Origin of the sequence: Micromonospora sp. NPDC049101 (genome assembly GCF_040648675.1) — a bacterium.
Lineage (GTDB): Bacteria > Actinomycetota > Actinomycetes > Mycobacteriales > Micromonosporaceae > Micromonospora.
Genome location: NZ_JBEZED010000011.1, coordinates 54,861 through 112,531, shown reverse-complemented (window position 1 = coordinate 112,531; position 57,671 = coordinate 54,861). Strand labels below are relative to the sequence as shown.

The following is a 57,671-nucleotide window of genomic DNA, read 5'->3' as shown; positions in this document are numbered from 1 at the left end:
CGACTCGCCCATCGCGCCACCCTGGTGGCCGCTGATCCCGCTGTCCGGGCCGGCGATCATCCGGTTGGTGATCGCGTGGGTGTACTCGTGGCCGATCACCGTCATGTCGTAGTCGCCGTCCACACACGGCGGGTACGGGCCGCCGGCCTGTGGCTGCCACAGGTACATGTTGGTGGTCGGCGGCAGCCCGTCGCGCCCGGTGCCCTGGTTGGCGTTGTTGCGGTTGCCGGTCAGCGCGCCCTGCTGGGCGCGGCCCTGCTCGGCGTCACCGCCCAGCCCGGCCGGGGTGAGGTTGACCGCCTGGAGGTTCCACGCCGACTCGGTGAAGCCCAACTGGTACGACCAGTCGTGCATCCGGTTGTGCATGGCGAAGAGGTTGGCGATCGACGCGTCCGCGTCGTTGCGCTGGGCGGAGGTGAACACCTCCGGGTTGCACTTCGCCTGGTGCCACTGGTCGGTGAACGGGTACTCGTAGCGGCGGTCCGGGCTGGTGGTGGCCGGGACGATCGGGGTGCCCGCACCCCAGGAGAGCACCGTGTTGGCCGAGTTGCCGCGTGAGGTGAACGTGGGTGTGCCGGTGGCCGCGTCGACGTCCCAGGGTTGGCCGGTGGCCGGGTCGCGGAAGGCGGCCTGGCAGCCGGGCGCGGAGTCGCCGCACCAGCGCACCCGGGAATCCTGCCCGGGGTCGAGGTCGCGGGGCGGGGTGGCCGGGAAGACCGCCCAGCTCGGGTTGTCGGAGTCGAAGTCGACCAGGTCCTCACGAACCAGCACCTGCCCGGTGCCGCCGTCCACGTAGCTGGTGAACGCGGCCGGGTGGTCGGTGTCCGCGCCGATCATCGTCACCTCGTAGGCGGCCCGTGGCCCGTCCAGCGGGGTGGGTACGGCCACCTGCCGGATGGTGTGGCTGGCCACCGCGCCGGCGGTCAGCCCGGCGTCGGCGAGCGCGGCGGCGTACGCCTGCTCGGCGGTGCGGGTGGCCGGCGCGGGCGTGCCGGTGTCGCGGGCCAACGAGGAGTTGACCGACACCACCGAGCCGTTGGCGACCGCGAGGGTGACGAGACCGTCCGGCCCGGCCGGCAGGTCGCCGAACCGTTGCCGGAGGGTGACCACGGCACCGCTGCCGATCGGCCGGACCAGCACCCGTTCCATGCGGGCCACCGCGTCGGCGTCCATGCCGAACAGGTCGCGGTTGGCCCTCAGGTAGGCGCGGGCGGCGGCCTCCGGGTCGGCGGGCAGCCCGGTGGCGAGCGGGGTACGGCCGGGGCCGAGGGCCTGCGGGGTGCCGAGTCGGTTCCACCGGACGTCGGGGTCGGCGGCGCGGGCCAGGCCGCGCTGCCGGGCGTCGGGTGCCGCCGTACCGGTGCGGTTGTCGGCGTCGGCGGGCTCGTGCCCCTCGCTGAACGGTCCGGACCGGCGCTCGGCCGACGGCGTGCTGCCGGTGGGGGCCGCGGTGCTCACGCCGGTGGGGAGCAACGCGGCGACCGTGGCCGTCGTCGCCAGGACGGCGATGAGCCGGCGTCGACGCCGGCTCATCGGAGGTGACCATTCGGGTCGTGGCACGGGACCTCCTCGTGGGAGCGAAATGGCCGGCGGTCCGCCGGCCGCGCGCGATCACGCATGTGCATCTGTGGATATCAGGCGGCTGGGGCGGCGGCAAGCTCTGGGGCGAATCGCCCGGTAGTCGAGCCCAGCGCGTGGGCGAGACCCGGCCTGGTCGCCGCGGTCGGTGGGGTCGCCGGCATCGCCCTCGACACAGGCGGTGAGCTGGGCCGGAGGGGGAGCGGCGCTGGTCAGCCGTGCGGCAGGCCGCGGGTGGTCAGTTGTCCGGTGTCCAGTCGGGGTTGCGGCCGAAGGCAGCCAGCAGGTGGTCCTGCTCGTCGGCGTCGTCGGGCACCCGTACCCCGGTCTGCACCAGGTTGTTGCTCCGGTAGTCGTCGATCTGGCCGGCGAACCAGCGGGCGGCCACGTGCACCGCGTCCGGGTCCAGGCGCGGTTGCGCCCCGATCGCCACCGCCACGTCCCAGCCGTGGACGAGATGCTCGGCGAGGAGCTGCTGGAGGTATTCCGCGGCCGGGGTCTCACCAGCGGAGAGATGCACGGCGCGGTCGAGTGTGCCGGGGTGGGTCGCGGCGATCTCGGCCTGCGCGGCCGCCTCCCGCGCCACCGTGATCGGGTCGGTGCCGAGTTGGTCGCCGTCGAGCCGGTCGCCCACCTCGTCGATGGTCCGGCCCGCGAGCAGCGGGACGCTCCACCGATCCTCACTCACCACGTGGTTGACCAGCGCGCGTACGTCCCAGTCCGAGCAGGGTGTCGGGTCGGACCACTGGCCGGGCTCGACCTGGTCCACCCGGTCGACGAATTCGGCCAGGCTCCGGCGGTACGCGTCCAGCAGGTCCATGCTGCCGATTGTTCCGGTAGTCGGGGGATGCCGCGCCGTTTTGCCTGCCCTGGGGGTGCGGGACCGGTGGCCGGTCGGCTCAGTCCAGTGCGACCGGATCCAGGCCGAGCTCTCGGGCGGTGACCAGCCGGACCCACTCGCCGAACTGCCGGCGGGAGATCACCCGGTCGTGCACGGCGAGTTGGACGGCAAGCCCGTCCATCACCGCGCTGATCCGCCAGGCGGCGCCGTCCGGGTCGGCGCACTGGAAGGTGCCGTCGGCCACCCCGGCGGAGATCACCGCGGCCAGGTCCTGCCGCCAGCGCAGGTCGAGTCGGCGGGACACCTTCTCCAACTCCGGGGTGCGCAGCGACTCGGACCATCCGTCGATCCACATCGACCAGGAGGTTGCCCGCCCGGCCGGCGTGTAGAGCTTGAGGATCCGGCGGAGCTTGGTCAGCGGTGGCGCCGAGGAGCGGGTCACCACGTCCAGTCGGGCCAGATCCTGCTCGACCGCGTACGCGAAGGCCTGCGCGAGCAGTCGCTCCTTCGTGGCAAAGTGGTAGAACACCAACGCCTGACTCACTCCGGCGGCCTGTGCCACATCGGCCGTCCGGGTGTTGGCCAGACCGCGCTCCACGATCACGTCACAGGCGGTGCGCAGCAGGGCATCCAGGCGGATCTCGGCCGCACGTCTCGTCACGACCGTTACCGTAGCCCATCCGATTGAACACGAACAGTGACGGCTGTGCCCGGATCCGCGCCGCGACAGTCGGAAGCCGGACAATTCCCCGGGGTGCCGTCAGTCGTTCCTGTGGGTGTGTTCGTCGAGGTCCGTCGCGATGAGGTGGCGGACAAGGCCCTGGTGGTGGGCGTTTGGCGCAATGATGGCCGTCGTTGTCGAGTGGGCGCCCGAGGGTGACGGTCGGTGGCCGCCGGTCGGCACCAGGCCAGCCCCCTAGGAAGCTAGCGGGTGGTGGTCTCCGTTCCCGCCTCGCGAGGAGGAGACGCGCCGAGGTGACCCCGAGTTGGCAGTCTTTCACCGGCTCGGCTAAAGTTCTCATCCGTCACCCGGGAACGCCGGGGGACGTGCGGACGTAGCGCAGCTGGTAGCGCATCACCTTGCCAAGGTGAGGGTCGCGGGTTCGAATCCCGTCGTCCGCTCGGAGCTGCCGCCACGCATGACGGGGGCAACCTCGGTGGGGTGGCCGAGAGGCGAGGCAACGGCCTGCAAAGCCGTGTACGCGGGTTCAAATCCCGTCCCCACCTCGGCAACAAGCACGGGCGATTGGCGCAGTGGGAGCGCGCTTCCTTGACACGGAAGAGGTCACTGGTTCAAACCCAGTATCGCCCACAGGTTAGATAGGCAGGTTGAACGGCCCGTTATCGGAAGTCCGGTAACGGGCCGTTGCTGTTGCGCCCCTTACGTTGGGAGCAACTTGGGAGCACTAGATCATCTTCCGCAGGCGGGTGTCGGGGTATCGGGTCGAGCGGCGCGGGTGTGACCGGGGTAGACGTTGATGGGTTGGGTGGTCTGCCAGCGGTGTTGTAGGGCGTGGGTGATGCGCTGATTGCATGGCGAGGGTGACGTGGCTGTAGATCCCGCGCACGCCGGGGATGCGGTGGCCGAGTCGTTGGACTTGGGCGATTTCGGGGATGTCGTCTTCGATGAGCCAGGTTTTGTGGGTGTGGCGCAGGTCGTGGAAGTGCATGCCTTCGATGACAGGTCCTGTGTGGGCGCGGCGGGATATGTTGGAGCGGCGGAGGTAGGCGCCGCGCGCGCCGCAGAAGATTTGGTCGGGGTCGTGGCTGTCGAATACCTCCTGTATGCCATGGGTCGGTGAGCGTGTGATGGCGCAGCCACGGAAATCTCCTCCAACCGAGCTGGTGGTGCCGGCGGGCATGGAAAGCGGCCGGCGCCGTGGAGGTGCCGGCCGCTGGATGGGCCTGGTGGAACGGGATGATTGGTTTCTGGGATTCGGTTGGAGCGTCAGCGGTCGAGCGACGCGATATCAGCCGGTCTGGGGCTTGTCGCGTCCGTGCCAGCGAGGTAATGGGTTCATCCGGGGTATGGCGGCGGCCGCGGCGTGCGCCCGTCGCGGAAGCAGCTGCCAACGCCGGGGCGGCAAACGGCCGAGACCACGGCGAGCGGCTCGAACGCCGACGTAGCCGTGTTCCTTCAGAGCCAGGACTACCCCGGCGGAGAGACCGAGGACCGGATCCCGGTCAACGAGCTCCTCGACTAGCCCTCTCCACCCGAAACGCCACCAACGCCGCCCTCGACACACCTGCGAATCGGACCGCGTTCCGTGCGCTTCTCCGTGCTAGCGCGATTATCCCCACCCTACGGCGCAAGATCTTCGGCCCGTCGATCTAACCAACCAGACGCGGTCCTGTCTCTGCGGCAGGCGTCCCTCGCGGATCGCCGTACGGAGTACGCCGGCAATGCGGTCATGCAACGGACCGCTGCCCGAGCCGCCCAGAACCAACAGCAATTCATCCGACCTGCACCGGCCTTGTCGCTGCGGAGAGTCGCCTTGCCCAGGGAAGAACTTCCGCGCCCCGCCCCGGTCCGCCGGCCCCAGCACCAACGCGGTCAGGTGAAGTGACGTGGGTCAATGCAGTCTTTGGCGGATTGTTCGCCCCCTTCGCCTACCGATCGTCCAGCCTACCGATGGCCGCTATGTCACACCACCCAAGGCAACCCAGAGTGACGGCGTAGCAACAATCGGTCAACTTATGTAGGGTGTGTGGCGATCGTCCACGGTTGACATCACCTACGGGGGTGGGGCATTGACGCCGGTCTTTCGCTTTTTAGGTCCGTTGGAGATTTCCACTCCCCAATCAGCCGTGAGCCTTACTGCGCCGCGCCATCAGATCGTTCTCGCCAAGTTGTTGCTGGACGTCAACCATGTCGTACCGATCGACGACCTGGTCCGGGCGGTCTGGGACGCGGTGCCGCCGTCCACCGCGCGCACACAGATCCAAATCTGCATCTCGCGCATCCGGCGCGCCTTCAGCGACGCCGGCCTGGAGGCGCAGATCGCGAGCTACCGGCCCGGCTATCTCCTGCAGGCGGCCGAGGAAACGCTTGATGTATTCCATTTCAACCGGGCGATAGCGGACGGGCGGGCCGCCGCCGCCGACAACCGGCTGGACACCGCGGTGGAAAAACTTCGCGCGGGTTTGGGCATGTGGCGCGGCGAGCCATTCAGCGGCATCGACAGCTTGGCCATCAAGGCTGCGGCGGTCCGCCTGTCGGAGCGTCAACTCAATGCCTTGGAGGAATGCCATACGCTGGAGCTCAAACTGGGGCGCCACCACGATCTGATTGACGAATTGATGCACCTTGTGCAGAGGCACCCGCTGCACGAGCAGGCCCGTAGCAATTTGGTTCTGGCGCTGTACCGCTGTGGACGACAGGCAGAAGCGCTTGAGGCGTACCGGGAGGCGCGGCATACCTTCGTCACTGAGCTGGGGATCGAGCCGGGTGAGGATCTGCGCCGCTTGGAACAGGCGATCCTGCTCGCAGACCCGGAGCTCGACGTGCCGGGGGCCTCGGAACAGACAAAGGCGTGGGCTCTTGCCTGTCCCCCCGAACCGCCGGCAGTCGTGGAAAGTGTTCGGGTACCGCGCATGCTACCTGCGGATGATCCCGCCTTTACCGGGCACGACGACACCGTGGTCGAGATGATGCGGCACCTCGGGGGCGATTCCGGGCAAGCACGTTCGCTCACCGTTAGCGTCATCACTGGGCGTGCGGGGGTGGGCAAGACCGCCCTTGCCGTCCGCGTCGCACACCGGCTGGCGACGGAGTTTCCGGACGGCCAGATCTACCTGCGGCTCGACAAGGCGGAGGGCCAGCAGGCCGGCGTGCGGGAAACGCTCAACCGCATGTTGCGGATGTTGGGTGTGTCGGGCTGCTGGGGCGTCGACGACACCGAAGAAGTCGCGTCGCTGTACCGCAGCGCGGTGAACGGGCGCAGGCTCCTCATCGTGCTCGACGAGGTACGCGACGAGGCTCAGATCACCCCCCTGCTACCCGGATCGTCGACCTGTGCGGTCATCATCACGAGTCGACAGCGGATGGTCCGGATCCCCGGGGCTCAGTTGATTGAGATCAACGATCTGAGTTTCCAGCACGCCACCGAACTGCTCACCGTGCTCGTCGGCGGGGCGCGGGCCTCCGCCGAACCTGCCGCGGTCCTGGAGTTGATCGACATGTGTGGCGGTCTGCCGTTGGCACTGCGGATCGCCGGCGCGCGACTCGCCGCTCGGCCACACTGGGCGATAGCACAGCTCAACGAGCGGATGGCCGACGAACGACACCGGCTGGATGAGCTTGTCCATGGCGGCCTCGGGGTGCGGGAAGGCATGGCGGCCGCCTACGCCAGCGTCCCACCCTCGGCGCAGAACCTCTTCCGGCTTCTGTCGCTGTTCGACGTCCCGGACCTTCCCGGCTGGATCGCCGGACCGGTGCTGGGGACGGAGTCGGCCGGCGAGGATCTGGAGCACCTCGTGGATGCTCGCTTGATAGAGGCCCGGCAGGACCACGGCGTCATGGCCAGATACCACCTCCACAAGCTGATTCAGGTCTACGCCCGCGAGCTACTTGCCGACCAGGAGAGCGATCGGTTGCGTGCCCTGGCCATCGAGCGCGCCACTGGTGCCTGGCAGTTCTTGGCCGACGAGGCGCATCGACGCCTGCACGGCGGCGACTACATCGTTCTCCACGGCGCCGCGCCCCGGTGGTCTCTGCCGCCCGAGGTGGTCAACCGGCTGCTCAGGGATCCGTTGGAGTGGCTGGAGAGCGAGCGGACGGCCCTCGTCGACAGTGTTCGTCAGACGGCCGAGGTTGGCTTGTCCGAAAGTTGCTGGGACTTGGCTATCACGCTTGTGGCGCTGTTCGAGGCGCGCGGCTACTTCGACGACTGGCGTGACACGCATGCTGTCGCACTGGCCGCCTGTCGTCAGACAAATAATCAGCGCGGTGAGGCGGTGATGCTCTACTCGCAGGGAACCCTGAGCATGTTCGAGCAACGCTACGACGAGGCGGCTGCACGTTTCTCCCTGGCCAGGCGGGTCTTCGAGAAGGTGGGTGAGGTGCACGGGCTGGCGCTGTGTCTGCGAAACATGGCTTTCCTGGACCGAGTCGGGGGCCGATCGAAGCTCGCCGAGCAGCGCTATCAGCGGGCGCTCGAGTTGATGCGCAAGGTGCAGGACCCGGTCGGCGAGGCGCATATCCTGAGCAACGTGGCGCAACTTCGAATGGACTCCGACGATTTGGATGCCGCCGAAGAGATGCTGGACAAGGCCATGGCGATAGCCGTGGGTATAGGTAACCGGCGCGTGCAGGCGCAGGTGCATCATTCTTACGGTGACATTTGTCTGTCTCGCGGCCAGGCGGCAGCGGCCGAGAAGGAATTCCGGCAGGCGCTGGACATGGTGCGCGAGGTGCGGGATCAGGCAGAGGAATCGTATGTGCTATGTGGCTTGGGGCTGGCGCAGGTACGCCTGCGTCATTTCGAGGACGCCTCGCGGACACTGCGTCATGGCTACGCTCTCGCTGAAGCGGGCACCGACCTGACTCTGGTCGGACGATTCTATGTCGCCTACGCCGAAATGGACAGCATGCTGGGTGACTACGACGGAGCAACCTACTGGGCTGATCGGGCAGTGAAGAATTTCAGCGAGAAGAGCGCGGCGGTCTGGCGTGCCATTGCCTTCCGGCTCATCGATGAGATCCGGCAGGCCCGGTCAAGTGTGAACCGTGCTGGGTACAGCCGGCCGACCGACCTGGCGGCCCCGCCTGATCCGCCACGCCAGCAGTAGCCCGGCGCCCACGAACAGCTCGGCCACGATCACACAGGCGCGGCTGGCCACGGCAGCTACCACCGCCGCGGGAACCGGCAGGGCGACCGTCAAGGCGCCCACGATCAGCAGGTCCTTCGCCCCGGCGCCGTCGGGCAGCACCAGGATCAGGGCAGCCGCCGCAGACGCGAAGGCGTAGGCGCCGACCGCTATGGACAGCGCCTTCAGCGGCGGGCCACCGAGCGCTACGGCGAGCAGCCACAGGTGCACCCCGCCCACCGTCCACGCGCAGATCTGACACAGCATGGCGAGCCGGAGTGCCCTGGGTTCCACCAGTTGGGTGACGGGTTCACGCCGGAGCAGGCGCGCGGCCCAGGCGGTCGCCTGGATGACACCTCGAGGGCGCCACACCACCGTGCAACTGAGCACCACCGGAACCACCAGCCAGGCCCAGTGGCCGTGCAGGACCAGCGGGGCGGCGAGCAGACCCACGGACGCAGCGGACAGGAGGTTCACCACCGCCACGAGTAGGTATGCCACCACCATCCGGCGTGGCTCAACCCCGATGCGCCGTCCGACGTGTACGGCGGCCAGAGCCTGGAACCAGGGCCCCGGCAGGTAGGTACCGACAATCGCGGCAAAGCACACACGAGCGCCGTCGAACAGGTTGAGCTGGGAGCCCAGGGCCGCCAGGACGTAGCGCCATGCCTGGATCCCGAGCAGCAACCAGCAACTACTCGCGGCCACCGCCGCCAAGAGGTACCACCGCACCTCTGATCGACCGAGCAAGTGCATGACCTGCATGTCCTCACCGGTCACCGCGCGCACCACGCCCACGCCGGCAGCGATCAGGAAGGTGGCCACGAGCCCTCTTCGGATCCAGGTGCGAGCGACCCCGACTCGAGCTGAACCAGTCATGAGGCGGCCCGCTCTCGTGCTGCCGGTTGGCACCGTACCGACGCGGTCATGTCCTGAGCCAGATGGTCGGACAGACGCGGGCTCTGGCGCAGCCGGTAGTCGGAGAGCTGGACCGGGCCGCGGGTGAAGGTCCAGTCCAGGCGCCAGAGCTTGGGCAGGGACCACCCGGTGTCCGCGGCCGGGAAGGTGACCGGAAGTCCTCGGACGTTGCCTGGATTCCACCGTCGCAGATCGTCGCCGACCTGCACGAGGCTGCCCATCCACGGCGAGTTGAAGTCGCCGGCTACCAGCAGTGGGTTGGCGTTGCCGTCTATGTCGTCCCGTAGCGCCTCCAGCTCCCGCTGCTGCCGGTTGTACTGACCGTGGGCGAACGAGTAGTACTTCGCAGTCAGCGGATTGAGCCGAGGGTCGATGGGTTGCGGAATGTGGACGTTGTACACCGAGAGGATGCAGCCGCCCACCCGCAGGTCGGTCCGCTGGGCCTTGTTGCCACGCCAGTACCAGTCGTCCGAATTTTCTCCCACGGCCCGCGGATGGGTGGCCGCGACGGGTACTCGGGAGAGGGTGACGAGTTCCCCCTCCACATTCACCTCATAATCCGGGAATTGACTCTGAATCTCGTTGTGGTCGTCGAGAGCGATCGGCCCCCCGCGCCAGAACAGATGTTCGCTGAGCAGGTAGACATCGGCGTTCTGCTGATGCAGGTACGCGTAGAATGCTTGGGGGCTGTCGATGTCGCCCCCGTAATCCAGGTACCCCGTTCCGGAGTGCCAGTACCCCGTGTTCCACGCAAAGACCTTGACGGATTGCCCTCCGGTCGCGGCCTGCGCCGGCTGGGTGCCCGCTGTTGTCGGGAAGCCGGTCAACGGGACGCCGATCGCCAACGTGGCCACGAGCAGCAGGGCAACCGGTTTGGCGACAGCGCGGGCGAAGGGGACGAGGAGAAGCAGTGCGGCCGGAACGGCCACCAACAGGAACGGCGGCATGGGCTCGATGAACATCCACAGCCACCAGCGTCCGGTGAGAACAAGGTGAGCCAGTAGAAACAGTGCCCAACCGAACGCCGCAGCCAGCACCAGTCGTTGACGCAGGCGGCGGAACCTGGCTCGGCGCAGCCAGCCCCGGTTGCCGCCTGGGCCAGCTTCTTCCGGATGCCCGGCATTGGATGACGTGGTGGTGGTCATGAGTTCCCCAATCAGGCCGACGGGTCAGGACAGCACGAAGCTCGCACTCGCGGCGGCCAGCATGAACAGGCCGGCGCCAATGACGAGAGCCCGGTCGCGGAGCAGCGAATGCACCGGGTCGGCGCTACCACCCTTCACCCCGACGACGTGCAGGTAGCGGAACAGGCCAAACAGCAGCAGGGGCAACAGGAGCACCGACGCCAAATCGGCGTGAGAGCTCATGCGCTCGTTGATGTAGAACAGGAAGGTAACCGTGGTGAGCCCGGCGCACAGCACCAGGAGCTGATCGATGAACTCCGCGGAGTACACACCAATCACCGGGCGGCGGGCCTCCTCCGGGAGGGAGAACTCCCGTCGCCGTTTCGCCAGGATGGGCAGCAGGCACAGCAGGAAGATCGACTGGAGCAGCCAACCTGAGGGTCGCACGTCGACGGCCAGGTAACCGGCGAGGATGCGGAGTTCGAAGCCGGCGGCAACGACGATCATATCGACCATCGGTACGTGCTTCAGCCAGCGACTGTAGGCGATGTTGAGGACGAGGTATCCGGCCAGCGGCCACATGAGCACGGGCATGACCGTGACGACCAGCACCACCAGCAGCGCCAGCAGCCCTACCCAGTATCCGGCGGCCACCGCCACGGAGACCCGCCCGGATGCGATGGGACGTTGTCGTTTGGTCGGGTGTCGCCGATCCCGCTCACGGTCGGCGATATCGTTTCCCACGTACACCACTGCGGAAGCCAGGATGAACATCATGATGGCGCCCAACAGATGCACCAGTCCGTCGAGGGTCCAGGCACCGCGTTCGAGCAGGGGCAGCGGCACCACGAGTAGGCTCTTGACCCATTGCACTGGCCGGATCAAAGTCACGAGGTCGCGCAGCCTCGTTCTCTGTCGCACGACCAACGCGAGCTCATCCCGGTCGAGGTACACCTGAGACATGCAGATCACCTCCACTGAGCCGGTACGAATCAGAAAAAGACCTTGGCGAGCTTGAGGGCGCCCTGGCTCCATGGCTCGCTGCTCGTGACACCACGCCGCGCCGGCCGGACAGTGCGATTGGCGCGCCACCAGTCGAAGGCCCGCAACAAGGCGTCCTTATTCGACAGGCGAGGTTCGAAGTTGAGCCTGTGGCGGGCGTGCTCGGTGCTGACGTACGAGTCGGCCAGCAGCTTGTGCAGCAACCGGCCGTACACCGGCGAGAGCTTCCAACGTTCGAGATACTCAAGGACGGCCACCGCGGGGCGCGCCGGGACGGAAATCACCCGCTTGCCGTGGCCCACGTGATCGAGTACGGATTGAAAATCCTCGCGCAACGTTCCGAAACTGCTCGCGGCAATGTTGTAGGTGTCGTTCGCTGCCGTCTCCGAGGCGCGCAGCGAGGTGCACACCGCTTCGACCAGGTCGTCGAGGCCCAACATCTGGATGCGGACGTCGCCTCGACCGAGAACCGGGAAGTGCCGCCCCTCGTCGGCCCACTCGAACAGCATCGCGAACAGTCCCATGCGACCGACACCCAGGAAGGTCTTGGGACGCAGGATAGTGACACAGGCACCGTCCTGCCGGTGCTGCTCGGCGAGTTCCTCCGCTTCGGCCTTGGCGCGGCCGTAGACGTCAACGGGGGCCCGTGGATGGCTCTCCGGCGTCGGCACCACCTGCGGTAGGCCGTAGACCGACGTCGACGAGACGTGCACGATCCGAGAGACCCGCGCCGCGCGCGCCGAGCTGAGCACATTCGCCGTGCCGTCGGCGATGACGGACCGGATTTCGCCCTCGGGATAGCTCGGCAGTGCGGCCGCGCAGTGCACGACGGCGTCGACACCGTCGAAGGCCCCAGCGACCACCCGGCTGTCCCGCACGTCCCCGACGTGCGGTACCAGTCCGGGAACGGCCGGCACGGCGCGGAGGTCGACCGCGTGCACGCGAACCCCGTCACTGAGGAGCCGGCGGGTGAGTTCGGAACCCAACACGCCGGCGGCTCCGGTTACTGCGACAGTTGTCATGTGTCCTCCGCTCACCACAGCCGACTCACCTGCTCCCGCACGAAGCGCGTCAACAATTTCGGCATCCCGACCTCCAACACCTGCTCGAAGGCGCTGAGGAAGTACTCAATCTCGGTGTCCCCGGCGATCAGGGGCGGGCTGATCGCCAGCGGACTCAGCCCATTGAGCGTGTAGTACGTGTAGATGCCGTGCTCCCGGTGCAGAGCGTCGATCACTGCGGAGGTGATGACCTTGGTCCGGAACAGGGGGTCGCGGGCGACCGACACCGGCAACAGTTTTCCGGCAAGGTCGAGGAGTCGCGGCCCGCCACACAGGAACACTCCGAAGAGCGCGCCGGCCCCGCGTACGTCGGCGATCGCTTCCGGGTGGGCCTTCTGGATCCTGGCCAACCCCGGGGCCAGCAGGCGCTCGATCTGCCGAGCGCGCCCTGGATAGTCGTCCTCCACAGCTATGGAGATCGCTTCGATGGCGGTCGCGGTCTCCTCACCAAAGCCGTAATAGGTCGTACTGGTGCTCTGCAGGAGAGCGTCCTTCATGTTGTCGTAGGCTTTGCGAAACACCGCATCACGGGCCACGAAGGCGGAGATCGACGACTTGCCGCCGCCGAAGGACTTCGAGGTGGTGAGGATGTCGGGCACCAGATCCTGGTGCCGCATAAAGTAGAACATCGTGCCTGTTTTGCCCCAGCCGGTGTAGATCTCATCGAAGATGAGGATGATTTTTTCGGCGGTGCAAAGCTCACGCAAGCCATACAGGAATTCGGGCGAACACCACTGCATGGTGGAGGCACTGAACGGCTCGATGAGGAGCGCGTAGACGTCGCAGCTTCCGTCCGTTCGCCGCGACGACGCCACCGCTTCGCGGACAGACTCCAGGTCGCCGTAGGTGAACGTGCGAATTCCCGGGATCGTTGGGAAGGCGAAGTGGGCCTGCGCACTGCCGGTGAGACCGCCGGAGCCGAGCAGTTTGCCGTGGAAGGCGATGTCGGCACGCAGTACGGTCCCGCGCTGCCCCCCATGGTATTTGTAGGCCAGCTTGACCGCGCCCTCCACCGCCTCCGCGCCGGAGTTGGGGAAGAACGACATGTTGAGGTCGCCCGGCAGGACCTGGGCGAGGTTGTGGCTCAGCGCCGCGATGTACGGTGAGAAGATCGTCTTGTGGACCTCCATCCGATGGCGCTCTTGAAAACGGCGGCGAGCGGCGAGCAGCCGAGGGTGGTTGTGCCCGTGGTTGAGCACGCCGACCCCGCCGGTGAAGTCGAGGATCTGGCGACCTTCTCTCGTGTACAGGTACGCCCCCTCGGCCCGGTCGATCAACTCGCGACCGAAGCCGAACGAAGTCATGAGCTTCACCTGCGACCTGTTCACGTACTTGCGGTACAGCTCCTGCACCTCGTCGACATCGAGGTTTTCCGCCTGCCCCAGATCGATGAGTTTCGCCATGCGCCCCTCCTGTGGGTCGTCAGCGTCGTTCGTGGTTCGCTACGACTATGGTGGAGCCGGCTATTCCTGTGCTGTCGTTGCGTTATCGGCCGTGTCGTAGACGATCGAGAGTGCGGAGGCGGTCAAGGATTGAACGAGGATAGTCGATAGATAGAGTGATGGGTTTTACTGGCGGTACCTATCGTCATCCGGATGTCGGAGGAACGCATGGAGCCGCTGGTTTCGATCGTCGTGCCCAACTACAACGGGGCCGACACGCTTCCCCTGTGTCTGCGTTCGCTACAGGGTCAGACCTACCCGAACATCGAGATCATCATCGTCGATGATGGTAGTTCCGACGACTCGCTGGCGATTGCGAAGCGGTTCGGTGTCACCGTGACGAGCACCGGTTCCAACATGGGTTGCGGCGTGGCACGAAACACGGGCGTAGCGCGATCCACCGGGGAGATCGTGTTTTACGTCGACTCGGACATCGCGTTGGCTAGTGACGCCGTGGCCTCCGCTGTGGCAATTCTGCGCGGTGACTCGACCATCGGTGCGGTCTGTGGCGTCCAAGACGCAGAGCCGCTGGTGAACCGCACGCTGGTCGCCCAGTACCGAGGTTTGCAATACCACTACTGGTCGGCCAGTTCGGTAGGCGACGTGTCGTTCATGTTTCCCTCGCTGTGTGCCATCCCGACGAAGGTGCACACCGAGATCGGCTCCTTCAACCCGAAGCTGAAGCAGACGGAGGAGGTCGACTTCGGCTACCGGTTGTCACAGCGGTACCGCCTCCGGCTCAGCCAGGCGGTGCGGGGAAGGCACGCCCACGATCCCAGGTTGCGGATCCTCCTCCGTAAGCTGTTCCACCGGGCCCGACTACGCGTGCCGCTCTACGCGGATGCCCGCCACTTCGCCAACGGGTTCGAAACACGTCAACGAGCGTGGGCTAGTCTTGCGGCGGCGGCATCGCTGCCCGCATTCCTGCTTCCGCTCATCTTGGGGCCGGCTGGGCTGCTCGGCCCTGTGCTGATGTTGGCAGTGTCGATCGCGTGCGATGCGGGCATGTACAGGTTCGTCTTCCGCCGGCGTGGACTGGCGTTCCTGGCCTTCTTTGTAGCGACCCACTATGTGGTGAACCTGACGATCGTCGCGGGCGTCGCCGTCGGTGCGGTCCAGTGGTCGGCCTCCAGGACGTTCCGTCGGCTCTATGAAGAGCACGATCTCCAGCCGGCGAGCTGACCGGCCGCGGGGGGCGACCGCATGCTGGGCGGGGTCGGCGGTCTGCGGCGCCCCCACAGGGCCAGGTCGAGCACCAGGGCGCCGGGGAAGCCGACCACCGACATGGTCGTGTTGCTCCTGGTCAGGGCATCGGGGACCGTTCCTTGACACGGAAGAGGTCACTGGTTCAAACCCAGTTTCGCCCACCGGCTAGATAGGCAGTGCGGCAGGCCCGTTACCGGCTTCCGGTGACGGGCCTGCTGCTGTTCGGGCCGCACCCGAGGCGTTCGACGAACGACCCGCGCACGACCGGGACAGCGCCGGTGCGGCTCCGCATGGCACGCTTCCCGCGCGACGATCCATCGACGCGCACGGGCGGGGGGCGGACCATGACCGGGGCGGCTGCACCATCCGACAGCGCCGAACCATCCGACAGTGCCGGAGCGGGTCCCGCCCGCGCACCGAGGGTCTCGATCGTCGTGCCGGTGCACAACGAGGAGGAGAACATCGGGCCGTGCCTCGATGCGGCTCTGCGGCAGACGACGCCGGCCGACGAGATCATCGTGGTGGACAACGCCTCCACGGACGCGACGCGGGCCCGGCTGGCCGGGTACACCGATCGGGTCGTGCTGCTCACCGAACCGCAGTTGGGTGTCCTGGCCGCCCGCAACCGTGGCCTGATGGCGGCCACCGGCGACGTGATCGGTCGGATCGACGCGGACACCAGGCTGCCGCCGTACTGGGTGGAGGCGGTCCGCCGGGTCTTCGCGGACGGCACCGTCGCGGCGGTGACCGGTCCGGTGACCTACTACGACATCCGCTTTCCGGCGGCCCTCAACGCGGTGGACCGGACACTGCGCCGGGCGTGGACACTGCCGAGCCGGCAGCGGCTCGACTGGCTGTTCGGCGCGAACATGGCGGTCCGGGCTCGGGCCTGGCACGCCATCCGGACCGACCTCTGCGACGATCGCCGCTACCACGAGGACCTCGACCTCGGCATCCACCTGCGGCGGGCCGGCCACCGGGTGGTCTTCGCCGCCGACCTCCGGGCCGGCACCTCGGCGCGCCGTTTCCGGAACGACCCGGCCGACTTCTGGGCGTACCTGCGGATGATCGACGCCTCCTACGCCAGCCACTCGGGGCGGGCCGGTAGCGCCAGCTACTGGCGGGCCTGGCTGACCAGCCGGCTGATCATGCTCTGCTACCTGCCGTTCCGGGCGCTGCACCGGGCCCACCCGACCTACACCGCCGCCGCACCCCGGAAGAACCCGATGGCGGCGGAGCCGTCGCGGCCGTGATCCACGCGAACACCGCGTTTCCACGAAACCGAGTGGAGTACGGGGTTCCTAGAAGGTGAGGATGCGGAACTCGCCCACGGGCCGGAAGCCGAGGCGGCGGTAGACCGGCTCGCCGATCGCGGACGAGGTGAGGGCGGCGGTGCGGGCGCCGCGCTCGCTGGCCAGGTTGAGTGCGGCCCGGGTCATGGCCGCGCCGATGCCCCGGCGGCGGTGCTCGGGCTGCGTACCCACGAAGTAGAGGGTGACCAGCCCGTGGCTGAGCCAGGCGACGGCCGTTCCGACCACCTGGCCGTCGTCGAGGCGGCCGGCGAGTCTGAGCACGGTGCCGTCCCCGGTGAACGCCTTCTCCCGTTCGGTCGTCGCGGTCAGCGCGCCGGCCGGAATTCCGGACACCCGGGCGTAGGCCGCGACGAACGTGGCCAGGTCTGTGGTTTCGGTGATGTGCAGGCCCGTCGGCGTCGGGACCTTGGCCGCCGCGTCGATCGTCACGGTCATGATCGGCAGGCGGGCGATCTCGGCCGCGCCGAGGGAGAGCAGACCGTCGGCGGTCCCGGCGTCGCTGTCCGGGCCAACCCACCAGACCCGAGGTACGCCGTGCAGGCGCCGCCGGGCCTCGACGAGCGCGTCCCGCGGCGTGCGCCCGGCCACGCGCAGCACGCCGTTGAGGGTCGCGTGCGGCACCTCGCTGCGGTAGGTCGGAAGGTCCGGCCCGCCGGCCACCCCGATGTTCCAACCGAGCAGGTACGCCCGGTGCGCGGCCAGCAGCGTGTCGAGAGACCCCATGATCCGGATGTTAGCGCGTCGCCTCAGCCACCCTCAGCTGCGGAAACGGATCGATGCGACGACTGTGACCGGCGGTACTTTGTCGATCGTTCCAGATAACGGGTAGCGTTCGGGCATGGCACGTACCCGCGAGTTCGACCTCGACGCCGCGGTCGACGCCGCGATGGACGTGTTCCGGAGGAAGGGCTACGAGGGCACCTCGATGCGCGACCTCGCGGAGGCGACAGGCCTCGGCAGCGGCTCGATCTACGCCGCCTTCGGCAGCAAGGACGGCCTCTACCTCGCGGTGCTCGACCTGTACCGGCAGCGTTACGCCGCACCGATGGTCGATCTGCTGCGCTCCGGCAACGACGCGCGGGCGGTCCTCCGTGAGGTGTTCGTCGGTGCGGTGGACGACATCACCGGCGACGGCCGGCACCTCGCCTGCCTCATCGTCGGCGCGTCGATGGAACGGGCACACCAGGACCTGCGGGTCGCCGAGCGGCTCCGCTCCACCACCCAGTCCCTGGAGTTGGCGCTCTACGACCTGCTCGCCGAGGCGCAGTTGCGGGGCCAGATCACGTCCGATCGCAGCGCCACCGACCTGGCCGGCTTCCTGGTGACCAGCCTTCAGGGGCTGCGGGTGATGGGTGCCATCAACCCGGACCGGGCGGCGCTGACCCGGTACGCCGAGGTCGCGCTCACCTGCCTGGACTGACCGCCGGACGACGTGGTCGGCCTGTCGATCAAACCAACCTATGAATTTCCAATTTGTCCCGTCATGAGGGGATTGCCATGTCCACGATCGGCGTCGGCATCATCGGCGCGAGCACCAGCGGATGGGCCTCCACCGCACATGTGCCCGCCATCGCCGCGACACCCGAGTTCACGCTCCGCGCGGTGAGCACGTCCCGCCCGAGCAGCGCCGAGGCCGCGGCGGCCAGGTACGGCGTGCCCGCGTACCACGACCACCGCGACCTGATCCGCCACCCCGGCGTCGATCTGGTCGTCGTGGCGGTGAAGGTCACCGAGCACTTCACGCTCATCTCCGCGGCCCTGGACGCGGGCAGGATGGTCTACAGCGAGTGGCCGCTGGGCAATGGCCTGGCCGAGGCCCATCAGTTGGCAGACCGGGCGGAGAAGGCGGGCATCCGCACGGTGGTCGGCCTCCAGGGGCGGTACGCCCCCGAGGTCCAGTACGCCCGGGAGTTGATCCGCGACGGGTACGTCGGCAAGGTGCTCGGCACCACGATGGTCGGCTCGGGAATGGTCTGGGGTGGTGAGGTCGCCGACCCCAACCAGGCGTACTGGTTCGACAATGCCAACGGCGCCACACCGCTCACCTCCGCCACCCTGCACGCCCTCGACCCGCTGCACTTCGTCCTCGGTGAGTTCGACTCGGTGGCCGCGAACCTCGTGGTCGGCCGCAAGCAGGCGACGCTCGCGACGGACGGCAGCGCCATTCCGGTTACCGTGCCGGACCAGGTCTCGGTGATCGGCACCCTCGACGGCGGGGCGGCGGCGTCCATCTTCTATCGAGGCGGGGTGTCCCGTGGGGACAACTTCCGGTGGGAGATCAACGGCAGCGAGGGTGACCTGGTGCTGACCGCCGGCTGGGGCAACATGCAGGTCGCCGAGCTGACCCTCGCCGGAGGCCGGGGCGCCGACAGCGCCGTACAACCACTGGAGGTGCCGGCGTCCTACCTGGACGGCGTGCCGGCCGAGCTGAGTCGTTCCGTGGCCGGGGGTGTGGCCCGGCTCTACCGACAGCTTGGCCGGGAGTTGGCCGACGGCACACGGACCGTCCCCGACTTCGCGCACGCCCTGGGTCGGCACCGGCTCATCGACGCGATCGAGCGTGCCTCCGCCACCGGCGTGACCCAGTCCCTGGCCCGACCCGCATGACGAGGAGTCGAGGATGAGAGCGGTCGGACTGCTGCGCTACGGCGGGCCGGAGGTGCTGCGGGTGGTCGAGCTGCCAACGCCGCACGCCGGCCCCGGTGAGGTCCGCATCCGGGTACGCGCGGCGGCGGTGAACCCGGCGGACACCCTGATCCGGGCCGGTATGACGCCGGTGCGACTGCGCGGCACCGACCCGCTGCTGCCCGGTCTGGACATCGCCGGCACGATCGACGAGGTGGGTCCCGGGGGCAGTGGTGCGCTCGCCCCGGGTGACCCGGTGATGGCCATGGTCAACCCGACCCGGGAGGCCGGCGGTGGGTACGCCGAGTGGGTGGTGCTTCCGGAAACCTGGGTGGTGCCCGCGCCGGCGGGCGTCTCACCCGCCCACGCGGCCACGCTGCCGATGAACGGGTTGACCGCCCTGCACGCGTTGGACCAGTTGCGGCTGCCGCCGGGCAGCACCCTCGCGGTGACCGGTGCGGCCGGCGCCGTCGGCGGGTACGCGGTACAACTCGCCAAGGCCGCCGGTCACCGCGTGTTGGCCGACGCGGCGCCCGGTGACGTCGAACTGGTCGCCGCGCTCGGCGCCGACGTGACGGTGGCCCGAGGCCCGGGTGTCGCCGACCGCTTCCGGGAACACGCCCCGCACGGCGTGGACGCCGCGGTCGACGCGGCGTTGGTCGGCGGCGCGCTGCTGCCCGCGGTCCGCGACCGTGGCGCCGTGGCGCTGCTGCGCGGCGGGCCGGATCCGCTGTTGCTGGCCCAGGCCAACCAACGGGGGATCGGGATGGTGGCTGCCTACGTGCATGACTATGACGGGCGCCGCGACAAGCTCGACCTGCTTCGGCAGCTCGCCGAGGAGGGTGCGCTGAGCCTTCGTGTCGCCGGCCGGTTTCCACCGCAGGAGGCGGCCCGCGCGCATCAGCTCCTGGAAGCCGGAGGGGTACGCGGCAGGTTGGTCATCGAGTTCTGATCCCGCCGGTGGCCGGCTGCCCTCATCGGGACGGCCGGCCCGGCAGCGTCGGCGGTGGGGAATGATCGTGTCACAGCGGCGGGGCGATGTCCCGCCGCTCCTCGACCCGCTGGTATTCGACCGGCTGCTCGGTGGTGGTGACCACCTCGCGGCGGCGGCCCCAGATCAGCGTGGTCATGATCAGGCCGAGCACGCCGGCTCCCATCAGGATCCAGCCGACCACGTCGAGGTTGATGCCGCCGACGCTCGCGTCCAGTGCGAAGGTGAGGATCGCGCCGAGCGCGATCAGGAAGATGCTGGTGCCGATACCCACGACAGCCTCCTTAGGGGGGTGTGGTGCGCTGTCGAGCCCATCAGTACCCCGGCAGGGACCAGCGCAACCGCGACCGGACAGGGTGCCGTGCCAAGCGATCTTGGCATCGGGTAGAGTTCACCTGTCGCCGGCGCTTGTCGGGGACGTGCGGACGTAGCGCAGCTGGTAGCGCATCACCTTGCCAAGGTGAGGGTCGCGGGTTCGAATCCCGTCGTCCGCTCTCGATGCGCCCCACGGGGGCACCACGGGCGATTGGCGCAGTGGGAGCGCGCTTCCCTGACACGGAAGAGGTCACTGGTTCAAACCCAGTATCGCCCACCATCCAGGCAAGCGGGTTGGTCACTCGCCGGCGCGGAGCACCTCACTCAGCCGGTCGCGGCGTCGCAGCGCCGACTCGACAGGCACGACCGCGGCGGCCGTCGCCAGCAGCGCCACGCTCACCAGGCCCAGCAACCACCACGGCAGGACCGCCGCCGGGTCGGCGGATTGGCCGGTGAGCAGCCGCAGGTCGAGCGGGCCGAGCGTGAGGCGCGCGAGCAGGGCTCCGAGCAGCGGGCCGCACACCGCGGTGACCACGACCGGCGGCAGCAGCTCTCCGGCGGCCACCCAGCGGGCGTCGCGTGGCCGCAGGCCGAGGGTCCGCAGCCGGGTCAGGGTCTGCCACCGCTGCGACGCGCCGGCGGCGGCGGCGAGCGTGAGGCCGAGCAACCCCAGCGCCAGCAGCACCGCGGCGGCCGTCCATGCCAGCCGTAGCAGCCCTGCGGTCAGCGGCGACACCCGCTGCGCCCGCTGGACGTCCGCGCGCAGCACGACGTCGGCGGCGACGCCGGTGTTCGACACGGCCCGCGCCGCGCCGGGGCCGGTCACCCAGACGGTGTTCGCCACGGCGGGCAGCCCGGCGTCGGCGAGCGCCGTGGCGTCCACGATGACGACGTCGTCGGCGCCGCCGACGGAGGGAGCGGTACCGACCGCGGCGAGACCGATCGCCGGGGCGTCGTCCCGGGACAGTTGCAGCCGCGTGCCGGTCCGCAGACCGCCGTCGCTCGAGCGGACCAGCGCCGGGACGTCCCCGGAGCCACGACCGGGTGCGGTGAGCCGGGCCAGCGCCGGTGCGTCGGGCAGCGGAGTGGTGGCCAGCAGCCGCTGGAACGCGGCGGCGTCCACGACGACCAGGCGTGGGGTGAGCGGTGTCGAATCGGTGGAGACGCGTGCCGAGTCGGTCACCTGCGCGACGACGACCTGCCCTACCCCGGGCGCGGCGGCGATGCGCTCGGCGAGTGCGGGCATGGCGGCCTCGGTGTCGGCGCCGACGTCGACGCGGGCGTCCGCGCCGACGGTGCTCCACGCGCCGTCGGCCAGACCCCGGTTGACTGTGGTGCCGAGGATGAGCGCGAACGACGCGAGCGCCGTGGTGCCGACCAGAACCAGCAGTGGCAGCGCCCGCCCGGCCGTCGTGGCCGCCTGGGCGGCACCGAACACGGCCAGCGGGCGGCGTGAGCGCAGGGCCCCTCGGAGCGCGAACCGCGCCCCGAGGGGCAGGAGCCGGAGCAGGACGAGCGCGCCGACGAGCGCGCCCAGAGCGGGGGCGCTGATCGGCAGGATCAGGTCGCCGGTCAGCTTACCGGTGGCGCCGTCGGAGGCGACGGGCAGCAGCCCGCGCTGGTGCAGTGTGACGAGGGCGGCGACCGCGGCGATCAGGACAGCGGCCTCCACGGCGGCGCGGCGCAACCGACCGGTGGCCCGGATCCAGCGCCGAGCGGCCTGGTTGGCGGGTTGGCGCCGGTCGCGGCTGGCACGGGCGGCGGCGAGGGTGCCGAACGCCGGCCCGGCGAGGGTACCGGCCAGGACCACGGGAACGGCCCAGGTCCAGGAGACGCCCGGAGCGACGGCGCGGGCGAGCGCGAGCCCGACGGCGGCGGCCGACAGGGACACGACTGTGGATTCGATGGTCAGTTCGGTACCGAGGTCGGGTAGTGCCGCGCCCCGCTGCCGGGCGGCGCTCAGCACCGGGGTACGGCGGCGGACCAGCAGGTCGGCGGCGAGGAGCAGGACCAGCACGGTGGCGGTCAGCACGCCAGCGAGCAGGACGGCGGCCTGTGCGAAAGCCGCGCTGCTCCGGGCACGGGCGTCGCGTAGGGTGGCGTCCAGCTGCGATTCCCACTTCAGGGACTGGTCGCGGGCACCGGATGAGCCGGAGGCCGCCTTGAGCTTGACCACCTTGCTGGCGAGCGGCGCGGTGGCGTCCCAGGTGAGCGCGTCGGGGTCGGGGGCGAAGTGGATGGTGCGGCGTAGTTGGCCCTCGGCGACGGCGAGCCGGGCGTCCGGCAACGACTCGCGCGACAGCAGGCCGGCGAACCGGGTGGTCCCCGTGCCGTCGGCGCCGGGCACGGGGCGCAGGAGCGCCGGGGCGAGTCGCCAGGCCGGGTCGGCGCTGTCCGCGGGTCGGTAGATCCCGCTGATCCGGACGTCCGTGTCGCTGCCCAGGGCGTCCTTGACCCGCATCCGATCGCCGGGGCCGAGGTGCAGTGCGGCGGCGGCGGCCTCGGAGAGGCCGACCTGCACCGGCCAGGGCGGTCCGTCGTAGGGGGTCTCGACGTACTCGTCGGAGACAGTGGAGCCGGGCGCGTTGCCGGCGATCCAGGTCACGGCCGGGCTGCCGAGGTCACCGGCCAGGTAGGTGAGCTGGAAGGTACGCGGCACGCTGGCGTCGGTGATGGTGAGGATCGGGCCGTTGACGACGGCGACGGGCGGGAGTAACGCGGCGTCCAGGTCGGGCCCGAGCGCGGAGGTCGCCCGGGCGCGGAAGCCGTCGACCTCGTCGGCGAGGCGGGGCATCCGGACGCGTCCGCCGGTCGGCCCGTCGTCGCGTTCCCAGTCGGCCTGTACGAGGACGTTCGAGTCGTTGCCGGCGCGGCGGACCGTGTCCTGGACGGCGGTGTCGGCGGCGGCGCGGAGCAGCGTCGGCACGGCCCCGGCGAGGAGCGCGACGGCCGCGATGACGGCGGCGGTGAGCAGCAGCGCCCCGGCGTCGGCACGGCCCCGGCCGCGGATGCTGGGCCAGTGCGGTGCCGGCCACCGGCGGGTCAGCCACCGCTTCATGGCCCCACCCGCAGGTGCGCGGCGTCGGCCCGGCGGACCTGGACGGTGACCACCACGGTGACCGCCAGCAGGCAGCCGGCCACCAGTACGGCGAGCAGCGCGGCCTCGGCTGGCCACGGCCAGTGTGGCTGGGTGGCCGGGACGGGCGCGGCACCGGTGTCGGAGCGCACCAGCAGGGGAGCGACCACACGGGTGGCGAGTGCGCCGACGGCCGCGCCCGCCGCGAGCAGGGGCAGCAGAACGCCGGCGTGTTGGCCGAGCAGCACGGCCCGGATGCCGCGCCGGGACATCCCCAGGCCGCGCAGCCGCGTCACCTCGACGGCGCGGACCTGTAGGTCACAGGTGACGTGCAGGACGACGCCGGCGAGCAGCAGCAGGGCCGCGGCCGGGACGAGGAGCCGGAGCGCGGCCGGCAGCCCGACGCGCAGTGGGCCGCCGGTGAGGCGGGCGGTCTCCGCCTCGCGGGTCGTGACGGTGCCCAGATACAGGTTGGTGGCCCGCTCGGCGGCACCGGCACCGGCCGGGTGGCCGACCCACCAGGCGTCGACCGGGAACGTCAGGTCGCCGGTGACGGCCCGTGCGCGCGAGAGCGTGTCCAGGTCGGCCAGGACGGCGACGGCGCCGGGGGCGGACGGCACGCTCGGCACGACCTCGCTGACGACGATCGGGACGGGCGTGATGCCGACGGTGACGCTGAGCTGGCTGCCGCTCTTCGCGCCGACCTCGCTGGCGAAGCGGGCGGAGACGGCGACGGGCACCGGGCCCGGGTCCGGGAATGCGGTGGCGACGAGGGTCCGGGCGGCGTCGTCGGCGCCGCCGACGTCGACGGTCGCGGCCATCCGCAGCGCGGTTCCCGTCGGTGTGGCGGACACCCCGACGGTCAGGTCGCTCACCTTGCTCGGGATCGGCGGCGCGGACGTGGCGGTCCAGTCCGATCCGTTGGACGTCTGCACCGACCCAGTGGGCGGCACGGTGAGGGTGACGGCTACGTCGACGGGTCGGCCGACCGTGTCGGTGGTGACCGGCAGGGCGACCGCGACGAGACGCTGCCCGTCAGCCGTCGCGCAGGCGGGCAGCCGAAACTCCTGGCCGTCGAGCGGTACGGCGGGACCGGTGCAGGACGTGCGGAGGCCGGTGGCGTCCTGCAACAGCAGCCGGGGCGTCACGGCGAGCGGGGTGCCGCCGCCGGCCGTCCCCCGCAGGACGAGCGGGACGCCAGCCGGTACGGCGAGGCCGGTGACCCGGGTGCGGGGTGCCAGCGTGGCGCCCACGTCGGCCCATCCGCGGTCGCCGTCCAGCCGTCCGCGCAGCAGCGCGTCGGCGCGGGTGGTGTCGACGGCGACCAGGCGCGGCGCGACGCCCGCGTTGCCGAGCCACTGACCGACTGTGGTGCCCCGGTCGAGGACCGGGCTCACGGCTCCCGCGGTGGCCGCGCCGACGGCTGCGCCCTCTCCGGCCACCGGCGCCGTGCCGAGGGTGAGTGCCAGGTCGGTGCCGACGGTGAGCGCGGCCTGGTCGCGCTGCGACTGGTGCCACGTGTCGTCGAAGGCGAGCCCGAAGGTGCCGGCCGCGCAGGCCAGGCCGACGAGCAGCCCGGCGGCGACCGCCTGTGGCCGGCGGGCGGCCTCGGCGACCGCCAGCGGAAGCGCCAGCCCGCGGGCGCGGTACGCCAGCCGGTCGGCGCCGCGTAGGGCGGGCAGCACCACCCGGAGGGCCAGGGCGGCACCCGCGGTGAGCAGCAGCGCCGGCGCGAGCACCCGGACCGCGTCGGCGCGTGGGCTGGCGGCGGTGGGCTGCGCGTAGAGCTGCCACCAGCCGGCGGCGGCGAATGCCGCGAGCAGCACGTCGGCACCGGATCGGGCCAGCAGTTCACGGCGGGTGCGCTGGTCACCGGCTGCCGGGACGGGCCGGATCGCCAGGACGGTGAGGACGGCGGCGAGCACCAGCGCGCCGCCGACGACCGCGAGGACCTGGGCACCGGCGATGGTCGGCCGGGCGGTCAGGCCGGCGCCGTCCAGCGGCGGCAGGTGGGTCAGGCCGGCGTGCAGGGCCGACGAGGCAGGTATCGCGAGCGCGGCGGCGACGGCGGCGACGAGCCCGGCCTCGAATGTCGCGGTGGCGGCGAGTTGGCGACGGCTGGTGCCCAGGGCGGACCGCAGGGTGGTCTCTTCGGCGCGGATGCCCGTGGTCAGTCGGCCGGCGAGGACGAGTGCCGTCGCGGTCAGGACACCGCCGAGGACGGCGATGGCGAGCACGACGGCGGCGGTGACGTGCCGTTGGTCGTCGGCGGACCGCAGGGTCAGCGGCAGCTCGGAGGAGACACGTGCGAGCCGGACGCGGTCGCCGAGGGTGCCCGCCAGCCGGCGGTCGGCATCGCGGACGGCCCCGGCCACGGTCTCCAGGTCGTGGCGGTTGGGATGGGACAGGTCCGGATGGGTGGTGACCTCCATCCGGTCGACCGTGGCACCGGTGGTGACCAGGTCGGCGAGGTCGACGAGGAACGGGCCGTAGGCGTTGACCGGCTGCAGGAAGCGGCCGTCCCGGTAGCCGGGGGCGGAGCCGGCCGCGGCCAGCGGGTCGCGGTCCCAGCCGCGCCCCGGCAGCGGGCGTACCACACCGACGACTGTCACGTCGATGGCCGGGACGGGCGCGTGGGCCAGCTCGGCGCCGAGGCGTACCCGGCTTCCGGGGGTGAGGCCGAGCAGTTGTGCGGTGGACTCCAGCAGCACCGCGTCACCAGGGTGCTGTGGCCAGCGCCCGGTGATCAGCTCGCCTCGGGCCGGCAGGTCGTCCATCCCCGACAGGTACGCCTGGGCCGGAACGCTGGTGCCCTTGGCGAGCGTGGGCGGCAGCGCCCGCAGCACCGTCGACGCCCGCGCGGTCGTCGTCGACGGGAACGGTGCGAGCGCGGAGGTCACCACGCTGCGGGTGTCGGCGGCGACGGACGACGTGTCCCGGCCCTCCACGGTGCCGGTGTAGACGGTCACGTCGACGGCGGCGGGGGCGGCGCGGGCCATGGCGACCTCCAGCGCCCGCTCGGCGGTGCGGGTGATCAGCAGGGTGCAGGTGCCCAGCAGGGTCGCGCCGATCGTGACGACCAAGAGGAGGGCCGCCAGCAACGGCCACTGCGCGCGGGCGCGCCGGCTGACCAGCCTCATCGTCGCGTCACCCGGCGGCCTGTTCGTCGAGGGCCTGTTCGTCGAGGTGCCCGTCGTGGATGCGGATCACCCGGTCGGCCAGGGCCATCATCACCGCGTCGTGCGTCGACACCAGGACAGTGACGCCTTCGGACTCCACGATCCCGCGCAGCAGGGCCATCACCGAGAGGCCCGTCTCGGCGTCCAGTTGCCCGGTGGGTTCGTCGGCGAGCAGAAGCTGGGGCGAGGCGGCCAGCGCGCGGGCGATCGCCACCCGCTGCTGCTGCCCGCCGGAGAGCTCGGCCGGCCGCTGCCCGGCGTGGTCGGCCAGGCCGATCAGCTCCAGCAGCAACTCGACCCGCCGCTCGCGTTCGGCGGGGGCGACGCGGGCCATCCGCAGCGGGGCCGCGACGTTCTCCGCGGCCGACAGCACCGGGATCAACCCGAAGCTCTGGAAGACGTACGACACCTTCTCGCGCCGCAGCCGGGACAGGCCATCCTCGTCGAGCGCGGTGACGTCGGTGCCGTCGACGTGCACGGTGCCGGCGTCCGGGCGGTCCAGGCCGCCGATGACGTTGAGCAGGGTGGTCTTGCCCGAGCCGGACCGGCCGACGAGCGCCACCATCGAACCGGCGGCCACGTCGAACGACACACCGCGCAGGGCGTGTACGACGCTCGGCCCGGTGCGGAAGCGCCGGTGGACACCGCGCACGCGCAGCAGCGGCTCGCTGCTCATTCGCCGCTTCCCGAGTCGGGGTGGATCGTGATGTGGTCGGCTTCCAGGGCCAGCCGGACCCGTCGGGTCAGCGCCAGCGCCTGGCGGAACTCGCGGGGCACCTGGACCCGCCCGGCGCGGTCCATCACGGCGTACTCCTCGGCGATCACGTGCGTGTCACCCTCCGCGTCGGTGGTGGTGCGGCGCAGCACCTCGCTGCTGGTGCGCCCGTCCCGGATCGCGACGGTCCGTTCGACCTGGCCGCTGACCTCCGGATCGTGGGTCACCACGACGACTGTGACGCCGTAGCGCCGGTTGACGTCCCGCAGCACGCCGAAGACCTCCGCGGACGTGGCGGCGTCCAGCTCACCGGTCGGCTCGTCGGCGAGCAGGACCCGCGGCTGGTTGGCAAGTGCCACCGCGATCGCGACCCGCATCTGCTGCCCTCCGGAGAGCTGCCCGGGGCGCCGATCGGCGCAGTCGGCGACGCCGAGGCTGTCCAGCAGCTCGGCCGCGCGCTCCCGGCGCTCCTCCTTCGGGGTCCGGGCCGCCGTCATCGGCAGGTCCACCATCTCCCGTGCGGTCAGGTACGGGATCAGGTTGCTCGCCGTCTGCTGCCGCACGAACCCGACGGTGTGCCGCCGGTAGTCCACCCGGTCCGCGCGGGACATCGCCAGCAGGTTCCACCTGTCGACCCGGACCCGCCCGGCGGTGGGGGCGTCGATGCCGGCCAGGATGGAGAGCAGTGTCGACTTGCCCGACCCGGAGGCACCGACGACGGCGACCAACTCGCCGCTCCGCACGGCCAGGTCCAGTCCCTGCAGGGCCTGCACCTCGATCGAACCGGTCTGGTAGATCCGCACCAGGTTCTCGCAGACGATGAGCGCGTCCCGGCCGAACTCGGGTGCCCGTGCGGATGGCTGCGGCAGGGACAGCGGGGTGCTGGGCATGCCGTTCTCCGTCCGGGTTGTGCCGACGTCGAGTCGGTCTCGGTGGTGGGCGGGCACGTGGTGTCGCCCAGGTGGCACGCGGGGTTTCGGTAAGCGCCTCGGTTGCCCGTGCTGACGCAGATTGAAGCAGTTTCGCAATCGGCGGCTTCGTTGACCATGGTTCTGGCCGGCTTTTCTTGATCCTGGACGAGGTCCGGCCGGTGACTGTGTCGGCGGGCCGGCTCCCGCTGTGGTGGGTCGTGAACCTACCGGGCACCCACCCCGACTGAATGGGCGAAGGAGGGCCGATGAGCGATGCGTTGCTGGTGGTTCGCTGCCAGTTGGGTGAGCGAGAGGCGTTCGCCGACCGGGGGACGGTCGCTGGCGCGCTGGCGGCGCTTCCGGCCCGGGAACGGGAGGTGCTCCTGCTGTCCTACCTGAAGGATCTGCCACTGGACGCCTGCGGGCAGATCTGCGCGGTACCCGTCGGCACGGTCAAGTCGCGGCTCAACCGGACCCGCGCGTTGTTACGCCACGAACTGCCGCGGAAGGGGTACGAGGCATGACTCCGGTAGAGGTGCTGGCGCGACTGCCCTCGCGGCGGGGCGGGTACCGAGGTTCAGGTCCGCCTCAGCCTTTTTTGTCGATCTTCTCTGCCGCGTGCCGGAGTGCGCTTACGAGTTCAGGTATTTGCGTGTCGGGGAAGCGGCCGGACATGCCGATCGCGGCGTACGGTGCTGAGCCGACGGTGACGGCAACGGTGCGTTCGGTCTTACCGGCGCGCAGGGCGAAACCGGCTTCGCGGATCTCCGCAAGATCGGTGAGGACCTGCTCGACCGGGGTCTCGTTCGCGCTGGTTGTCCACATGGCGCGGACGTCCTCGTCGTCCTGAGCGGCCAGTAGGGCCATCCCGAGCCCGGATCGGGTGACCGGGAAGAGGCCGATCCGGCCGAGGGCCGTGCTGGTGTCCATGCCCGGGTCGGCGTGGTACAGGTACGACATCTGGTCGCGCCAGAGCACGCCCATGGCCACGGTGTGACCGTGGACGTGAAGCTCGCCGAGCGGCCCGAGCGCACGGCGGATCAGGCCGGACCCGAAGAGGCTCTGCGCGGCCAGGGCATGGATTCCCGGGCCGGGACGATAGCGGCGCCGCTCGTCCTGTTCGATCAGCCGGATGTGCGCGAGGGTCTTGAGCAGCCTGTTTGCGCGAGAAGGTTCCAGTCCGAGCCGTCTTGCGACTTCGCGTGAGCCGAGGGCCTCAGCGGAACTGGCCAGCAACTGCAGGCAGTCGAGCCCGTCCTGGAGTGATTTGTTCGGCTGAGACGGCAGCATGTTGCATTTATAGCATCACTCCGGGGCGGGATGCTACGGATTCGTGTCGCGTGGGTTTCGGCGGAGCATCTTGACGGTGCTATTACTGCACCATTACGCTCGCCGCACTTGACCAACGATCCCGCCCGGTCGCCGCAGTTGACCCTGCTCCAGCAGGCGCGATGACTGCTGCCCGGGTCGGTTTTCCACATCACGGGGTGGGTCCGGCGGGCTGCCGCCATGGACGGAAGGGCGCCACATGCTCCGAACCGTGGCGAGCCGATCGGCTCGCCACGGACCCGAGTCACGGGACGACGATGCGCCAACGAGTCGACCGTGGCTGAGCCGAGAGGTGATGACCTTGACACGACCCTCGAACGTGCACCGCCACAGGTGGCGGATGCGCGTCGCGACCGGACTGGCCGTCCTCATCGGTCTGCCGATGATCGGCGTCGCGCATCCAGCGTCCGCCGACGCCGCCGCAGCCTCCGCGGTGCTCTCGGCGACCCCACAGTGGAACGGTATGGCCGGCAATCCCGGCGACGCCTCCGGCCAGATCTCCGCGGCGGCCACCGAGCGGGGCGGCCGCCCCTGCTGGACCACCACGCAGACGCCGATCACCAATGACTTCCTGTATTTCCGGGTCGACGCCGCCCGGCAGCCGGCCACCACCGGTTACGCGTTCGTCAAGGTCAGCTACTTCGACGCCGGCCCCGGACACTTCACGATCCAGTACGACGGCACAGGGCAGAACCGGGCCGGCGACGCCGTCCCGCTGACCGGCGGGAACGTCTGGCGTTCCTACGTCTTCCAGTTGGCCGACGCCGAGTTCAAGGGCGATCTGCCGTCCGGCGCCGACTTCCGCATCGCCTCCTGGGACAGCCGGCTCGGGCGGTCGGCCACCGACCTGTGCGTGGCCGATGTCTCGGTCAGCTTCAGCACCGCCGAGGCGGTGCGCATCACCGCGACGAACCTGGTCTTCAGCGGATCTGAGCCGCGGACCATCCCGGTGACCTCCAGCGCCGCCAGCGTGCGCTGGGCGGCCGCCGACGAGCAGGGCGTGCCGGCGGCCAGCGGCACGGCCGCGGTGTCCGGTGGCACGGCGGCGGTCGACCTCGCCGCGGTCAAGCCCGGCTACTACACCCTCGGCGTCACGGCCGAGGTGGGTGGACTCCCGGTCACCCGGTACACGCCGGTGGCGCTGCTGGACGCGCTTCCCGCCGACGCCCGGCGGCCCGGGGCGCCGTGGGGAGTCGGGACCCACTTCTCCCAGAGCGACCCGCCCAGTCTCGTCCCCACGATGGCGAAGGTCGGTTACACCCACGTCCGCGACGCCCTGTCCTGGCAGCATGTGGAGAAGACCGCCGGCACCTACACCATGCCCACCTACGGCGCCCCGTTCCTCAACGGGCTGGCCGCCAACGGCATGGAGCCTCTGCTGGTCGCGGCGTTCGCTAATCCGCTCTACGACGGCGGGAAGACGCCGAGCACACCGGAAGGCCACGCCGCCTTCGCCGCCTACGCCTCAGCGATGCTCACCCTCTCCGGTACCAACAAGGTCGAGGTGTACAACGAGTTCGACGGGGGCTTCAACAACGGCCTGTGCGGTCGTACCCCGCAGTGCTACCTACCGCTGTTGCAGGCGACCTACGCCAAGGTGAAGGCCGACCACCCGCAGGCCGAGGTCGTCGCGCCGGCCGGCGGCGGACCCGCGTGGTGGGAAGAGCTGTTCCAGATCGGCGGCCTGCAGTACATGGACCGCTTCAGCGCGCATCTCTACGGCTTTCCGGCCCCGCCGGAGGTCCGCGGCCTGACCCTGATCCCGACGTTCAGGGACCTGATCCGCCGCTACAACAACGGTCGCGACATGCCGATCGACATCACCGAGAACGGATTCCCGACCCACACCAACGGCGGCGTCACCGAGCTGCAGCAGGGCGACTACCTCGTCCGGGCGGCCAGCCTGGCCGTGGCCAACGGGGCCAGCCGCTACTACTGGTACGACTTCCTCAACGACGGCACGACCGCGTCGAACCAGGAGTACAACTTCGGCGTGCTGCGCCGTCCCGGATACCTGGGGATGAACGCCTACGCCCCGAAGCCGGCGCTGGTCACGCAGTCGGTGCTGATCCGCCAGCTCGCCGGTCTGGACTTCCGTGCCGCCGACAACCTGGGGTCGGGTGTCTACTCGTACGAGTTCGCCGGCGGGCCCGGCAAGGTGCCGGTCCGGGTGATGTGGGCGACCACACCGACCCAGGTCGAGCTGAGCACCACCACCCCCGTCACGGTCACCAACGCCTACGGCCGGTCGAACACCCTGGAACCCCTACAGGGCAAGGTGACGCTGGACCTGACCGAGCACCCGGTCTTCACCAAGGGCAAGCCGACGGCCCTCGCGGTGAGCAACCCGAAGGTGTACTCCGTCTCGGTTCCGGACACGGTCGCCGTGGGCGACGACATCCCGGTGACGCTGAAGGTGGACCGGACCCACGGTGGTGGAGGCACGTGGACCAACTTCCACGTCGAGGACAACACCTACGCGGTGTATGCGCCGGCCGGGCAGGTGGGAACGAAGACCGTCACCGTTCCCGGTAGCACGGTGAAGGGCCCGCGAACGGTACACGTGCGGGCCGGGTCCGGGGGATCGGCGTCGATGGTGCTGCGCGACGACGCGATGATCACCGATCCGGTCGTGGCGACAGTCGATCCGATCGTGACGTCGGTCGGGCCGCTCGGTGGTTCGCTGCGGGTGAAGATCACCAACAACAAATCGGCGACGGCTCTGGACGTCTCGCAGATCGCGTGGACGGTGGGGACGCAGAGCGGCACGGTGACCGGCGTCGCCCCGGTCCCGCCGAACTCCGTCACCTCGGTCGACATCCCGGTCGCGGGGATCGTCCCCTGGAAGTCCTCCGACATGTCGGTGCGCGTCGACACGGCACAGTTGGGCGCGTTCCGTGCCGGTGGGACCGTCGGCTTCAACCCGATCGAGGCCGACGGACAGAACGCCGTCGTACCCGTGAATCTGACGGCCGACGGCGCGGTCGACTACCGGCGGGTTCCCTACGGCGGTGCGTCGGACCTGTCGGGCACCGTCAAGCTCACCCGCACCGCGGAGGCCCTGTGGTTGACGGCCGACGTGACCGACAACGTCCACGCCCAGACGAAGACGGCCGGCAGTATGTGGGACGGCGACTCCATCCAACTGGCGATCAGCCCCGACCTTCCGGGGCGGTCGACCGCCCGCGTCGAGATCGGCGCGGCGCTGCTGGGCACCGGTCCGGCCGTGTACACCTTCACGCCACCGGCCGGCGGAGTGGCCGGGGCGACGCCCGGCGCGACGGCGGCGATCGTCCGGACCGGAACCACCACCTCCTACCGCGTGTCGGTGCCCTGGTCCGCCCTCGGGTTGACCGGTCCGCCCACCGCACCGGTCGCCCTGTCCTTCGTGGTCAACGATGACGACGACGGCATCGGCCGGGCCGGCTGGATCCAGTGGGGCGGCGGCATCGTCCTGGCCAAGAACACCGCGGAGATGCGGCCGGTGCAGGTGATGGCGCCGTGAGCGGGCCCCGGCGGGTCCTGGTCACCGGTGCGGCCGGACGGCTGGGTCGGGCGGCGCTGAAGCTGTTCGCCAACCGGCACATCCCCACCACCGGTCTCGACCTGCACGACCCGGGCGACACCCAGGCGGGCCGGATGGTGACCGGATCCGCCGGGGACCCGATCGTGGTACGCGACGCCCTCGCGGGGGTCGACGCCGTCTTTCACTGCGCGGCGATCCCAGCGCCCACCCTCGGCACACCGCACGAGGTGTTCACCACCAACACCCGGGCCACGTTCACCGTGCTGGAGGAGGCGGCTCAGCAGGGCGTCGGCCGGGCCGTCATCGCCAGCAGCCTTTCGGTGACCGGTCTGCCCTGGTCGCCGTACCCGCAGACACCGGCCTACCTGCCCATCGACGAGGATCTGCCGCTGCAGGTAGCCGACCCGTACGCGCTGTCGAAGCAGACCGACGAGGCGATCGGCGCGATGATGGCCCGCCGGCACGGGATGACCGTCGTCGCACTGCGCCTGCCGCTGCTCGGCGGTCCCGACGACCAGTTCGACACCTACGCCCGCAACTACGCCGAACACCCGTCCTGGGGGGCCACCGACCTGTGGGCCTATCTGGACACCCGCGACGCCGCCCGCGCCGGCCTGTTGGCCCTCACCGCCCCCGTGACGGGATTCCACGCGGTGTTCGTCGCCGCCCCGGACACCCTGAGCGCCACCGATACGGAGGCGCTGCTGGACGAGCACCTGCCGGGGGTGCCCCGGCGGACGCGATGGACCGGCCGGGGCGTCGCCATCGACACCGCTCGGGCCACGCGGCTGCTCGGCTTCACCCCCGAGCACCTCTACCCACTGTCCCTACCCGGACAGCCACCATCCTCAGATCAGGAAGTGACGCCATGACACGTACGATCAGCCGCCGGCGCCTGCTCGCGGGCGCGGCCGGACTGGCTTCCGCCGCCGTCCTCTCGGCCTGCGGCAAGGGCGGCGAGTCCGGTGACGCCGGCACGGTGACCCTCAACGTGTGGGGCGGAGTCCCTCCGGAGAGCGGACCCAACGCCCTGTTCGCCGCGTTCACCGCGAAGTACCCGAACATCAAGGTCAACTACACCCGTTACGTCAACGACGACCAGGGCAACCTCAAGCTCGACACCGCGCTGCAGGGCGGTCTCGACATCGACGTCGTCGTGTCGTACGCGCGCTCGGCCCTGGCCAAACGCGTCGAGGCGGGTCTGCTCACCGACCTCACCGACCGGCTCGCCGGTGACGCGGCGTTGAAGGTCTTCGCCCCTGGCACGGAACCGGCCAGCAACAATTTCTTCGACGGTAAGGCGTACTCCGCTCCGGCCAGCCGCAGCGTGGAGACGGTGCTGGCCAACAAGAGCCTGCTCGACAAGGCCGGCGTCACCGTCCCGGCGGACTGGACGACCGCCGACTTTCGCGCGATCGCGAAACAGCTGTCCGGCAACGGCGTGTACGGGTGTCTGATCCCGCCGGACCTTGCCCGTCAGCAGATCGGCCCGGACTTCACCTACAAGGCCGGCGGCCGCGAGTCCAATTTCGACCACCCGGCGTTCCGGGAGAACTTCCAACTCCGGCTGGACATGATGGCCGAGAAATCCGCCGCGCCGATGACCGAGATCGTCGCGCAGAAGTGGGACGCGTTCGCCCAGACCCCGTTCCTCACGGGGAAGGTGGCGATGTGGATCTCCCAGCCGTTCGTCCTGCGCTACATCAAGGACACCAAGGAGTATCCGCACGACTTCCAGACCGTTCTGCTGCCGATGCCGGCGCCGCAGAAGGGCGCGCGGTTCTGGAACACCGGTGGCTACGGCGACAACGTGGCCATCACGAAGAAGTCCCGCCACCAGGACGCCGCCTTCACGCTCCTGCAGTTCTGGCTCGGCGAAGGCGCGGCACACATGGTGCCCGGCGGCCGGCTGCCGTCGCTGCCCGGTGGCGACACCGCCAAATTGGCCGCCGATCTGGGCGGACCCGACGCCGCGAAGCTGTTCGACGACCGGTCGCTGGTCACCAACCTGCTGACCTCGGACGCGCGGATCCCCGTGGACACCATCCAGACGGCACACGCGGAGATCTCCACGATCGTGAACGGGCTCAACCAGCGGGTCCTGCTCGGCAACATCAGCCTTGATCAGTGGGCCCGAACCGCCAAGGAACAGTGCGACGCGGCGATCAAAAAGGCGGGCTAGAGACACATGCAGACTCTGGCTGGCCCAGCCCGGTCGCCGGTACCGCCCGTCGTACGGGAGAACAGGCGCCGGCCCTCCGAGGTCCGCTCCTGGTTGCCGTGGTTGTTCATCACCCCCAATCTCGTCGGACTGATCGCCTTCACTCTGGGTCCGATGCTGGCCGGGCTGGGCATCGCGTTCACCCGCTGGAACGTGCTGTCCGGCCTGGGCGGAATCGAGTGGGTGGGCCTGGACAACTTCGCCGAACTGTTCGCCGACCCCAAGTTCTGGAAAGCCCTGGGCCGCACGGTGTTCTTCGCCGGCCTCGGCGTGCCGATGTCGATCGCCTTCGGCCTGCTGCTCGCACTGGCCCTCAACCGGCCGCTGGTCGGCCGGGCCGCGCTGCGGGTCGTGTTCTTCGTACCCAGCATGGTCAACACGGTCGCCATCGGTATGGTTTGGCTGCTCGTACTCAACCCCAGCGCCGGGCTGCTCAACCAGGCCCTGCGGATCCTGGGTCTGTCCGAGCCGCCGACCTGGCTGGTGTCCGAGGATTGGGCTCTGCCGGCGCTCGTGCTCATCCAGGTGTGGGCCGGCATGGGCTACCAAGCGGTGATCTACCTGGCCGCTCTCCAGGAACTGCCTCAGGACCTGCACGAGGCGGCGATGATCGACGGCGCCGGCGCGTGGCGCCGGTTCCGCACCATCACGTGGCCGAGCCTCATGCCGACCACCATCTTCCTGGCGATCACGTCGTTCATCGGCACGTCGCAGGGGTTCGGGTTGATCGCCTTCCTGACCGGCGGCGGCCCGGGGGAGTCCACCACCGTGCTGGCCTACTACATGTACCAGTCCGGATTTCAGGCCTACAAGTTCGGCTACGCCGCGGCGATAGGCGTCGTCACGTTCGCCGCGGTGCTGCTGCTGACGCTGGTGCTGTGGCGGTTCCAGAAGGGACGGGGGCTCTACACATGACCCGCAGCCGTAATGCCCGAACCCTGCAAACCTGGGTGCTGAGCGCTCTCATGTGGGCGATCGCGGTGCTCTTCGCCCTTCCGCTGCTGTGGATGATCTCGGCCTCGCTCAAACGCAACATCGACGTGTTCACGCTTCCGGTGACGTGGATTCCCGACCCGGTTCGGTGGGTCAACTACGTCGACGTGTGGGCCGGCGACCCGCCCCTGCTGCGCTACTTCGGCAACTCCCTGATCGTGGCGACCGTTGCCGTCACCGGCGAGCTGTTCACGTCCTCCCTCGCCGGGTACGCCTTCGCCCGCATGCGGTTCAAAGGTCGCGACCGCCTCTTCCTGCTCTACATCGCGACCTCGATCGTGCCGACCCAGTTGCTGCTCGTGCCCCGGTTCATGTTCTTCCAGGCCGTCGGCCTGTACGACACCCTGTGGGCGCTGATCCTGCCGAGCATGTTCACCGTCTTCGGCACCTTCCTGATGCGCCAGCATTTCTCCGCCGTGCCCGGAGAGCTCGCCGAGGCCGCCCGCATCGACGGTGCCGGCGAGTGGTCGATCTACTGGCGTATCTACCTTCCGATGGCGCGGCCCGTCCTCGCGGCACTGGCGATTCTCGGCTTCGTGTGGTCGTGGAACAGCTACGAGACGCCTCTGATCATGCTTTCCACCGACGAGAACTACACGCTTCCCGTCGGCCTGACCCGTTTCGTCGACGGCGACGGCGGCCTCGCCGGTGGCCTGTCCATGGCCGCGGCCACCTCGTCGGTCGTGCCGATGATCATCGTGTTTCTCGTGTTCCAGCGCCAGTTCCTGTCCGCACTGAGCCGCACCGGGCTCAAGTGACACCGACGGAGGCTCACAACGATGCGTGTTGAACACGCCGCACACGACATCACAGTGGTCGGCGGTGGTCTGGCGGGTGTGTGCGCCGCCATCGCCGCCGCCCGCCTGGGCCGGACGGTCGCGCTGATCAACAACCGGCCGGTGCTGGGCGGCAATTCCAGCAGCGAGGTGCGGGTCTGGGTGGTGGGTGCCACGAGCCACGGCGACAACCACTACGCCCGCGAAGGCGGGATCATGGGTGAGCTGTTCGTGGAGAACCAGTACCGCAACCCGCAGGGCAACCCGTACGTGTGGGACACGGTCGTGCTCGACGCGGTGCGGGCGGAATCGAACATCTCCCTGTATCTCAACACCGACGTCCGTGACGTCGAGGCGGGCGGGCCGCCCGAGGCGCGGCAGATCCACGCCGTCACCGGGTGGATGATGGGCTCCGAGCGGCTCATCCACTTCTCGTCGCCGATCTTTCTCGACTGCACCGGTGACGGCCTGATCGGACACCTGGCCGGCGCCGAGTACCGCATCGGCCGCGAGGCCAGCGGCCAGTACGGCGAACCCTGGGCGCCCGCCGAGGCCGACGACATCACCCTCGGCAGCACCCTGCTCTTCTACACCAAGGACGCAGGTGAGCCGGTCACCTACGTGGCGCCGTCGTTCGCCAAGGACATCACGCGGACCAGCATCCCGCAGCAGCGCCTTATCCGGGCCGGCGACAACGGCACCGCGTACTGGTGGATCGAGTACGGCGGCGAGTTGGACACCGTCCACGACAACGACGTCATCCGCGACGAACTGTGGTCGGTCATCTACGGCATCTGGGACCACATCAAGAACTCCGGCCGGTTCGACGCGGACACGATGACCCTGGAGTGGGTCGGGGCCGTCCCCGGCAAGCGGGAGTACCGGAGGTTCATCGGCGACCACGTGCTGACCCAGAACGACATCATGGGCCAGACGGAGTTCCCCGACCAGATCGCCTTCGGCGGTTGGTCCATCGACATGCATCCCCCGCAGGGCATGTACGCGACGGAGGCCGCCTCCAAACACCTGCACCCGGACGGCGTGTACCACATCCCCTACCGCTGCCTGTACTCGGTGAATACCACGAACCTGCTGTTCGCCGGACGCAACGTCTCGGCCAGCCACATCGCATTCGGGTCGACCCGGGTGATGGCCACCTGCGCGACGCTGGGCCAGGCGGCGGGAACCGCCGCCGTCCTGTGCCTCGACCGGCAGGTGGCCCCACGCGAACTCGACGTGGGTCACCTGCAACAGACGCTCCTGCGCTCCGACGCGTCCCTCATCGGCGTGGCCGCGGCTGACCCTACCGATCAGGCCCGCACGGCCCTGGTGACGGCGTCCTCGACGCTGGACGGGATCGAGGTGACCGAACCGGGTGCGGAGTGGCCGCTGACCGCCGACGCCGGCATCGTGCTGCCGGTCGATCCCGTCCTGGCGGGGCTGGAACTTCTCGTCGACGCGGCCGAGGCCACGACGCTCGTGGTGGACCTCTACGACCCCGGCCTCGGGCAGAACTACGTACCGGGCACGCTTGTCGACAGCGCGGAGGTCCCGGTCGGGGCGGGCGCCGGGCAGTGGGTCCGCCTTCCGCTGGAGTGGACGCCGCCCTCCGCGCGCAACGCCTTCCTGCGGGTGCGGGCCAACCGCGCCGTGACCCTGCACATCGCGGACACGACCGTCCCCGGCGTTCTGTCCCTGTCCCACGTGCCGCCGACGCCGGACCTGGAGGAGCGGCAACCGGTGCTCGAGTGGAAGAGCGGCGCCCTCCGCCGCCGGACCTTCTGCCTGCGCACCGGTCCGACCGCGGCCTACTCCGCCGACAAGGTGGTCGACGGGTACCTGCGCCCCTTCGCCGGACCGCACCTGTGGATGTCGCGGCCCCTCGCCACGGACGGCGAGCCGTGGTTGCAACTGGCCTGGGCGGAGCCGGTGACGGTGAGCCGGGTCGAGATCATCGCCAACGACGACGTCAACGAGGACCTGATCAATCTGCCCCATCACCGGATGCCGTTCACGCTCATGCCGACGCTCGTGCGCGACTACCGGATCGAGGCCCGTGCCGCCGGGGCCGGCTGGCAACCGCTCGTGTCGGTGGCCGACAACCGGCAGCGGCGCCGCACGCACAGTCTCGCGGCCCCGATCGTGACCGACCGGATCAGGGTTGTCGTCACCGCCACCAACGGCACCGGGTCGGCCCAGCTGATCGCCGTGCGGGCCCACGCCTGACGGTCTGCCGTCGCAGTCCACCGAAGCAACGATCCTCGAACAGGAGACCACGTCCGTGCCCCTCAGTCCCATGCCGGAGACGCAGGCGCCCTGGCCCGGCCGTGACCGGCTGCGCATCACCGGCGTCCGGTCGATCGTCACCGCCCCGGAGGGCGTGCCCCTCGTCGTCGTCCGGGTCGACACCACCGATCCCGGCCTGTACGGGCTCGGATGCGCGACATTCACCCAGCGGTTCCACGCGGTCGCCGCCACCGTCGACCGTCATGTCGCGCCGCTGCTCGTCGGCCGCCATCCGGCCGACATCGAGGACATCTTCCGGATGATCCATTTCTCGTCGTACTGGCGCAGCGGCCCGGTCACCAACAACGCCCTGTCCGGCGTCGACCAGGCGCTGTGGGACATCGCCGGTAAACGGGCCGGCATGCCCGTCTACGAGTTGCTCGGCGGGCGGGTCCGAGCGGCGGCCGACACGTACCTGCACGCCGGCGGGGCCACCGTCGACGACACCCTGGAGCAGGCCCGCGTCCTGCTCGATCGGGGCTACCGGCACGTCCGGCTGCAGGTCGGCGGCCCCGGCGCCGGAACCTACGGCGCTCCGGCCACGCCCGGCGAGTACACCGGAACACCGCATCCCGGCGGGTGGGACGTGCACCGTTACCTGCGCGACACTCCGGACCTGTTCGCGCAGGCCCGCGCGGCCCTCGGGCCCGAGCCGCACCTGATGCACGACGTCCATTCCCGGCTGACCGTCAAGCAGGCTGTCGGATTGGTCCGCCGGCTCGAGGAGTACCGGTTGTTCTTCCTGGAGGATCCGATCGCCCCGGAGTTCTACGACCGGCTGAGCGAGGTCCGCGCGGCCGCACCCATGCCCATCGCCGCCGGGGAACAGGTGGCGTCGGTGGCCGACGCGGCCCGGCTCGTGACGGGTGGCGGCGTCGATCTGCTGCGTCTGCACATCTCCTCGATCGGCGGCCTGAGCCCGGCGCGCAAGCTCGTCGCCCTGTGCGAACTCCACGGTGTGGGCACCGCCTGGCACGCGCCGGCCGACGTGTCCCCGGTCGGCGCGGCGGCGAACGTCGCGCTCGACGTGACCAGCGCGGCGTTCGTCGTCCAGGAGGGCCACGAGTACGCACCGGCCGTCCACGCGGTGTTCCCGGGCACGCTCGCACCCCGCAACGGCTTCCTCTTTCCGTCGGACGCACCCGGGTGGGGCATCGGCCTCGACGAGGCGGAGGCGGCCAAGTACCCGCCCGTGGAGCACCTTCACGAACGGTGGTCGGCCCAGGTACGGCATCTCGACGGCGGGATCGTGGCCCCGTGAAAATCGACCGTGTCGAGACCTTCCTCGTGGCGCCCCGCTGGCTCTTTCTGAAGATCACCACCGATGACGGTGTCGTCGGCTGGGGCGAACCGGTCGTGGAGGGCCGCGCCGAGACCGTCCGGGCCGCGATCGGTGAGCTGTCCGACCTGCTCATCGGCAGCGATCCGATGCGCATCGAAGACCACTGGCAGGTCCTCACCCGCGGCGGCTTCTACCGTGGCGGCCCCGTGCTGTCCAGCGCCGTCGCCGGCATCGACCAGGCGCTGTGGGACATCGCCGGAAAGGTCCGCGGGGCACCGGTCCACGAACTGCTCGGCGGGCCGGTACGCGACCGCGTCCGGATGTACGGCTGGGCGTACGGCGAGACCGCCGAACAGGTCGCCGAAGCCGCCGCGGCGGCGATCGCAGCTGGATACACCGCCGTCAAGATCGCGCCGCCGGGCGCGATGGCGTTCCTGGACACACCCGCGGTCCTGCGATCCGTCGTCGATCTCCTGGCCATGGTCCGGGAGGCGATCGGTCCCGACAACGACGTGGCGATCGACCTGCACGGCCGAGCCTCGATCCCCGCCAGCCGTCGCCTCCTGCCGCTGCTGGAGCCGTACGTGCCCCTGTTCGTCGAGGAACCGCTGCGGCCGGAGTACTCCAGCGACATCGCCCGGATCGTCACGGCGACCGCACTGCCGATCGCCACTGGCGAACGGCTCTACACGCGGCGCGAGTTCCGGGACGTCCTGGACGCCGGTGTGGCAGTCGTCCAACCTGACCTCTCGCACGCCGGAGGCATCTCCGAGGTCCGGCGCATCGCCGCGGTCGCCGAGATGTACGACGCCGTCCTGGCCCCGCACTGCCCGCTCGGCCCCATCGCCCTGGCCGCATGCCTGCAGATCGACCTGGCCATACCCAACTTTCTCATTCAGGAACAGGCCCTTGGCATCCACTACAACAACGGCCAGGACGGCCTGAACTATCTCGTCGACGCCGACGTCCTGCGGTTGCGCGACGGGCACGTGGAGCGACTCGGCGCACCCGGTCTCGGCATCGACGTCGACGAAAATGCGGTGCGCGAGGCGGCGGCACGAGGCCACCGGTTCCGTTCCCCCGTCTGGCGCGGCCCGGACGGCGCGTTCACCGAGTGGTGACGACCCACCCGACTCCCGACCAACCAGCCCCGTGGAGATGCCATGGCACTGTTCGACCTGCCCGAAGACCTTCTGCGCAGCTACCGGCCCGACGTCGCGGAGCCGGAGGACTTCGACAGCTTCTGGACCACGACGCTCCAGGACGCGCGCGCCCATCAGCTGGATCTCACCGTCACACCGGCCGACAACGGGCTCGCAGTGATCGACACCCTTGACGTCACCTTCGCCGGCTACGACGGCAATCCGGTCAAGGCCTGGCTGCACCTGCCCGTCACCCGCAGCGGTCCACTGCCCGCCGTGGTGGAGTACGTCGGATACGGCGGGGGCCGCGGCCTGCCGCATGAGAGACCGCTGTGGGCCATGGCCGGATATGCCCACTTCATCATGGACACCCGGGGTCAGGGCGCGAAGGGCCCCAGGGGCGACACACCCGATCCTGACCCCACTGGGGACCCCGCGATCGCGGGCTTCACCACCCGAGGCATCGCCAGTCCGGAGACCTACTACTACCGCCGGGTCTTCACCGACGGGGTCCGTGCTGTCGACGCCGTACGTGAGCTGTCCGAGGTGGACCCGAGCAGGGTGGCCGTCACCGGGACCAGCCAGGGTGGCGGAATCGCCACCGCCGTGGCCGGCCTCGCGTCAGGTCTTGTGGCCGCAATGCCCGACGTCCCGTTCCTCGCCGACTTTTCCCGTGCGCTGACCATCACCGACGCCTCGCCGTACGCCGAGATCACCGGCTATCTCAAGGTCCGCCGAGACGAACGGGATCAGGTGCTGCGCACGCTCTCGTACTTCGACACGGTCAGCCACGCCAAGCGGGCCAGCGCCTCGGCGCTGTACTCCGTCGGGCTGATGGACCAAGCCTGCCCACCCTCGACCGTGTTCGCCTCGTACAACCACTACGCGGGACCGAAGGAGATCCGCGTCTACCCGTTCAACGGCCACGAAGGGGGCCAGGCGTTCCATGAGGCCGAAAAGCTGAGGTTTGCCGCCAAGCCGCTCAGCGGGTGAGCGGGGCACAGCCGACCCGCCGGCGACCGGGATCACGTCACCATCAGCAGCACCGCGAAGGAGGAGCCGGCATGCAGCCGCACCCCAATCACCGATGGCTGCGCTGGCCATCGGATCCGTCCCGGAGCCGTCTCGCGTTCGGCGCCGACTACAACCCCGAGCAGTGGCCCCGCCACATCTGGGACGCGGACGTTCGAGCCATGCAGGTGGCCGGCGTGAACATCGTCTCCCTGGCGATCTTCTCCTGGGCCCGGATCCAGCCGCAGGCGGACGTGTGGGACTTCGCGTGGCTCGACGACGTCATGGACCTGCTGCACGCCCACGGCATCGCCGTCGACCTGGCCACCGCGACCGCATCCCCGCCGCCCTGGCTGACCACGATGCACCCGGAGATCCTGCCGATCGACCGAGACGGCCGCACCATCTGGCCCGGCGCCCGGCAGCACTGGCGGCCGACTTCGCCGATCTTCCGATCGCATGCGCTCCGCCTGACCCGCGCACTCGCCGAGCGGTACCGCAACCACCCGGCGCTGACCGCCTGGCATGTCAACAACGAACTGGGCGGCGACAACGCCTACGACTACTCAGACGACGCCGCAGCCGCGTTCCGGCACTGGCTGCGCCGCCGGTACGGCACCCTGGAGGCCCTCAACCGGGCCTGGGCGACCACGTTCTGGTCGCAGCAGTACAGCGACTGGGCGCAGATCCTGCCACCACGGCTGGCGACCACGCACCCCAACCCGACGCAGCAACTGGACTTCAAGCGGTTCTCCTCCGATGCGCTCAAGGACCACCTGCGCGCCGAACGATCCGTGCTGTACGAAGTGACCCCGGACATTCCCGTCACCACCAACTTCATGGTCATGGGCTGGTCCAAGGCCATCAACTACGCCGACTGGGCCGCCGAGGTCGACTTCATCGCCAACGACCACTACACGACGCCGGGCCCGCAGGCGCACGACGAACTGTCGTTCTCGGCCAACCTCACCGCGAACCTGGCCGGCGGGCGGCCGTGGTATCTCATGGAGCACTCCACCAGCGCGCTCAACTGGCAGCCGATCAACGTCGCCAAGGAGCCAGGCGAGATGGCCCGCGACTCGCTCACGCACGTCGCCCACGGCGCCGACGCGGTCTGCTTCTTCCAATGGCGCCAGTCCGCGGCGGGCGCCGAGAAGTACCACTCGGCGATGGTGCCCCACGCCGGCGTCGACAGCACCATCTTCCGCGCCGTCGCCGATCTCGGCGCCACGCTGCGCGATCTCGCCGAGGTGGCCGGCACGACGCGCCGGCCGGCCGGCACGGCCATCGTCTTCGACTGGGAATCCTGGTGGACGGCGGAACACGACGCACACCCCAGCGACCGGCTCCGCTACCGGCAGGAGGCCCTCGACTGGTACACCGCCCTTCTCAAACTCGGTATCCGCGCCGACGTGGTCCCCGTCGACGCGCCGCTGCATCGCTACGGTCTGCTCGTCGCCCCGATCCTGCATGTCGTGCCCGGCGCACTCGCCGACCGGCTACGCAGCTACGTCGCCGGCGGCGGCCACCTCGTCACCACCTACTTCTCCGGCATCGTGGACGAGCACGACCACGTCTGGCTCGACGGCTACCCGGGAGCCCTGCGCGATCTGCTCGGCATCAGGATCGAAGAGTTCGCTCCCCTGCCCGACGAGGAGTGCGTCGATCTCGACAACGGCACGGTCGGCACCCTGTGGACCGACCGCATCGACCTCACGGACCCCACGACCGAGGTCCTGGCCCGGTACAGCCACGGCGGCCAGACTGGCCGCCCGGCCATCACCCGTCGGGCCGTGGGTTCCGGATCCGCCGCCTACGTCTCCACCCGCCTGCGGCCCGACGGGCTCAGCGTCGTCTTGGCCGACCTGGCGAAACGAGCCGGCATCCACAGCGAACTCCCGCCGGGCCTGCGCGGTCGCGTCGAACTGGCCGTACGCGGACCGTACTGGTTCCTGATCAACCGTACTGGGCAGCCCCTCGACATCTCCGCCGTCGGCGGCGAACGGCTCGGCGCCGGGACCGCAGTCCTGGCACCGCGCGCCGTAGCGGTCCTGCGTCGCGCCGCGGTCCCGGACCCGGCGGGTAAATCATGATCACCTGGCCCTCGGCGCCCGCTGCGGCGCCGCCTGGACCGAACCGTGCCGCGCGATCTCGCAGGCCGGCCCGCCCATCCTCAGCGAGGAGCTCCTTGAGTGTCCACGATTACCGCTACGGAACCTGATCCGCCGCTCGACGTGCATCCGCGGATGGGAGCGGCGGCTGAGGAGGAGTGCGGCGTCCTCGACTGGTCGGGCGACCGCGACCTGCGCATTGGGCCGTGGCTCGAGCGGTCCGCCCTGGCGGTCGGTTCCTGTGCTCCGCTGTGGACGGTGACCGCACGAAAGTCCGTCGATTCGGTGGCGTCGGTCGAGGACGGGCCGCTTCGGGTGCGGTCGGTCGCGCCGGTTCCGGTACCGCCTACGGTGGTGTGGTGAGCGCGCTGGCCGGTGCGCTGGCCCGGTGTCCGGCGATCGCGATCGTCCGCGCGCGGTCGGTCCGCTACGTCCCGGCGGTGCTCGATGTCCTGGCCGAGGCCGGGGTCACGGCGGTCGAGGTGGCCCTGACGACGCCCGGCGGGCTGCGCGCCATCGCGGGTGCCGCCAGGACGCCGGGGCTCGTCGTCGGGGCCGGCACCGTGCTGGATGCCGCGCAGGCCCGGGCGGCCGTGGATGCCGGCGCCCGGTACCTGGTCACGCCGGCTGTGGTGCCCGATGTGATCGCGGCTGGCGTCCACGCCGGTGTTCCGGTCGTGTGCGGCGCGCTGAGCCCGACGGAGATCCTCGCTGCCGTCCGGGCCGGCGCGGCGCTCGTGAAGGTGTTTCCGATCGGGACGGTCGGCGGTGTCGGCTATCTGCGGGCGGTGCGTGCGCCGCTGCCGGACATCCCGCTCGTGCCGACCGGGGGCATTTCCGCCGCCGAGAGCGTCGCCTATCTGCGGGCGGGGGCCCGGGCGGTCGGTATCGGCGGGCCGCTCGTCGGCGACGCGGTCGACGGTGGCGACCTCGCCGCGCTCGCCGGCCGAGCCGAGACCCTGGTACGGACGCTGCGCCCGGAGCCGGCCGATGCCTGATCTGGTCACGTTGGGCGAGGCCATGGCGGTCGTGCGCGCCACGGCCGTCGGCCCGCCACGCCCCGGCGCCGCGGCGCAGCTGTCGTTCGCCGGGGCGGAGTCGACGGTCGCGATCGGGGTCCGGCGGCTCGGCCACTCGGCGCGGTGGATCGGGCGTCTGGGTTCGGACGCCTTCGGTGACATGATCCTGGCCGCGCTGCGCGCCGAAGACGTCGCTGTCGACGCGGTCGCTCGCGACGCGGACCGGCCCACCGGTCTGCTGGTCCGTCACCGCCGTACCGCAGACCGGGCGGCTGTGGCCTATTACCGCACGGGCGGTGCCGGGGCGGCGGTGGGGCCGCACGACGTTCCCGCCGACGTGCTGCCGACGGCGCGCGTGCTGCACCTGACGGGAATCACCCCGGCGCTCGGGGAACAACCACGCGCCGCGGTCGAGGCCATCGTGGCGGCGGCCCGCCGGGCCCGCACCCGGATCACCTTCGACGTCAACTACAGGCGTCGCCTGTGGTCCGAGGTCGAGGCCCGGCCGGTGCTGCGTCGACTGGTCGCGGGGTCTGCGACAGTGTTCGCCGGGGCCGAGGAGGCCGCCCTCGTGCTCGATCGGCCAGGGCCGGTGGACGCGGTCCAGCTGGCCCGCGGCCTGGCCGAGCTCGGCCCTGAGGAGGTCGTGCTGAAGCTCGGTGCGGCGGGCGCCCTCGTGCTGGCCGGCGGCGACGTCGCACGGGTGCCGGCCGTCGCGGTGACGGCCGTGGACGTCGTCGGGGCGGGCGACGGATTCGTCGCGGGCTACCTGTCGGGTCTGCTGGACGAGCTGCCCCCGGCGGGCCGGTTGGCCCGCGGCGCTGTCTGCGGGGCGTTCGCGGTGTCCACCACGGGTGACTGGGAGGGTCTGCCGACGCGCGCGGAGCTCGGCCTGCTCACCGGCCCGGATGTGGTGCGGTGACTCGGTGCGGACTGCTCCCGCAACCGCAGACCGACCTCGAGGACGTTCGACATCTTTGGCCGACCGTCGTGAATTCGGTGGCGGGGGTGGACCAACCGTTGCGAGACTCGGTCCCGTGCCCGTGCCCGAGCCGGACCGCTTCCGAGCCGCCGTACACCTCTGGGCGGCCGGCGGTCCCGCCGCCGCGACGGCCGCAGCCGCGGCCCGGGAGTCGGCGGCCGGTCTGCGTATGGTCGTCCTCGTCGAGGGGGTCAGCGACCAGCACGCGGTGGAGGCCCTGGCGGAACGACGGCACCGTGATCTCGCCGGTGAGGGTGTCTGCGTGGTGCCGCTCGGCGGCGCGATGAGCGTCGGCCGGTACCTGCGGCTGTTCGGACCGCAGGGCCTCGCCATCACGGTACGGGGGCTGTGCGACGAGGCCGAGGAGGGCTTCTTCCGCCGTGGCCTGGAGCAGGCGGGCCTCGGTGCCGCCCTGGACCGGTCGGCGATGGAGGCGCTCGGTTTCGGTGTGTGCGTGACCGACCTGGAGGACGAGTTGATCCGCGCGCTGGGCAGCGCTGGTGTCGAGCGGGTCATCGATGCCGAGCGGGATCTGGCGAGGTTCCGGATCTTCCAGAGGCAGCCCGCGCAGCGCGGGCGGACGATCGAGCGGCAACTGCGCCGTTTCCTGGGCACGATGAGCGGTCGCAAGGCCCGGTACGCTGCCGCGCTCGTCCGCGCCGTCGACCCGGGCGCCATCCCCCGACCGCTGGATCGGTTGCTCGGCTGACGGTTCTGCCACCGGCAGATCTGCTACCGGTGAACAGGGCTGTCGATCGCCGGCCCGCACCGGCAGGGTGGGCGGATGAGATTGCTGGTGCTGGGTGGCACGGGTTTCGTGGGCGGTGCGACGGTTACCGAGGCGGTCCGCCGTGGCTGGTCGGTGACGGTGTTCAACCGAGGGCTGCACGGGACGGTGCCTCCCGGCGTACACCGGTTGCGGGGTGACCGCAGCGCGCCGGACGGCCTGGCGGCGTTGGCCGGCGGCGAGTGGGACCTGCTGGTGGACACCTGGGACGGCGCGCCACGCGCTGCCGGGGACGCCGCGCGCGCGTTGGTCGACGCGGTCGGCCACTACGTGTACGTGTCCAGCGGGTCGGTCTACGCCGACCCGGCCGCTGCCGGGCTGGACGAGGACTCCCCGGTGGTGGACGCCGACCCGGACTCCGTCGACGGCGACTACCCGCAGCTCAAGTCCGGTGCGGAGCGTGCCGTGCGGGAGGTCTTCGGGCAGCGGGCGCTGGTCGCCCGGGCCGGGCTGATCCTTGGCCCGGGGGAGGACATCGGTCGGCTGCCCTGGTGGTTGCGGCGTGTCGAGCGGGGCGGCGACGTGCTCGCCCCCGGGCCGGCGGACCTGCCGGTGCAGTACATCGACGTCCGTGACCTGGCGGGCTGGATGCTGGACGCGGGCGCCCGGCGGGTGGGCGGCACGTTCAACGCGATCGGTCGGCGGGCGCAGACCACGATGGGCGAGCTGCTCGACGCGTGTGTGGCAGTCACCGGTGCCGACGCCCGGCTGTGCTGGACCGATCCGGCGCCGATCCTCGCCGCCGGTGTGCAGCCGTGGAGCGACCTACCGATCTGGCTGCCGGTCGGTCACCCGTACCGGGGGTTGCTGGAGCGGGACGTCACCCGCGTCTTCGCCGCCGGGCTGACCTGCCGGCCGGTGACCGAGACCGTCGACGACACCTGGCGTTGGCTGCGCGAGGTCGGCGCGGTTCCGCCGCGAGCCGGGCGACCGCAGCGCAGCTCGATCGGGCTGGACCCGACCCGGGAGGCTGCCGTGCTCGCCGCCTGACCGGTCCGCCGGTCACGGGTGCCGCTCGTCGCCGGACCCGTCAACGAATGGCGGAGGTGTCGACCACCTGCGCGGTGGTCAACCGCGGCGTATGCGGAGGGCCGGAGTGTGCCGGGTCCGCGATGCCCAACCGCAGCACGAGGTACGGGAAGCCGATCCCGGAGAGCAACTGCCGCAGGGTCTGCCGGGTGCCCGGCACCTCCACCACCGCGCTGAGTGGCACCACGGACACGCCGAGCCGGGTGGCGGTCAGCCAACCGGCGGAAAGTGCCTCGCCGGCACGCAACCAGCTTTCCCGTTCGTCCTCGTCGCCGTGCAGCATCGCGTACACCGCCATGCGGTCGTGGCCGGGACCCATCGGCAGGCTGCCGGGACGGCCGAAGTCGCGGCCCGGGACGGTGGTTTGCGCAGGCTGCTCGGGCAGCACCTCCGCCGGCAGGCCGGTGCCCGTGCCGGCCCGGCTGGTCCAGTACGCCAGCTCGGTGCGCAGCTCTGGATCATCGCCCTCGACCGTGTCGGCGTGCCCGGCGGTGGCGGCCAACTCCAGCACCTGGTCGCGGTCGAGGACCTGCAACCGGCAGCCTTCGGCGCCGACCGCGCGGGTGATCTCCTCGATCGCCGTGGGTGCGACCGGCTCGTCGCTTACCGGTCGCCGGTCGGTGTGCCGCACCTGCATGCACTGCACCATGCGCACGGCGTCCGGGTCGGCCGAGGTGTGGCTCAGGTCGGTCAGCCGGGCCAGCAGCTCCGTGTCGTGCGGGTCGGGCAGCCGTTCCACCACGGCGCGCCAGCCCTCGGCGGCCAGCGCCAACCGGGCGTGGTGCAGGGCGGTGCCGCAGCTGATCGCGAGCAGTCGCCCCTCGGGGTCGCTGGCGGCGAGCTGCCGGTCGGCGACGGAGCGCAGTTCCAACGCGTCGGGCAGCACCTGCCAGCGCCACGGTTGGGTGTTGTGCACCGAGGGGGCGTGGCCGGCGGTGGCGGCGGCCTCCGCCAGCGCGGTGGTCAGCTGACTTTTCTGACTCATGGTCACGACCTTTCCGTCTCTGCTCATCGTGCCGTACCGCGCGTCGCTGTGTCTGGGGTTGTTGCCTCATCCTGTGCTGTCCCGTGGCGCGCCCGCAGGGGCCGCAGGCCCCGATCCCGCCGGGCCGTCACGACCGCCTACCAGGGCCGGCACACCGCACCGACATCCGTCCACCTGGCGAAACGCCCGGTGTCCGGCCGCTGGCCGCCCACCGGCTGCGACGATGCACAGGTGGGGGCCGAGCGGAGCGAGTGCGTACCGGAGCAGCCGGTCCGTGGAGGCGTCCGGCGGTGGTGGGCGTGGGCACCGCTGTTCGGGATCGGCCTCGGGGTGCTGGCCGGCGCGGCGCTGCGGACAGCCGGCCGACCGAATGCGGCCGATCTGATCTGGGCGGCCGTCACGGTGGCCGCACTGCTGCCGGCCGCCTGGTCGATGTTGCGCTCGTTGTCGCACCGGCATTTCGGCGTGGACGTGATCGCCGTGCTGGCGCTGGCCGGTGCGCTCGGCGTCGGGGAATACCTGGCCGGGGCGGTCATCGCCGTGATGCTGGCGACGGGGCGGTCGTTGGAGTCGTACGCGCAGCGCCGGGCGACCCGCGACCTGCGGGCGTTGCTGGCGCGCGCTCCGCGTACCGCCCGTCGGCGTGAGCCCGACGGCACGATCGAGGTGGTGCCTCTGGACCAGGTGGCGGCGGCGGACCGGTTGCTGGTCGGCCCGGGGGACGTGGTGCCGGTCGACGGGACCGTCGACGAGGCGGCCACGCTTGACGAGTCGGTGGTGACCGGGGAGTCGCGGCTGGTCCAGCGGGCCGCCGGGGAGGCGGTGGCCAGCGGTGTGGTCAACGCCGGCGCGGGGTTCGGCATGCGGGCGAGGAAGAACGCGGCGCAGAGCACGTACGCCGGGATCGTCCGGCTGGCCCAGGAGGCGACCGCCCGCAAGGCCCCGATGGTGCGGCTGGCCGACCGGTACGCCGCCGCTTTCGTGCCGTTCACGCTGGCCCTGGCCGGGTTGGGCTGGCTGCTCTCCGGCGACGTGGTCCGGGCGGTGGCGGTGCTGGTGGTGGCCACCCCCTGCCCGCTGCTGCTGGCCACCCCGATCGCGATCGTGTCCGGCCTGTCCCGGGTGGCCCGGCGCGGGGTCCTGGTTCGCGACGGCGGCTCGCTGGAGCTGCTCGGTCGGGCCCGGACACTGCTGGTGGACAAGACCGGCACGCTGACCGCCGGCCGCCCGCGCGCCGCCGAGACGGTCGTCGCCCCGGGTGGTGATCGTGACGAGGTGTTGCGCCTCGCCGCCTCGGTGGAACAGTTGTCTCCGCACGTGCTGGCCACCGCGCTGGTCCGGCAGGCTCGCGATCGAGGGCTGACACTGACCGAGCCGACTGGCGTCAGCGAGGAACCGGGACGGGGGGTGAGCGGCCGGGTCGACGGCCGACTGGTGCGGGTCGGTCAGGTCAGCGGGAAGCTGCCCGAGTGGGCGGACCGGGCGCGGGCCCGCACCGAGCTGGCCGGCTGGTCCGCGGTGTGGGTCAGCGACGAGGGTGGACCGCTCGGCGTGATTCTGCTGGAGGATCCGGTGCGCCCCGACGCTCGCCGGACCGTACGCCGGCTGCGTGCGGCGGGGCTGCGGCGGATCGTGCTGGTCACAGGAGACCAACCGACCACCGCCGCGCAGGTCGCGGCGATGGTCGGGGTGGACGACGTGCTTGCCCGCTGCACGCCACAGGAGAAGGTGAGCAGGGTTCGGGCGGAGGCCGACCGGGCGGTCACCGTGATGGTCGGCGACGGGGTCAACGACGCTCCTGCGCTGGCCGAGGCGCACGTGGGCGTGGCGATGGGTGCCACCGGCGCGAGCGCCTCGGCGGACGTGGCGGACGCGGTGCTCGCCGTGGACCGACTGGACCGGCTCGCCGACGCGGTGGAGATCGCCCGGTACGCCCGGCGGATCGCCGTGCAGAGCGCCACCGTCGGGATGGGCTTGGCGGTGCTGGCGATGGTCGTGGCGGCGGTCGGTCGGCTGCCCCCGGTCGCTGGCGCGTTCCTCCAGGAGGGCATCGACGTGCTGGTGATCCTCAACGCGCTGCGGGCACTGGGTGGTGGGCTGCGCCGGCGCCACGTCCCGCCGCGTACCCGGGAGTTGCTCGCCCACTACGCGGCGGAACACCAGGCGGTCCGCGACGTGCTGGCCGGGTTGCGGGACACCGCCGACCTGGTCGCCACCGACCCGGCATCGCCGAGATGCCTGCCAGCGGTACGCGAGACGCACCGCCGGTTGACCGAACGTGTGCTGCCGCACGAGACTGCCGAGGAGCGACAGCTCTACCCCGCACTGGCCGCCCCGCTGGGCAGCGAGGAGGCGACGTCGACGATGAGTCGGGCACACGTGGAGATCCGCCGCCAGGTGGACCTGCTCGGCGCCCACATCGCCCAGGCCGCCGCCGGCTGGCCGCGCCCCGACCAGGTGCCCGACCTGCTGGCCACCCTCTACGGGTTGGACGCCGTGCTGCGTCTGCACCTGGCACAGGAAGAGGAGGAGTTCTTCTCCCTCGACCCATCCGACCCGGCGACCGCGCAGCGGTGACCCCGGGTCAGGCCGCCGCGTACACGGGTGCGGCCCCGCCCGGCGGATGTCAGCGTTCGCGGACCACGGCGACCGGACAGCTGGCGTGCTGGATCACCTGCTGGCTGACCGAGCCGAGCAGCATCCCGGCCAGTCCGCCCCGACCCCGGCTGCCCACCACCACCGCCTGCGCGGACCGGCTCGCCTCGATCAGCATCGCCGCCGGGCTGCCTGGGATCACGTCGACGGTGACGCTCAGCTCGGGAAACGTCCGTCGCCACGGTTCCAGTGCCTGCTCCACGGCGGCCCGCTCGTCGGGCACCCCCGCCGCCCCACCGGGGCCCGGTGTCCAAGCGTGCAGCACGCGCAGCGGCATTTGCCGCCGTGCCGCCCGTTCGGCGGCGAAACCGAGCGCCACCAGCGACGGCGCCGAACCGTCCACCCCGACCGCCACCGGGCCGTCCGGTCGGCCGGCCGTGCCGTCGCGGACCACCACGACCGGGCAGTGCGCGTGCGCGGCGACCGACACGGCCGTGGACCCGGCCAGCAGCCCCCCGAAACCGCCGTGGCCTCGGCTGCCGAGCACCAGCATCCCGGCCTCGGCCGAGCGTTCCTGCAACACCAGCGCGGGTGGCCCGTCGTACACCTCGCCGGTGATCCGCAGCTCGGGGTGGGTGGCGGCGGCGTTCGCCGCGGCCTTGCGCACCAGGTCCTCGACCTGCCGGCGGACGGTCTCGTCCGGCCAGACCCCGGGCGCCAGGCCCGGACCGACCCAGCCGGCCACGGTCAGCCATTCGAAGACGTACGCCAGTCGCACCGGTCGGCCGCTGTGCCGTGCCTCCTCCAGCGCCCAGTCCACCGCCACCGAGGCGTCGGTGGAGCCGTCGAAGCCGACCAGGATCTCCGCGTCGCGCACGTCGTCCTCCTCAGGGGTTCGTCGGGTCGGTCGCACGGACCCAGCGCCACTCGGCGACCGCGGGATCGTCCTCGCCGTACCGGCGGGTGTAGTCGCGGGCGGCCTGCCGGGCGTCGACCATCCGCTGGCGCAGGTGCGCGGCGCGGGCCCCCAGGCCGGGCACTCGGTCGATGACGTCGATGACCAGGTGGAAACGGTCCAGGTCGTTGAGCATCACCATGTCGAACGGGGTGGTGGTGGTCCCTTCCTCCTTGTAACCGCGTACGTGCAGGTTGTCATGGTTGCTGCGGCGGTAGGTGAGTCGGTGGATCAACCAGGGATAACCGTGGTACGCGAAGATGACCGGCCGGTCCGCCGTGAAGATGGTGTCGAACTCGTTGTCGGTCAGGCCGTGCGGGTGCTCGGTGTCCGTCTGCAGGCGCATCAGGTCGACCACGTTGACCAGGCGCACCTTCAACTCGGGGAGGTTCTGGCGGAGCAGCTCGACGGCGGCCAACGTCTCCAGGGTGGGCACGTCGCCGCAGCAGGCGAGCACCACGTCCGGCTCGGTGCCCTCGTCGTTGCTGGCCCACTCCCAGATGCCCAGGCCACGCCGGGTGTGCTGGATCGCCTCGGTCATCGTCAGCCAACTCGGTGCCGACTGCTTACCGGCGACCACCACGTTGATGTAGTGCCGGCTGCGCAGGCAGTGGTCCATGGTGGCGAGCAGGGTGTTGGCGTCCGGCGGCAGGTAGACCCGTACCACCTCGGCCTTCTTGTTGACCACGTGGTCGATGAAGCCCGGGTCCTGGTGGGAGAAGCCGTTGTGGTCCTGACGCCAGACGTGGCTGGACAGCAGGTAGTTCAGCGAGGCGATCGGTTGCCGCCAGGGGATGGCCCGGGTCACCTTCAGCCACTTGGCGTGCTGGTTGAGCATCGAGTCGACGATGTGGATGAACGCCTCGTAGCTGGTGAAGACGCCATGCCGGCCGGTGAGGAGGTAGCCCTCCAGCCAACCCTGGCACAGGTGCTCGGAGAGCACCTCCATGACCCGGCCGTCGGGGGAGAGGTGGTCGTCGCCGGCGACGGTGGCCGCCACCCACGCCCGCCCGGTCACCTCGAACGCGGCGCCCAGCCGGTTGGAGGCGACCTCGTCCGGGCCGAACAGTCGGAACGTCTCCGGGTTGGCGCTGATGACGTCGCGGAGCCACGGGCCGAGCACCCCTGTCGCACCGGCCATCGGCTTGCCCGGTTCGGGGACGTCCACGCCGTAGTCGCGAAAGTCGGGCAGGGCCAGGTCGCGCAGCACCACACCACCGTTGGTGACCGGGTTGGCGCTCATCCGCCGGTCCCCGTGCGGCGGCAACGCCCGCAGCTCGTCCACCGGCGCGCCGGTGGCGTCGAACAGCTCCTCGGGCCGGTAGCTGCGCAGCCACCGCTCCAGCTCGGCCAGGTGCGCCGGGTTGTCGCGTACCCCCGACAGTGGCACCTGATGGGCGCGGTACGTGCCCTCCACCTGGACGCCGTCGACCTCGCTCGGGCCGGTCCAGCCCTTCGGCGTCCGCAGGATGATCATCGGCCAGCGGCGGCGCTCGGCGGCGCCTCCGGAACGGGCCCGCCGCTGGATCTCGGCGATCTCGTCCAGCGCGCGGTCCATCGTCGCGGCGAGCGTGCGGTGCACCACGGCGGGGTCGTCGCCGGCCACCACGTACGGCTGGTAGCCCGAACCGCGCATGAGGTCGAGCAGGTCGGTCTCGGGGATCCGGGACAGCACCGTCGGGTTGGCGATCTTGTAGCCGTTGAGGTGCAGGATGGGCAGCACCGCGCCGTCGCGTGCGGGGTTGAGGAACACGTTGGAGAGCCAACTGCCGGCCAGTGGTCCGGTCTCCGCCTCACCGTCGCCGACCACGCAGGCCACCACGAGATCCGGGTCGTCGAACGCGGCGCCGTAGGCGTGGCTCAACGCGTACCCCAGCTCGCCGCCCTCGTGGATCGAGCCCGGCACGTCCGACGCGACGTGGCTGGGGATGCCACCGGGGAAGGAGAACTGGCGGAACAGCTTGGCCATCCCGGCCTCGTCGCGTGCCACGTCGTGGTAGCGCTCCGACCAGGTGCCCTCCAGCCAGGTGTTGGCCACGATGGCCGGGCCGCCGTGCCCGGGGCCGGTGACCAGCATGGCGTTGAGGTCACGCGCCACGATCACCCGGTTGAGGTGGGTGTAGACGAGGTTGAGCCCGGGGCTGGTGCCCCAGTGCCCGAGCAGCCGGGGCTTGATGTCGTCGCGGGTCAGCGGCTCCCGCAGCAGCGGGTTGCCCAACAGGTAGATCTGCCCGACGGTGAGGTAGTTCGCGGCGCGCCAGTAGGCGTCCAGCCGGCGTAGCTCGTCGTCGGTGAGGGCGCGGTGCACGTCGAGAGCGGTGTCCATCAGGCTGCCTCTCGCGGGTAGGAGTGGGGCGTGCGGCTTCGCCGCCGCGAACGCCAGGGATCAGGGCCGTTGGTCCCGTGCCGTCGGGGTGACCGGCCCGGTCAGCGGCGCCTCGGCCAGGCCACGGACGACGACCACCGGTGCGGGGGAGTGGTAGAGCAGGGACTGGGCGACCGCGCCCAGCATCGCTCGCCCCGGTTCGTCGCCGCGGGCGGCGACAAGCGCCACCTGCGACGTGCGGGACGTGTCGATCAGGACCTGACCGGGGTCGCCGCGAACGACCCGGCATTCGGTGGGCACCGAGCCGTTGCGGCCGGTGTGCTGGGCCACCGCCTCGACGAGTTGCTCGGTGACCGCGTCGGCGTCCTCGTCCTGCTCCACCACCCGCAGCGCGAGCAGCCGGGCGTCCCGGCGGGCCGCGCACTCCACGGCCCACCGCAGGGCGAGGTGTGAGCTGGGTGAGCCGTCCACCCCGACCAGCACCGGCCCCTGCGGTGGTGGCTCGTGGCGGACCACCAGCAGGGGGCAACCGGCCCGCGCGGCCAACTGCACGGCGGGCGTCTCGGCCGGGACGCACTGGCCGCTGCCGGCCATGCCGCTGTCGCCGACGGCCAGCAGGAAGGCCGTCTCCGACCGGCGGATGAGGGTGGCGAGCATGCCGCTCTCGATGATCTCGCTGCCCACGGTCAGCTCGGGCTCGACCTGGTGGGCGAGTTGGGCGGCTCGGGTGAGCAACTCCTCGGCCCGGTCGCGGGGCGCGGCGACGCTGTCCGCGGCGAAGGCCGCCTGCCAGTCGAACATGTGCAGCAGGTGCAGTGGCCGACCGTGCCCGGCGGCTTCCTGTGCGGCCTGTTCGACGACCGGAAGGTCGAGGATCGAGCCGAGGCCGACCAGCACCGCTGCGTCGGCGGGTGCGGCCATCGATATCACCTCCCGGGCGTCACGCCCGGCCTGACCAAGCTGTCCCTGACCGAGGGTAGCCGGGGCGACACGGTGATGGGCCGGTTCCGGCACTCCCGGAGACGTCAACTGGGGTTGACGCGAGTGGTGCTGTCAACGTATGTTGACGGCATGAGTCAGGCGACAGAACTCGCGGCGGCAGCCGGCAGCACCGACCCCCGGGTCGGGCTGCGCGCCGTCCGCGCGCTGCGCCGGCTGCTCGAGCGGCTCGAGGTGGTCCAGGTGGACAACGCCCGTCGACAGGGCTGGTCCTGGCAGGAGATCGCCGACGCGCTCGAGGTCAGCCGGCAGGCGGTGCACAAGAAGCACGCCGGACGACCGGCGGTCAACTCATCCTGGGAGGCGTGATGTTCGAACGGTTCACCGACCGGGCGCGCAGCGTGGTGCGACGGTCGCTGGAGGAGGCGCGGGCCGAGGGCCAACGGCCGGTCGGCACCGAGCACCTGCTGCTCGCCCTGCTCGACGACGACGCGGGCCTGGCCAGCCGGGTGCTCGCCGACGCCGGCGTACGCGCCGACGACCTTCGCGAGCGCGTCCGCCAGCACACCGTGGGCGGCGGGGCCGGCCTCGGCGACGCGGACGCGGCGGCCCTGCGGGAGATCGGCATCGACCTAGCCGCGATCGTGGCCCGCATCGAGCAGTCCTTCGGCCCGGACGCGCTGCGGGAGGCCGTGCCGGCACCGCGCCGCCGGTGGGGGCGAAAGCGCTACCTCGGCGGGCCGTTCTCGCCCCGCTCGAAGAAGGCGCTGGAGTTGTCCCTGCGCGAGGCGCTGCGCCTGCGCCACAAGCACATCGGCACCGAGCACATCCTGCTCGGGGTGCTCCGGGAGGGCCACGGGCTGGGCGCGTTGGTGCTCACCGAATCGGGGATCGACCTCGACGACCTGCGCCGCCGGGTGGAGGCCGCGCTCCGGGCGGCGGCCTGACGCGTGGGCTCGTGTTGAAACCTGTCTGTGGCACTTCCGACGCCGGCCGGTCACCGGGTCGCTGAAGCCGTCCCGGTGCTGCACACTGACGCCGTGGATGCTGGACAGGACAGGCGGCCCTCGGGTGGCGACGGTGGGCTGCGCTCCGCCGTGGTGGTCAACCCGACGAAGGTCGACGATCTCGACGAGCTGCGCCGAATCGTGAACGACGCCCTCGCCGCCGCCGGTTGGCCCGAGCCGCAGTGGTACGAGACCACCGTCGACGACCCGGGCCGCGGTCAGACCGAGCAGGCCGTCAAGGCCGGCGTCGACCTGGTCTTCGCCT

46 protein-coding genes, 5 tRNA genes and 1 pseudogene (2 of these 52 cut by a window edge) are annotated in these 57,671 nt (G+C 70.8%); 33 read left to right on the top strand and 19 right to left on the bottom strand.

What is annotated here, in order from left to right:
* The 3 genes from AB0B57_RS17260 to AB0B57_RS17250 form a co-directional block, all read right to left on the bottom strand.
* Positions 1–1,560, bottom strand: partial view of a M36 family metallopeptidase gene (locus tag AB0B57_RS17260; protein ID WP_357070136.1) — the 5' portion only. Its footprint begins 1,371 nt before the window's first position; 1,560 of the gene's 2,931 nt are visible here — the first part of the coding sequence; it begins with the start codon at positions 1,558–1,560; the stop codon falls past the left edge of the window.
* Between the two features lie 256 nt (positions 1,561–1,816).
* Positions 1,817–2,398 (bottom strand): TIGR03086 family metal-binding protein, encoded by a 582-nt coding sequence (locus AB0B57_RS17255; RefSeq protein WP_357070134.1) that lies wholly within the window; start codon positions 2,396–2,398, stop codon positions 1,817–1,819.
* 79 nt (positions 2,399–2,477) lie between these two features.
* On the bottom strand, positions 2,478–3,080 hold the full coding sequence (locus AB0B57_RS17250; RefSeq protein WP_357070132.1) for a TetR/AcrR family transcriptional regulator: 603 nt from the start codon (positions 3,078–3,080) through the stop codon (positions 2,478–2,480).
* Positions 3,081–3,468: 388 nt separating this feature from the next.
* On the opposite strand from AB0B57_RS17250, the gene AB0B57_RS17245 reads away from it, so the two are divergent.
* The 5 genes from AB0B57_RS17245 (at position 3,469) to AB0B57_RS17225 (ending at position 8,209) form a co-directional block, all read left to right on the top strand.
* A tRNA-Gly gene (locus AB0B57_RS17245) sits at positions 3,469–3,541 on the top strand.
* Positions 3,542–3,575: 34 nt separating this feature from the next.
* Positions 3,576–3,646: transfer RNA gene (locus AB0B57_RS17240), tRNA-Cys, on the top strand.
* Positions 3,647–3,659: 13 nt separating this feature from the next.
* Positions 3,660–3,731: transfer RNA gene (locus tag AB0B57_RS17235), tRNA-Val, on the top strand.
* A gap of 235 nt (positions 3,732–3,966) precedes the next feature.
* Positions 3,967–4,221 carry a hypothetical protein gene (locus tag AB0B57_RS17230; RefSeq protein ID WP_357070130.1) on the top strand — a complete coding sequence of 85 codons (255 nt, stop codon included), beginning with the start codon at positions 3,967–3,969 and terminating at the stop codon, positions 4,219–4,221.
* A gap of 949 nt (positions 4,222–5,170) precedes the next feature.
* A complete protein-coding gene (locus AB0B57_RS17225; protein WP_357070128.1) occupies positions 5,171–8,209 on the top strand; it encodes a BTAD domain-containing putative transcriptional regulator in 3,039 nt (1,012 codons plus the stop codon).
* On the opposite strand, the gene AB0B57_RS17220 is transcribed toward AB0B57_RS17225, so the two are convergent.
* The 5 genes from AB0B57_RS17220 to AB0B57_RS17200 are packed head-to-tail and all read right to left on the bottom strand — an operon-like array spanning position 8,135 to position 13,636.
* Positions 8,135–9,052, bottom strand: a complete 918-nt coding sequence (locus AB0B57_RS17220) for a lysylphosphatidylglycerol synthase domain-containing protein (RefSeq protein WP_357070126.1) — start codon at positions 9,050–9,052, stop codon at positions 8,135–8,137. The genes AB0B57_RS17225 and AB0B57_RS17220 overlap by 75 nt on opposite strands.
* 50 nt (positions 9,053–9,102) lie before the next feature.
* Positions 9,103–10,290, bottom strand: coding sequence for an endonuclease/exonuclease/phosphatase family protein (locus tag AB0B57_RS17215; RefSeq protein ID WP_357070124.1), 1,188 nt, complete (start codon positions 10,288–10,290; stop codon positions 9,103–9,105).
* A gap of 24 nt (positions 10,291–10,314) precedes the next feature.
* Positions 10,315–11,232 carry a UbiA prenyltransferase family protein gene (locus tag AB0B57_RS17210; protein WP_357070121.1) on the bottom strand — a complete coding sequence of 306 codons (918 nt, stop codon included), beginning with the start codon at positions 11,230–11,232 and terminating at the stop codon, positions 10,315–10,317.
* A gap of 29 nt (positions 11,233–11,261) precedes the next feature.
* Positions 11,262–12,293, bottom strand: coding sequence for an NAD-dependent epimerase/dehydratase family protein (locus tag AB0B57_RS17205; RefSeq protein ID WP_357070119.1), 1,032 nt, complete (start codon positions 12,291–12,293; stop codon positions 11,262–11,264).
* 11 nt (positions 12,294–12,304) lie between these two features.
* Positions 12,305–13,636, bottom strand: coding sequence for an aminotransferase class III-fold pyridoxal phosphate-dependent enzyme (locus AB0B57_RS17200; RefSeq protein WP_357070395.1), 1,332 nt, complete (start codon positions 13,634–13,636; stop codon positions 12,305–12,307).
* Positions 13,637–13,927: 291 nt separating this feature from the next.
* Between AB0B57_RS17200 and AB0B57_RS17195 the strand changes: the two genes are divergently transcribed.
* The gene (locus AB0B57_RS17195; protein ID WP_357070117.1) at positions 13,928–14,956 is read left to right on the top strand and encodes a glycosyltransferase family A protein; all 1,029 of its coding nucleotides are present in this window, start codon (positions 13,928–13,930) and stop codon (positions 14,954–14,956) included.
* A 314-nt stretch (positions 14,957–15,270) separates the two neighbouring features.
* Positions 15,271–16,233: a glycosyltransferase family 2 protein gene (locus tag AB0B57_RS17190; RefSeq protein ID WP_357070393.1), complete on the top strand. Its 963-nt coding sequence runs from the start codon at positions 15,271–15,273 to the stop codon at positions 16,231–16,233.
* Between the two features lie 48 nt (positions 16,234–16,281).
* Here AB0B57_RS17190 and AB0B57_RS17185 read toward each other — a convergent pair whose 3' ends face one another.
* On the bottom strand, positions 16,282–17,016 hold the full coding sequence (locus AB0B57_RS17185; RefSeq protein WP_357070115.1) for a GNAT family N-acetyltransferase: 735 nt from the start codon (positions 17,014–17,016) through the stop codon (positions 16,282–16,284).
* A gap of 115 nt (positions 17,017–17,131) precedes the next feature.
* Between AB0B57_RS17185 and AB0B57_RS17180 the strand changes: the two genes are divergently transcribed.
* The 3 genes from AB0B57_RS17180 (at position 17,132) to AB0B57_RS17170 (ending at position 19,870) form a co-directional block, all read left to right on the top strand.
* Positions 17,132–17,713 carry a helix-turn-helix domain-containing protein gene (locus tag AB0B57_RS17180; protein ID WP_357070113.1) on the top strand — a complete coding sequence of 194 codons (582 nt, stop codon included), beginning with the start codon at positions 17,132–17,134 and terminating at the stop codon, positions 17,711–17,713.
* A gap of 77 nt (positions 17,714–17,790) precedes the next feature.
* On the top strand, positions 17,791–18,900 hold the full coding sequence (locus AB0B57_RS17175) for a Gfo/Idh/MocA family oxidoreductase (protein ID WP_357070111.1): 1,110 nt from the start codon (positions 17,791–17,793) through the stop codon (positions 18,898–18,900).
* A 13-nt stretch (positions 18,901–18,913) separates the two neighbouring features.
* The gene (locus AB0B57_RS17170) at positions 18,914–19,870 is read left to right on the top strand and encodes an NADP-dependent oxidoreductase (RefSeq protein ID WP_357070109.1); all 957 of its coding nucleotides are present in this window, start codon (positions 18,914–18,916) and stop codon (positions 19,868–19,870) included.
* 70 nt (positions 19,871–19,940) lie between these two features.
* Here the strand turns inward: AB0B57_RS17170 and AB0B57_RS17165 are convergent, their stop codons facing one another.
* Entirely contained in the window at positions 19,941–20,183 is a 243-nt protein-coding gene (locus AB0B57_RS17165) for a DUF6458 family protein (protein WP_357070106.1), read from the bottom strand.
* Positions 20,184–20,330: 147 nt separating this feature from the next.
* On the opposite strand from AB0B57_RS17165, the gene AB0B57_RS17160 reads away from it, so the two are divergent.
* Together AB0B57_RS17160 and AB0B57_RS17155 are read left to right on the top strand one after the other, a co-directional pair.
* A tRNA-Gly gene (locus AB0B57_RS17160) sits at positions 20,331–20,403 on the top strand.
* 26 nt (positions 20,404–20,429) lie between these two features.
* Positions 20,430–20,504 (top strand) — tRNA-Val (locus tag AB0B57_RS17155).
* An 18-nt stretch (positions 20,505–20,522) separates the two neighbouring features.
* Here AB0B57_RS17155 and AB0B57_RS17150 read toward each other — a convergent pair.
* Genes AB0B57_RS17150 through AB0B57_RS17135 form a run of 4 tightly spaced genes read right to left on the bottom strand, consistent with a single transcriptional unit; the run spans position 20,523 to position 28,084 of the window.
* Positions 20,523–23,282: an FtsX-like permease family protein gene (locus AB0B57_RS17150; RefSeq protein WP_357070104.1), complete on the bottom strand. Its 2,760-nt coding sequence runs from the start codon at positions 23,280–23,282 to the stop codon at positions 20,523–20,525.
* Positions 23,279–26,440 (bottom strand): permease, encoded by a 3,162-nt coding sequence (locus AB0B57_RS17145; protein WP_357070102.1) that lies wholly within the window; start codon positions 26,438–26,440, stop codon positions 23,279–23,281. The genes AB0B57_RS17150 and AB0B57_RS17145 overlap by 4 nt, the downstream gene beginning before the upstream one ends.
* A gap of 7 nt (positions 26,441–26,447) precedes the next feature.
* Positions 26,448–27,155 carry an ABC transporter ATP-binding protein gene (locus AB0B57_RS17140; protein WP_357070100.1) on the bottom strand — a complete coding sequence of 236 codons (708 nt, stop codon included), beginning with the start codon at positions 27,153–27,155 and terminating at the stop codon, positions 26,448–26,450.
* Positions 27,152–28,084 (bottom strand): ABC transporter ATP-binding protein, encoded by a 933-nt coding sequence (locus AB0B57_RS17135; protein ID WP_357070098.1) that lies wholly within the window; start codon positions 28,082–28,084, stop codon positions 27,152–27,154. Before AB0B57_RS17135 ends, AB0B57_RS17140 begins: the two co-directional genes overlap by 4 nt.
* 287 nt (positions 28,085–28,371) lie before the next feature.
* Between AB0B57_RS17135 and AB0B57_RS17130 the strand changes: the two genes are divergently transcribed.
* Entirely contained in the window at positions 28,372–28,629 is a 258-nt protein-coding gene (locus tag AB0B57_RS17130) for a sigma factor-like helix-turn-helix DNA-binding protein (RefSeq protein ID WP_357070096.1), read from the top strand.
* 64 nt (positions 28,630–28,693) lie between these two features.
* Here the strand turns inward: AB0B57_RS17130 and AB0B57_RS17125 are convergent, their stop codons facing one another.
* On the bottom strand, positions 28,694–29,395 hold the full coding sequence (locus AB0B57_RS17125; protein WP_357070094.1) for a helix-turn-helix domain-containing protein: 702 nt from the start codon (positions 29,393–29,395) through the stop codon (positions 28,694–28,696).
* Between the two features lie 340 nt (positions 29,396–29,735).
* Between AB0B57_RS17125 and AB0B57_RS17120 the strand changes: the two genes are divergently transcribed.
* From AB0B57_RS17120 to AB0B57_RS17050, 15 genes are all read left to right on the top strand, one after another.
* Positions 29,736–32,939, top strand: a complete 3,204-nt coding sequence (locus AB0B57_RS17120) for a sugar-binding protein (protein WP_357070092.1) — start codon at positions 29,736–29,738, stop codon at positions 32,937–32,939.
* Positions 32,936–33,832 carry an NAD(P)-dependent oxidoreductase gene (locus AB0B57_RS17115; protein WP_357070090.1) on the top strand — a complete coding sequence of 299 codons (897 nt, stop codon included), beginning with the start codon at positions 32,936–32,938 and terminating at the stop codon, positions 33,830–33,832. The genes AB0B57_RS17120 and AB0B57_RS17115 overlap by 4 nt, the downstream gene beginning before the upstream one ends.
* The gene (locus AB0B57_RS17110; protein ID WP_357070088.1) at positions 33,829–35,142 is read left to right on the top strand and encodes an extracellular solute-binding protein; all 1,314 of its coding nucleotides are present in this window, start codon (positions 33,829–33,831) and stop codon (positions 35,140–35,142) included. The genes AB0B57_RS17115 and AB0B57_RS17110 overlap by 4 nt, the downstream gene beginning before the upstream one ends.
* Before the next feature lie 153 nt (positions 35,143–35,295).
* Positions 35,296–36,096, top strand: a complete 801-nt coding sequence (locus AB0B57_RS17105) for a sugar ABC transporter permease (protein WP_357070086.1) — start codon at positions 35,296–35,298, stop codon at positions 36,094–36,096.
* Positions 36,093–36,932, top strand: coding sequence for a carbohydrate ABC transporter permease (locus tag AB0B57_RS17100; protein ID WP_357070084.1), 840 nt, complete (start codon positions 36,093–36,095; stop codon positions 36,930–36,932). Before AB0B57_RS17105 ends, AB0B57_RS17100 begins: the two co-directional genes overlap by 4 nt.
* A 21-nt stretch (positions 36,933–36,953) precedes the next feature.
* Positions 36,954–39,176 (top strand): FAD-dependent oxidoreductase, encoded by a 2,223-nt coding sequence (locus AB0B57_RS17095; RefSeq protein WP_357070082.1) that lies wholly within the window; start codon positions 36,954–36,956, stop codon positions 39,174–39,176.
* A 55-nt stretch (positions 39,177–39,231) separates the two neighbouring features.
* On the top strand, positions 39,232–40,497 hold the full coding sequence (locus AB0B57_RS17090; protein WP_357070080.1) for an enolase C-terminal domain-like protein: 1,266 nt from the start codon (positions 39,232–39,234) through the stop codon (positions 40,495–40,497).
* Complete coding sequence (gene dgoD / locus AB0B57_RS17085) at positions 40,494–41,639, top strand: galactonate dehydratase (RefSeq protein WP_357070078.1); 1,146 nt, start codon at positions 40,494–40,496, stop codon at positions 41,637–41,639. Before AB0B57_RS17090 ends, dgoD begins: the two co-directional genes overlap by 4 nt.
* A gap of 42 nt (positions 41,640–41,681) precedes the next feature.
* Entirely contained in the window at positions 41,682–42,653 is a 972-nt protein-coding gene (locus tag AB0B57_RS17080) for an acetylxylan esterase (protein ID WP_357070076.1), read from the top strand.
* A gap of 71 nt (positions 42,654–42,724) precedes the next feature.
* A complete protein-coding gene (locus AB0B57_RS17075; RefSeq protein ID WP_357070074.1) occupies positions 42,725–44,764 on the top strand; it encodes a beta-galactosidase in 2,040 nt (679 codons plus the stop codon).
* A gap of 99 nt (positions 44,765–44,863) precedes the next feature.
* A complete protein-coding gene (locus AB0B57_RS17070) occupies positions 44,864–45,145 on the top strand; it encodes a hypothetical protein (RefSeq protein ID WP_357070072.1) in 282 nt (93 codons plus the stop codon).
* Complete coding sequence (locus AB0B57_RS17065) at positions 45,142–45,780, top strand: bifunctional 4-hydroxy-2-oxoglutarate aldolase/2-dehydro-3-deoxy-phosphogluconate aldolase (protein WP_357070070.1); 639 nt, start codon at positions 45,142–45,144, stop codon at positions 45,778–45,780. The genes AB0B57_RS17070 and AB0B57_RS17065 overlap by 4 nt, the downstream gene beginning before the upstream one ends.
* The gene (locus tag AB0B57_RS17060) at positions 45,773–46,723 is read left to right on the top strand and encodes a sugar kinase (protein ID WP_357070068.1); all 951 of its coding nucleotides are present in this window, start codon (positions 45,773–45,775) and stop codon (positions 46,721–46,723) included. Before AB0B57_RS17065 ends, AB0B57_RS17060 begins: the two co-directional genes overlap by 8 nt.
* 115 nt (positions 46,724–46,838) lie before the next feature.
* Positions 46,839–47,492, top strand: coding sequence for a TOPRIM nucleotidyl transferase/hydrolase domain-containing protein (locus tag AB0B57_RS17055; RefSeq protein WP_357070066.1), 654 nt, complete (start codon positions 46,839–46,841; stop codon positions 47,490–47,492).
* A gap of 75 nt (positions 47,493–47,567) precedes the next feature.
* Entirely contained in the window at positions 47,568–48,560 is a 993-nt protein-coding gene (locus tag AB0B57_RS17050; RefSeq protein WP_357070064.1) for an NAD-dependent epimerase/dehydratase family protein, read from the top strand.
* 40 nt (positions 48,561–48,600) lie between these two features.
* Here AB0B57_RS17050 and AB0B57_RS17045 read toward each other — a convergent pair whose 3' ends face one another.
* The gene (locus tag AB0B57_RS17045) at positions 48,601–49,611 is read right to left on the bottom strand and encodes a nitroreductase (RefSeq protein WP_357070062.1); all 1,011 of its coding nucleotides are present in this window, start codon (positions 49,609–49,611) and stop codon (positions 48,601–48,603) included.
* A 204-nt stretch (positions 49,612–49,815) separates the two neighbouring features.
* Between AB0B57_RS17045 and AB0B57_RS17040 the strand changes: the two are divergent.
* Together AB0B57_RS17040 and AB0B57_RS17035 are read left to right on the top strand one after the other, a co-directional pair.
* Positions 49,816–51,672 (top strand): annotated as a pseudogene (locus AB0B57_RS17040) (heavy metal translocating P-type ATPase); the annotation flags it as partial.
* On the top strand, positions 51,646–52,161 hold the full coding sequence (locus AB0B57_RS17035; protein ID WP_357070391.1) for a hemerythrin domain-containing protein: 516 nt from the start codon (positions 51,646–51,648) through the stop codon (positions 52,159–52,161). The pseudogene AB0B57_RS17040 and the gene AB0B57_RS17035, both read left to right, overlap by 27 nt.
* 49 nt (positions 52,162–52,210) lie before the next feature.
* Here the strand turns inward: AB0B57_RS17035 and AB0B57_RS17030 are convergent, their stop codons facing one another.
* From AB0B57_RS17030 to AB0B57_RS17020, 3 genes are read right to left on the bottom strand one after another with little or no spacing between them, the layout of a single operon-like run.
* A complete protein-coding gene (locus AB0B57_RS17030) occupies positions 52,211–53,056 on the bottom strand; it encodes a universal stress protein (protein WP_357070060.1) in 846 nt (281 codons plus the stop codon).
* Positions 53,057–53,066: 10 nt separating this feature from the next.
* On the bottom strand, positions 53,067–55,460 hold the full coding sequence (locus AB0B57_RS17025; protein WP_357070058.1) for a phosphoketolase family protein: 2,394 nt from the start codon (positions 55,458–55,460) through the stop codon (positions 53,067–53,069).
* Positions 55,461–55,520: 60 nt separating this feature from the next.
* Positions 55,521–56,381, bottom strand: a complete 861-nt coding sequence (locus AB0B57_RS17020; RefSeq protein WP_357070056.1) for a universal stress protein — start codon at positions 56,379–56,381, stop codon at positions 55,521–55,523.
* Positions 56,382–56,531: 150 nt separating this feature from the next.
* Here AB0B57_RS17020 and AB0B57_RS17015 point away from each other — a divergent pair, with 150 nt between their 5' ends.
* From AB0B57_RS17015 to AB0B57_RS17005, 3 genes are all read left to right on the top strand, one after another.
* Positions 56,532–56,768 carry an HTH domain-containing protein gene (locus tag AB0B57_RS17015; protein ID WP_007457155.1) on the top strand — a complete coding sequence of 79 codons (237 nt, stop codon included), beginning with the start codon at positions 56,532–56,534 and terminating at the stop codon, positions 56,766–56,768.
* On the top strand, positions 56,768–57,346 hold the full coding sequence (locus tag AB0B57_RS17010; protein ID WP_357070389.1) for a Clp protease N-terminal domain-containing protein: 579 nt from the start codon (positions 56,768–56,770) through the stop codon (positions 57,344–57,346). Before AB0B57_RS17015 ends, AB0B57_RS17010 begins: the two co-directional genes overlap by 1 nt.
* 93 nt (positions 57,347–57,439) lie before the next feature.
* On the top strand, positions 57,440–57,671 hold the beginning of the coding sequence (locus AB0B57_RS17005) for a diacylglycerol kinase family protein (RefSeq protein WP_357070054.1). Its footprint extends 773 nt past the window's final position; the window shows 232 of its 1,005 coding nt (coding positions 1–232); it begins with the start codon at positions 57,440–57,442; its stop codon lies off the right edge, out of view.

Bases quoted from the DNA above. Each gene is read 5' to 3' on its own strand.
- AB0B57_RS17215 (WP_357070124.1), bottom strand. From the start codon at position 10,290: ATGACCACCACCACGTCATCCAATGCCGGGCATCCGGAAGAAGCTGGC.
- AB0B57_RS17200 (WP_357070395.1), bottom strand. From the start codon at position 13,636: ATGACTTCGTTCGGCTTCGGTCGCGAGTTGATCGACCGGGCCGAGGGG.
- AB0B57_RS17175 (WP_357070111.1), top strand. From the start codon at position 17,791: ATGTCCACGATCGGCGTCGGCATCATCGGCGCGAGCACCAGCGGATGG.
- AB0B57_RS17185 (WP_357070115.1), bottom strand. From the start codon at position 17,016: ATGGGGTCTCTCGACACGCTGCTGGCCGCGCACCGGGCGTACCTGCTC.
- AB0B57_RS17080 (WP_357070076.1), top strand. From the start codon at position 41,682: ATGGCACTGTTCGACCTGCCCGAAGACCTTCTGCGCAGCTACCGGCCC.
- AB0B57_RS17075 (WP_357070074.1), top strand. From the start codon at position 42,725: ATGCAGCCGCACCCCAATCACCGATGGCTGCGCTGGCCATCGGATCCG.
- AB0B57_RS17105 (WP_357070086.1), top strand. From the start codon at position 35,296: ATGCTGGCCGGGCTGGGCATCGCGTTCACCCGCTGGAACGTGCTGTCC.
- AB0B57_RS17095 (WP_357070082.1), top strand. From the start codon at position 36,954: ATGCGTGTTGAACACGCCGCACACGACATCACAGTGGTCGGCGGTGGT.
- AB0B57_RS17125 (WP_357070094.1), bottom strand. From the start codon at position 29,395: ATGCTGCCGTCTCAGCCGAACAAATCACTCCAGGACGGGCTCGACTGC.
- AB0B57_RS17100 (WP_357070084.1), top strand. From the start codon at position 36,093: ATGACCCGCAGCCGTAATGCCCGAACCCTGCAAACCTGGGTGCTGAGC.
- AB0B57_RS17190 (WP_357070393.1), top strand. From the start codon at position 15,271: ATGGCACGCTTCCCGCGCGACGATCCATCGACGCGCACGGGCGGGGGG.
- AB0B57_RS17180 (WP_357070113.1), top strand. From the start codon at position 17,132: ATGGCACGTACCCGCGAGTTCGACCTCGACGCCGCGGTCGACGCCGCG.
- AB0B57_RS17205 (WP_357070119.1), bottom strand. From the start codon at position 12,293: ATGACAACTGTCGCAGTAACCGGAGCCGCCGGCGTGTTGGGTTCCGAA.
- AB0B57_RS17210 (WP_357070121.1), bottom strand. From the start codon at position 11,232: ATGTCTCAGGTGTACCTCGACCGGGATGAGCTCGCGTTGGTCGTGCGA.
- AB0B57_RS17195 (WP_357070117.1), top strand. From the start codon at position 13,928: ATGTCGGAGGAACGCATGGAGCCGCTGGTTTCGATCGTCGTGCCCAAC.
- AB0B57_RS17255 (WP_357070134.1), bottom strand. From the start codon at position 2,398: ATGGACCTGCTGGACGCGTACCGCCGGAGCCTGGCCGAATTCGTCGAC.
- AB0B57_RS17145 (WP_357070102.1), bottom strand. From the start codon at position 26,440: ATGAGGCTGGTCAGCCGGCGCGCCCGCGCGCAGTGGCCGTTGCTGGCG.
- AB0B57_RS17010 (WP_357070389.1), top strand. From the start codon at position 56,768: ATGTTCGAACGGTTCACCGACCGGGCGCGCAGCGTGGTGCGACGGTCG.
- AB0B57_RS17130 (WP_357070096.1), top strand. From the start codon at position 28,372: ATGAGCGATGCGTTGCTGGTGGTTCGCTGCCAGTTGGGTGAGCGAGAG.
- AB0B57_RS17140 (WP_357070100.1), bottom strand. From the start codon at position 27,155: ATGAGCAGCGAGCCGCTGCTGCGCGTGCGCGGTGTCCACCGGCGCTTC.
- AB0B57_RS17050 (WP_357070064.1), top strand. From the start codon at position 47,568: ATGAGATTGCTGGTGCTGGGTGGCACGGGTTTCGTGGGCGGTGCGACG.
- AB0B57_RS17025 (WP_357070058.1), bottom strand. From the start codon at position 55,460: ATGGACACCGCTCTCGACGTGCACCGCGCCCTCACCGACGACGAGCTA.
- AB0B57_RS17015 (WP_007457155.1), top strand. From the start codon at position 56,532: ATGAGTCAGGCGACAGAACTCGCGGCGGCAGCCGGCAGCACCGACCCC.
- AB0B57_RS17045 (WP_357070062.1), bottom strand. From the start codon at position 49,611: ATGAGCAGAGACGGAAAGGTCGTGACCATGAGTCAGAAAAGTCAGCTG.
- AB0B57_RS17060 (WP_357070068.1), top strand. From the start codon at position 45,773: ATGCCTGATCTGGTCACGTTGGGCGAGGCCATGGCGGTCGTGCGCGCC.
- AB0B57_RS17110 (WP_357070088.1), top strand. From the start codon at position 33,829: ATGACACGTACGATCAGCCGCCGGCGCCTGCTCGCGGGCGCGGCCGGA.
- AB0B57_RS17135 (WP_357070098.1), bottom strand. From the start codon at position 28,084: ATGCCCAGCACCCCGCTGTCCCTGCCGCAGCCATCCGCACGGGCACCC.
- AB0B57_RS17150 (WP_357070104.1), bottom strand. From the start codon at position 23,282: ATGAAGCGGTGGCTGACCCGCCGGTGGCCGGCACCGCACTGGCCCAGC.
- AB0B57_RS17020 (WP_357070056.1), bottom strand. From the start codon at position 56,381: ATGGCCGCACCCGCCGACGCAGCGGTGCTGGTCGGCCTCGGCTCGATC.
- AB0B57_RS17170 (WP_357070109.1), top strand. From the start codon at position 18,914: ATGAGAGCGGTCGGACTGCTGCGCTACGGCGGGCCGGAGGTGCTGCGG.